Here is a 57,671-nt window from a genome sequence, read left to right as displayed (position 1 = left end):
CTTCCATTTGCTCCATTGTCATTTCACCCCTTTACCTGAGCTCCACGTACCCGAACGACTCACTGGTCAGCTTTCCGTCCTCTTTGACGGATATATGTATCTTGTGAAGGAGCGGAACAGGTGCTGAATCGCTGCAGGCATACTTCGGTCCACCTGAAGTCTTTTCTGCATCATGGCAATCGACTTGAATATCATAGCCGGTCTTTGAGAAGTCATACGTCTCATAGGGATTGGCAGGTGTGCTGCTGCTCCGTTTTCGATCAGGGGTCAACCGGGCAGGGGCTTCCTTCAGCGCCGCCAATTCCTGTTTCGCCAGGTTCATCGTCACAATCTTCGACTCGGTCCGCTGGTTGAATAAGTCCATTTGCGGAAAGATCCTCATGAACCCGACGAACACGATCCCGAGAATCAGGAGTGCAGCGAGCACCTCCACCAGCGTCAATCCTTTTTCGTTCTCCATACCCGCTCATCTCCTCAAACATCCGTGTATAGTAAACGGAACGTCTTGTCAACTAAGTCTATATTCTCATTAATAGGGCGGGAAAGTAAAGGTTTGCTTTAAAAATTATTATTCAATGGATATTAATACCTGTATTTCTGTGGAACTGTTGTAAAAGTGATAGAGTGATGATTGCCTGTATACGATACAAATCAGAAACGAATCAGAATAGTGTCCGAGTTGTATGACCCACAGGCACGCTGAAAAAAAAGGCATATTGAAAAAAAGACTTCACGGAAATCCCTCCCCGCAAAGTCTTTTCAAATTCAATTCCCCAACTGCCCTCGTAACTTCCCCAGCAGCCGCTCGCGCCGTTTCTTCACACCCGCCACCGATATCCCGAAATGGGCGGCGCAGACCGTCTGCATCACGCGATCTTCATATAACAGGGTGACAAGTTCCTTCTCTTCCGCTGTCAGCTGTGCCAGCACCTCTTCCAGCCGGCTGGAGGCCGATGTGTCGCTGTCTGTCTTCGTGCTTGCGTGCTCCAGCAGGTCGTCCTCTGCCGGCACATGGACGTCGCTGAACCGGGTCTCGCGCTTCAGTTCGTCCAGCAGCGCGCCATGGATGGATCGGTAGGCATAGGGCGGGAAGTCGCCCTTCGTTTCGTCGAACCGGCTCCACGCCTGCCAAAGGGCAATGCGGCCTGCCTGGCGGAATTGTTCGAACTCCCGGTAGATATGCAGTTTGCGGATGATCGAGGAGATCATCGGCTCATATTGCTCCAGCACTTCTTCAAATGGACTCATGATAAGCAACCTTTTCAGGTCGTGCACGACGCGTTGTATTCCCTGGGTGAGTCCATCATAAGAGAGTTGGGACAGGGAGGCGAACGGCCGTTTTTGAAGAATGAACAGGGCATTCTTGAGAAATGCCCGGGTGTTTCTGAAGGTTGTGCAGGGGACTTATGAAATAGAGAAGTATTTGTGTATTGCAAAGTAGAAGTGCAGACTTGTACAGGGCGGCCGTGTGAAATCCGTATACCCGTTGGGGGCTGGTCTGTTGGTGCGGATTGGTTTACAATACTCATTACTATCCGTACAACACCTGACTTGTGTGAAGCGATTCATGCAAGGGTAGACAAAAGTATCGTGAAAATGATGGGAGAGGTGAAAACGATGACAGAGGTACAGGATGATTACTCGCAACATTACTCGGACAGCAAGTTTTGGCACAAACTAAAAAAGTTCGGAAAGAAGGCAGGCGTGAAAGTCGCCTATGCCGCATTGCTTCTTTTCTATACAGCCAAGAAACCAACAACGCCTAAAAAAGCGAAAGCTTCTATTTTTGGCGCACTCGGCTACTTCATACTTCCGCTCGACATCATTCCGGATTTCACTCCAATTGCCGGGTATTCGGATGACTTAAGCGTTCTGCTAGTGGCATTACTGACTGTCGCAGCCTATATCGATGCCGAGTCGAAACAGGAAGCCAAGGACAAGTTAGTCAATTGGTTCGGGGAATCGGTTCTGGAAGACGTTTCTGCAATGGATAAAGATCTGGAGAAAAAGCGGAATGAAAAAAAGGACTAAACTTGAGCCGAAGTCATCTTTTTTAAAAACGTCTCACCAAGTGCTAGCGGCATATTTGGTGAGACGTTTTTTTGTCGTGGGAGTGTCCGGTTGCCTGGATTCTCCTAAGTGAATTCCGCCAGTACCATATAACAGGGGGATCGTCAATATTCTGACGAAATCTTTATCAATTAAAACGGAATTTGAAAATTAGGAACACAATAATTTTTTATGTAGACAATTCCAATTTGCATGGATATACTTAAAAATATTGGAAGGGGTGTATGAGGATGGATGGAGGTGTGAAAACAGAGATCCCGGGTATTTTGCATGAGCAGTTCGGGAAAGAAGTCTTACTGACACAAATGCGGTTCAAGACACTCGAGGCGATTTTCGAGGTTGATTCGGAAGTACAGCGTCAGTTGGACATGAAGAAGCGGGGAAGTATACGGAGTTTCATCATGGATAATCTCGAGGCAGGTGAGCCGGTCTATTTCTCGCCATTTGTTTTTTCGAGCCGGAGGCAGATTGTCGTGGATGAGGGCAAATTCACATTGCCTGAGGGCTGTAAACTTTACATCAGCGACGGGCAGCATCGTGCGGCTGCGTTATCGTCAGCGCTCATTCAATTGAAGTCGGAAAGGGAAGCGAATGAGGAGACGGGCGATCTTAAAGAAGCCCGTCGTGTTCAGGGGAAGATCGATCAGATACATAATTTGCCGATCACGCTTCAGATCTATCTGGATTTGACAACACAGGAAGAGCAGCAGATGTTCACGGATTTGAACTCTGAACGCGCAGAAGCGAACCCGGGGTTACGGATGCAGTACGACCACCGGGATCCATATACAACCCTTACCCGCAATGTCGCAGAAGAATTGCAAAATCGTATGCATATAGAAATGAAGTTATCCCGGCTGTCGGAGCAAAGCGGAGCGGTGACGACATTGACCACGATGCGCCGTTGCTTGGTCGCCCTGTTCGAAGGGACATTGACGGAACGGAAGGGGCAGGCGTATTTCAGGAACTGCAAACCGTCCGAAGTGCCTACGATAGCACGTATGTTCTTTGAATCATGGGAAGACGTGTTCCCGGCGGAAGCGTGGTATGCGGAAGGCTCCGTCTGTTCGAAGTCGGGCGTGCAGTTAGCGCTTGCCCAGACGGCGTGCAACCTTTCCCGGGGCGAACGGATTCCGTATGAGGCCGCGTTTGCGCAGCTGACTTTTCTCGGTAACCGCTGTACGTGGCAGCCGGACGATCCTCTCTTCTCGCATATGTACGACGAATCATCCAAACGGCTGAAGCATCATTCGTCATCAACGAGCATCAAGCGGACCATGATGAAGTTCCTGAAGGTGATTGAGGAGGAAAGGGCGGCGGTGTTGTGTTGACGGATACAGTGTTTTCAAAGAAGCAGGGGATTGCAGTCTATCGGTTGGATGAGTTGATCGATCGGCTGGAGGATGAGCGGATCGAAACCCGGCACGAGACGAATCCGCAGATTACATTGATCCGCCGATATATGCTGGATAATTTGGCGAGTGGCCAAGTGTATTTTCCGCCGCTTGTCGCCCGGGTACCGGAAGGGGCCTTGGCAGACGGACGGCCGGATCGGTTTGCGGTAATCGATGGTACACAGCGGCTGAGGGCTATGGGGCAATTGCGCCCATTCATCACCCGCCTGATCGGCAGTGATGTACCAGGGGATCACGCCAAGGGCTATCTGATGAATAAGATGCTCGATAAGATCTACATATCCGTCCAGCTGTTCGAGGGATTCACTGATGAGGAGGCCGACCAGCTGTATATCGACCTGAACACGAAGGGGAAAAAGGTCTCTCTTTCGAAGCGCATTGCGTATGACTCGCGAAACGAGCTCAACAAGATCACGAACTTGCTTGTACGAACACATAAGGGACTCCAAACAGCAGGGATCGAGCAGGAAAAGCTTTCGATCCATCGGCCTCGGAACGTGAAGCTGGTGTCCTTGTCACAACTGCGGCGTCTCGTCGGCTACTTCATGACCGGTCAAGGGGTGAATGCCAAGCCGTCCATGCAGCAGGAGACGGTGGTGAATGCGGAAGAGTATCTGGATGTGATCGGTCATTGGCTCGATGAACTCTTCGCGCTGCACCCGGCCGTTTCGATCGGGAACTACGAAGTGTCCATGCTGGCGAACTATTCGCTGCTTGCAGCAGTCGCGGAGTATGCATATGAGGGCCTCCATGATGCGTTTCCCATACAGAAGAAAGACGTGATCTTGGAGCGGATGCGGCGGCTCGGTCACGTGGATTGGAATTCCAAGCATCCTCAGTGGCTGGAGTTTACAGGCGCGGAACGGAAAGGGCTGTACTTCCTTGATACGTCCAAAGCGAACTACTCGGAGCTCCTCAACTGGCTCCGGCTGAAGGGAGGTGAGTGATTGGGCAGGAACGCAAGAAATCCCCGAGTGTATAAGTCATGACGGACTCACTCGGGGACGGCAAGCAGGGGTATACCTGCTTACGATGGTAAGTATACCCCTTTTTTTCATCCAAAATCAATGGCTTGTAAAAAGAGGAGGATAAAACAGATGAAGTACGATGCAAAACTGATATTGACAACACAATTGGAAATTCTCATCCCGCATTACAATGATGTCGGAGGATTGGTGACGATGACTATGGAGGCCGACCGGGAAACGGAACTCACCCTGCCGCCGAGCAGGCTGGTCGATCTGAACTTGCGACTTGCCGGATCCAGTCTGCAGGGTGCCCGGGATAGTGCGGCGCTGATCCTCGGAACGCGGAGCAAAGTGCCGGTCGTGATCAGCCGGAAGCATGGCATGAGCTTGATGCCGATTACATGGCCGGATTTCTCCGAACGCGGCTGGGTGAACAAGCTGCAAGTTCAATACTATCTCCCGAAACAGACAGGCGTGACGACCGTTCACATGAAAAGCGGGAATGTCTACGAAGTCCCATGCAGTTACAATGTGTTCGATAACAGCATGAGCAAAGCCCGGAGACTGCACAGCGAGCTGACCGGACGCGACCAGCAGATCTTCCGAGAGCCCGCCATCCTCACACAAGCCTTCCATGTGCAGAAAGGGAAAAGCACGACCTATGCCGTGACGGACGAACCATCCCATGTCGCTGAATGGAAGATGGAATGGACATGATGGAGATAAGACCTCTCCCCTGATCGGGTGAGGGGTTTTTGGTTGTTTCGCGTTGTGCTATTCTGTCACTGTTACTAATTGTGTTGGAGTTATGTGGTGTACGAAAGCTAGGTCGTCTTCGCTTCAAGGAAGACGACCTTTTTTTATGTTACAGAGATTGACTTTGTCTTTTGCGGTTGCCTGTGTGCGATACAATTCAGAAACGAATCAGAATAGTGTCTGAGTTGTGTGATGCACAGGCATGCTACTTACGAATTGTGCCGGGATGCCGATAAATTCGGCGGAGTGTCCGATGGTTTGCGAGATATGGCCGATATGCCGGGCGAAGTGGCCGATACTTCAGGCGGAATGTCCGATACTGCACAGGATTTGTCCGATATGGCCCAAGGCGGCGTGCTGGCTGAGTTGTGTGGAGCGCAGTTGAGCACCTCTCACGCTTAACCATCCCTTTACCAAACCCACACATCCCCTCCATGAGCCCTTTACATACGCCTAGTATGCTTGGATTGTATTCAATTAGGAGGTTGGTATGAATGAAGGCGATCGACACCAGAAATCTGAACAAAGCTTATCACGGAGATGCCCTGGTGCTTGAAGACGTAAGCTTCGACGTTCAGCAGGGGGAGTTTTTCGCGATTGTCGGCCCGTCCGGCTGCGGGAAAAGCACGCTTCTGCGGATCATTGCGGGGCTCGAGCGGCTATCGGGCGGCACCCTGTTCATGAACGGCGAAGACTCAGGTGACAGACGGCCGGATGAGCGGGAGATCTCGATGGTCTTTCAAAACTATGCCCTGTTCCCTCATCTGAGTGTCGCCGAGAATATCATCTTCGGCCTGCACGTCAAGAAGGTTTCGAAACAGCAGCAGCGGCAGCGCTGTCTGGAAGCGGCCCGCTTATTGGGGCTGGAGGAACTGCTCGACCGCAAACCGCGTGAGCTGTCGGGCGGTCAGCGCCAGCGTGTGGCACTGGGACGTGCGATTGCCTCGGAAGCGCCGATCTGCCTGATGGATGAACCGCTGTCGAACCTGGATGCGAAACTGCGCACAAAGATGCGTGCCGAAGTCCGGCAGATCCAGCGCCGACTCGGGATGACGATGATCTATGTGACACATGACCAGGTGGAAGCGATGACCATGGCGGATCGGATCATGGTGCTGAACGAAGGGAGCGTCCAGCAGATCGGCCGGCCCCTGGATGTCTATAACCATCCCCAGAACCTATTTGTCGCCACGTTCATCGGCTCCCCGCCCATGAACGTCACGGAAACCGTGCGGAATGGCCGGCAATTGCAGCTGACAGACGGATGGGAAGTCGCCGCACCCCTTGTCAAAGAAGATGTCGTGGCAGGTGTCCGTCCTGAGCATCTTACATATGCCGCACAAAGGACGCCATCGTTCACCGCGGCGGTCGAGCATATCGAAGTCCTCGGGACAGAGACGCTGCTGATGTTCCGTATGAACGGACAGCTGTGGATCGCCAAATGGCCGGGGCAATGGGACTTCCAGGAAGGGGAGGAGATCCCGCTGGCAGTGGATGAGGCGCATATCCATCTCTTCAGTGCGGCCACGGGACAGCGCATCGACCCACATCTGCTGCCTGCCGGGCGGTCGATGGAGGCTGCCTTATGATCGCAGTGAAAGACCGGATCCGTGCCGAACCGAAAAGCAGACGGCGGTTCCCCGTACTGCTGGAGGGGCTGCTATACTTGCTGCCATCCATACTGCTGTTTTCGGTCTTCCTGTTCTATCCGATGTTCAAGACCATCTATCTGAGCTTGTTCCTGACGGATGCTCAAGGCCAGGCGCAAGTGTTCGTCGGCTTGGAGCATTACAGTCAGCTGCTCGGCTCTCCGACTTTCAGGGCCAGTTTGAAGGCGACCGTCCTGTTCGTGCTGTACACCGTGCCGGCCGGTGTGATCCTGGCACTCGGCCTGGCGCTGCTGGCGAACCAGAAGCTGAAGGGCATCGGCTTTTTCCGGACCATCTTCTCGTCCACGATGGGCATGAGTGTCGCCGCGTCATCTGTCATCTGGCTATTCATGTATAACCCGGCCATCGGTATCGCCAATACCATCATGAAGTCAATCGGGCTTTCGGAAATGCAATGGCTGCTCAACCCGGATACCGCACTGCTGTCGGTGGCGATCCCGACCATCTGGATGAACACCGGCTTCAGCTTCCTGATCCTGCTCGGAGGGCTACACAATATCGATGCAAGCCTGTATGAGAGCAGCCGGATCGCGGGTGTCAGCGATTTTTATTCGCTGCGTAAAATCACGCTGCCGTTGCTGTCGCCGACCTTGCTGTTCATCGTCACCATCTCGCTGATCAACTCGTTCCAGACATTCGGTCAGATCGATATCTTAACGAAAGGCGGACCGATGGAATCGACGAATGTCATCGTCTACTCTATCTTCAAAGACGCGTTTGTCAACTTCAACATCGGTTCAGCCAGTGCCCAGGCGGTCATCCTATTCGCCTTCATATTGGTCGTCACGATTTTGCAGTTCAAGTGGAGCGAAAAGAAGGTGCACTATCAATGACATGGAAAAAGAAATCCCTATTATATGCTCTGTTGTTGGTAGCGTCGTTCGTGATGTTCTTTCCGATCCTGTACGCCTTCTCGATCAGCTTCATGCAAGGCGGTGAAGTGCTGAAGGGGCAGATTGTGCCGAGCGGATTTTCGTTCACCAATTATGAGGCTGCCATGCAGAAAGTGCCGCTGCTGCGGTATCTGTTCAACAGTTTCATTGTCTCCACACTGATCATGGTGGGGCAGGTCGTCTTTAGCTGTCTCGCCGCATTTGCGTTCACGTTCATCCCGTTCAAAGGGAGGAATACGATATTTCTGATCTTCATCTCCACGATGATGATCCCATGGGAAGCGACCATGGTCCCGAACTTCCAGACAATCCGCTCGCTCGGCTGGACCGATACATACCTCGGACTGTCTGTGCCTTTCTTCGCCATGGCGTTCGGGACGTTCCTGCTGCGTCAGCAATTCAAGACGATCCCGCTTGAAATGTACGAAGCGACCCAGGTGGCAGGCGTCAGCCGATTCCAATTTCTCTGGAAAGTCGTACTGCCTGTTTCGAAGACTACATTAGTCACACTGGCGATCTACAGTTTCCTGACTGCGTGGAACATGTACTTATGGCCGCTGCTGGTGACGAATGATGAACAGATGCGCACCGTGCAGATCGGCCTGAAACAGATGCAGTCGCAGGAAGTTTCCACTGAATGGGGTGTGGTGATGGCGGGCGCGGTTCTCGTCATCCTTCCGACACTGGTTCTCTTGTTCCTGGGCCAGAAACGACTGCAGGAGGGCCTTACACGAGGCGCAATTAAATAAACGGACCGGAGGAATGGACAAATGAAAAAACCTACAATCCTTTTGACACTGATGACGTTGCTGGTGCTGCTATTGGCCGCCTGCAACTCGGAAAAAGAAGCGTCCCCAAAAACGACAGGTGAGGCAGACGAGCCGGCCGGGAAAACGGAAGTCGTGTTCTGGCATGCGATGAGCGGGAAGCTCGAGGAAGTCATCGATCAGCTCGTTGCGGATTTCAATGACCAGCAGGACGATATCGAGGTGAAAGCTGTGTTCCAGGGGTCCTATGAAGAATCCATCACGAAATTCAACACGGTAGCCGGAACAGAAGATGCCCCGACCATCATGCAGGTGTTTGAAGTGGGTACGAAGTACATGATGGATTCCGGAAAGATCCAGCCGGTCCAGAAATTCATCGATGCCGAGAACTATGACACGGGGAAATGGGAGAAGAACATCACGGATTATTACAACGTGGACGGAGTACAGTACTCGATGCCGTTCAACTCCTCCACACCGGTCCTGATCTATAACAAGGATGCGTTCAAAGACGCAGGTCTCGACCCTGAGGCCCCTCCGGCGACGTACGAGGAACTGAAAAAAGCGGCGGATGCCCTGACTTCCAAAGAGCAGTACGGCTTCTCCATCCTGAACTATGGGTGGTTCATCGAAGAATTGATTGCTGCGCAGGGCGGGCTGTTCGTCAATGAGGAGAACGGACGTGCAGGCGATGCCACGGAAGCGGTCTTCAACGGAAAAGAAGGACAGGAAGTCTTTGGATTGATCAGCAGCATGTACAAAGACGGGACTTTCTACAATTCGGGTCAAAACTGGGATGATATCCGTGCGGCCTTCCAATCCGGTAAGATCGCGATGTACCTGGATTCCTCCGCAGGCGTCCGGGATGTAGTGGAACAGTCATCATTCGATGTCGGGACGGGCTACTTGCCAGTCCCTGAAGCGAGTGATTGGGAAGGCGTCGTCATCGGTGGTGCATCGCTATGGATGGCGAACGAAATCGAGGAGTCCGAGCAGCAGGCAGCATGGGAATTCATGAAGTACCTGGCATCGCCGGAAGTCCAGGCGACATGGCATGTGAATACCGGTTACTTCGCCATCAACACGGACGCCTATGAGCAGGACATCGTCAAAACCGAGTGGGAAAAATACCCGCAGCTGAAAGTCACAGTCGATCAGCTCAGCGATACGAAGACATCCGTCGCGACACAAGGCGCACTAATATCCGTGTTCCCCGAAACGCGTCAGAAGGTCGTCAGTGCCATGGAGAGCCTCTATCAGGGAACCGACCCGAAGGAGGCCTTGGACCAGGCAGCCAAAGCGACGGATGATGCGCTCGACATGGCCAACCGGAAAAAATAGCTTACTGGAAAGGGGGAGAACGGGATGACGGCACCTTTGATTTTTGCCCATCGCGGGGCGAGCGGCGCCTTCCCTGAGAATACAATGATTGCATTCGAAGAAGCCAGGATCGCCGGGGCTGCAGGCATCGAACTGGATGTCCAGCTGACAAAAGATGGTCAAGCCGTCGTCATCCATGACGAAACGCTGCAGCGCACGACGGATGGAACGGGATATGTCCGGGACTTCACGCTGACCCAGCTAAAGAGACTGGACGCCGGCAGCTGGTTCGCCCCTTCCTATTCGCAAGAGAGGATCCCGGCTCTCGAAGAGGTGCTCCAGTGGATGAACAGAGACGGCAACGATCTGCGCGTCAATATCGAATTGAAGAATGATATCATCCCGTACGATGGTCTTGAGGAGAAAGTGCTGGCTCTGATTGCAGCGTATGATGCCGAGGAACGGATCATCCTGTCTTCGTTCAACCCCGACAGTCTGAAACGGGTACGGATGCTGAATCCTACAATCGAAATCGGCTACTTGATCGCGGGGGTGCCTGACCTGGCGGTGGAGACCGCCATCCGGATAGGTGCTGATGCCATCCACTGCCAGACGGAATATGCCCTGTCCCGGTATGCAGGGGAAGCCGGACAAGCAGGTCTTCCGCTGCGCATCTATACCGTCAACCGGCCGGATGTCCTGATGCGTCTGTCCGAAGCGGGTGTTGACACGGTGATGACGGATGAGCCGGGACTTCTTAAGGGGGTGCCTGTGCATCACACAACTCGGAAACTATTCTGAATCGTGTCTGAATTTTGTGGTGCACAGGCACCCAGCAAGGATGCCGTACAATAATTTAGAAAACTCTTGACACTCATAAAACTGCAATTTACACTAGAGTGGACATCAAATGAAACGCTTTCAATTCAGGAAGCTTACTAGTCAATCGGGCAGAGACGATGAGAAACCCGGTGAAACCAAAGCTGTCGGCGCAATCATGTGCTGGGAGGTTCTTTGGTTTCGCCGGGTTCTCTTTGTTTTTGGACAGGGAGGGATTTGCGGACAAGCACGGCAAGCCGTTTCAGCAGTCGGGTGTACGTTGGGGTGTATGACCAATCACAAAATGGAAAAGAGGGAAAAGGAAATGGCATATGATTATATGGACAATCCGGCAGATCCGGAAAAACTCAGGAAGTTTCAACGGAAAGTGAAGATCGTTTCTGCGGGGGGGACGTTCCTCGATGGGTTCGACTTGACGATTATCGCGGTAGCGATGCCGCTGATCTTGAAACAGTGGGACATCATGCCGATTGAGCAGAGTCTGCTTGTCGCTGCGGCGATAATCGGTTCCTTCATCGGGGCCGCGTGGCTCGGCAGTCTGACGGACTCGTTCGGCCGGAAAGCGATGATCACGATCGACTTGCTTGCGTTTGTATTGTTCGCGGTTTTGACAGCTGTGGCGCCGAACGTCATTTGGCTGATCGTCTTCAGGTTCCTGCTCGGGATCGGGATCGGGGCGGACTATCCGATTTCGGCGACTCTCGTTGCTGAATTCAGTTCCACCAAAAACCGGGGCAAGCAGGGGACGTTCCTTGCGGCCATGTGGTTTGTCGGGGCAGTGGTCGCCTATGCAAGCGGAATTCTGCTTGAGCCGTTCGGCGATAATGCGTGGCGTTACATGTTCCTCCTAGGTGCGATCTTCGCAGTCATCATCTTCCTCTTCCGGATCGGACTACCGGAGTCGCCAAGATGGCTTGCGTCGAAAGGAAGGGAAAAAGAGGCGGAGAAGATCGTCTTCGACTTGACAGGAAGCGTCGTCGAAGTGAAACCGGAACCCGAGCGCGCAAAAGTGAAGATCAGCGCCTTGTTCTCCCAGAAGTTCATCAAGCGGACGATTTTCGTATCCGGTTTCTGGTTCTGTTACGCGACATCGTATTACGGCATTTCCATGTACACACCGACGATCCTGTCGGCAGTCACAAAGGGTTCGCTGCATCAGACATACATCGCATCATCGGTCGTCAGTGTCCTCGGCCTGGTGGGCGCCATCATCGGGATGAACCTGGTCGACCGCTGGGGGAGACGCCCGCTGCTGATCACTTCGTTCACCGGACTGACAGCCGGGCTGACAGTGTTGGCGTTCAATCCGCATCCGACGCTTGTGTTCCTCGTCGTGCTGTTCAGTATCGCCGTCCTGTTTGCCAATATGGGCGGAGGCATCTTGAACTTTGTCTATCCGACGGAATTGTTCCCGACGAGCATCCGGGCGGGCGCCTCTGGCTTTGCGACGTCCGTTAGCCGGATCGGGTCCATCCTCGGTGTCCTCGTCTTCCCGAACGTCGTCGCTGTCTGGGGGAACGCCGCGGCATTGGGAGTATTCGCCGTCGTGGCGCTTTCAGGTCTGATTATCACGATCGCACTTGCACCAGAAACGAAAGGCCGCAAACTCGAAGAGATCAACCCGGAAGTGTAACCACTATCAGAAAGGATGTTGAAGATGGAGAAATGGCTGAGTCTCTGGTCGATGGGCCAGACGAAAACCGAACAGGATATGAAAGCGATCCGCCAGGCCGGATTTGCCGGTGTGGAAATATGGGCGGAACATCATTCGGCGGAAGCCGATATGGCATTGGCTGCGGACGCGGGGCTGAAAGTCGGGCTCCATCTGCCGTTCCATGATTTGAACTTGGCCACGCCGTATGAAGGCGTCGGTACGGTGATCACGGAACGGAACAAGTATTGGCTCGGCAAGCTCGGTGAACTGGGCGGCGGGCATGCGGTGATCCACGGCGGGTCGGCCTGGGCGTCGGAGGATGAGGAAGACGCCGGTGCACGGGTCGTCGGACGTCTGCAGCAGATTCGTGCATTGGCGGACGAGCACAACGTGCAGCTGCTGTTCGAAAACCAGATTCCGGACAAGCTGAACTACATGCACATCTTCCCCTCGTCAGTGGACGAGTGGATGTCCATATTGGACAAGACACAGACTGCGGCTTGCTTGGATACAGGACATCTTGCGGTGCTCGGCGCGCCTCTGGCGGAGACCGTGGCGCGGCTCGGCAATCGCCTGGCGTCCGTCCATTTCTCCGACAATGATATGAAGGGGGATCTGCACCAGCTTCCCGGTGACGGAGCGACACAGACCGGTACCCGTGAATTGGTGAAGATCCTGAAGGAGAATGGGTACCAAGGACCCGTCGTCTTCGAGATCAATCCGTACACATACACACTTGCGGACATATTGGAGCACCCATCGGTCACTGCACAGTTGGACGAGTAGGTGTCGGATGAGGAGGAGAATGTATGGATTGGCTCGATATTGAACTCATCGGCAAGCTCAGCATCTCCGCTGTATTAGGCCTCATCATCGGACTGGAAAGGGAACTGAAACGCAAGCCGCTCGGACTGAAGACCAGCTTGGTCATTTCGATCGTCAGCTGTCTGCTGACGATTGTCTCGATCGAGTCCGCCTACACGTTCCCCGGCAGCACCCATTTGAATATCCAGATGGATCCCCTCCGTCTCGCTGCGCAGATCGTCTCGGGAATCGGGTTCCTCGGAGCCGGCGTCATCTTACGGCGCGGCAACGACCGGATTTCCGGACTGACAACAGCCGCCATGATCTGGGGAGCGGCCGGTATCGGGATTGCTGTCGGTGCCGGCTTCTACCCGGAAGCGATATTCGGCGTGTTCCTTCTGATGCTCAGTGTGGAACTGATCCCGTACCTCACCGCCAAATACGGACCGAAAAACCTGCGGAGACGGGACCTGATTCTCCGGATCACGGTCAATGATGCAAAAGGGATCGAAGCGGTGATGAATGATCTGGAAGACCAGAAGTTTGTCATCAACCAATCAAAAATCAAGGATCTGCCGGAAGAACATACCCATCTGCTCGAAATCCGCTCCAGAGTGAGCGTGAAGCGGATGATACCCGAAATTTACCATCTCATTAAAGAGATCGACTATGTACAGACAGTGGAGATCATCAGTTGACAAGAGGGAGAGAGGCATGCAAAAAGGCTATGTATTTGACTTGGATGGAACGATCTATTTGAGCGAGGACCTGATAGACGGCGCAAAAGAGGCCATTCGTTCGCTGCGGGAGCGGGGGGACAAAGTCGTGTTCCTGACGAACAAGTCGATCGCCCGGCGGACCGAATACGTGGAGAAGCTGGGCAGGCTCGGTATCGGCGTCACTCTTGATGAAGTCGTCAGTTCCAATTATATAACGGCGCATTATTTGAAGTCCGTATTGGAGGATTCCCAGGAAGTCTATGTCATCGGGGAAGAGCCCTTGGTCGAAGAGCTGAGGCAGGAAGGGATTGCACTGACCGGTGACTGGGCAAGCGCATCGTATGTGGTCCTCGGCTGGGATCGGAGCTTCACTTACGAAAAGATCAACGCCGCGTTCCAAGCGTGGAAAAACGGGGCTGTCCTCATTGCGACAAACCCGGACCGCACCTGTCCTGTGGAAGGCGGGGAGCTGCCGGACTGCGCAGCGATGATCGGTGCGCTCGAAGGGGTGACGGGGGAGCAGATACTGGTCACCGGGAAGCCCTCCGGCCTGATGGCAAAGTTCGTCATGGAGAGTGTCCTCGGCATGCCGGCGGATCGTTGCGTCATGGTAGGGGACCGGCTGGAAACCGACGTAAAGATGGCGAACGAAGCCGGCATGACCTCTGTGCTGGTGCTGTCCGGCATCACAGATGCTGCGATGGCAGAAGCCTCGCCTGTCCAGCCGGACTACGTGCTGGAGAGTGTGGCCGCTTTGCCGGCACACCCCGGCTTATAAATCCAATTCCCACATCTCCGGGTTGCCGGAAGAGACGGCGAGGGCGCCGCATCGGAGTGCTTCGTAGACTTCCGAAGCTTCCGTTATGAGACCGCCGGCGATGACCGGAAAATCGAGCGTGCTCGATAACTGATCGATCACTTTCGTGATGACGCCCGGCATGATTTCGATGGCGTCCGGCTTACTGGAGTTCACCATTTCGATCCCTTTCGTCACGGCACTGCCGTCCAGCAGGAAGATCCGCTGGATGGTCATCAGCCCCATATCGGAGGCGTACTTGATGAGGTGGCTCTTGGTCGTGATGATGCCCGTCGGTCCCCATGTCTCTTTGACAAAGGAGATCGCGCTTTTGGAATTGGCGAGCCCGTCGATGAAGTCCAGATGGAGGAAGACGCGCTTACCGGCGTTTTGCAGGCGCTCGATATAGATGCCTGCCGTCAGCAGATCGCCGGTCAGGAGGAACACGATATTCACGTTGCTCGTCAGTGCTTGTTCCAAACTTTTTTCAGTATGTACGGAAGCGATCATTTGAGACTCGACCATGTCGATGAAATTCATGAATGACATCCTTTCGATCTGAGGATTCTGACTACAGTATACCATGCCCGTTGTAATTGAACACGGCCGGAGATGATGAGAGAGGCCATTACAATCACCCTTATTTGCTGTGGGCAATTGTAATGGCCTTTCGCTATATAGAAGACGGAGGAGATGGTTGAAGTGAAACAATTTTCCTGGCAGGAACGGCAGCGCATTCTGAAGCAGCTGCCTGATGAGCCCTATGACGTGATAATTATCGGAGGGGGGATTACAGGAGTGGGCATCGCGCTGGACGCGGTGTCGAGGGGCGCGAAAACGCTGGTGGTCGAAATGCAGGACTTCGGTGCAGGCACGTCGAGCCGCTCCACCAAGCTGGTCCATGGCGGATTGCGGTATCTGAAGCAACTGGAAGTGAAAATGGTCGCGGACGTCGGAAAGGAGCGGGCGATCGTCTATGAGAACGCCCCCCACGTCACCCATCCCGAATGGATGCTGCTCCCCTTCTACAAAAGCGGTACATTCGGCAGGTTTTCAACATCACTCGGCCTGCGTGTCTATGATTTCCTGGCAGGGGTGAAACGGTCGGAGCGCAGGAAGATGCTCACGAGGGAAGAAGTTCTCCAGCACGAACCGCTGCTGAACGGGGACGGGCTGATCGGCGGGGGAGAATATGTGGAGTATCGCACAGACGATGCCCGGCTGACCATTGAAGTCGCAAAAAAAGCCGCCGAGCTGGGGGCGGATCTGTTGAACTATGCGAAGGTCACCGGTTTTCTCTATAAGTCTGCGGGCACTATGACAGGCATACAGGTGACCGATCAGCTCACCGGCAAACTGGCTGAAGTGCATGGGGAAGTGATCGTAAACGCATCTGGTCCATGGGTGGAAAGAGTGCTCGATCTCGATAAGAGGATTGCCGGAAAAAAACTGCAACTGACCAAAGGAGTTCACTTAGTGTTCGATCACAAGAAATTACCACTTCACCAGCCGATCTACTTCGATACACCAGACGGCAGGATGATATTCGCCATTCCGCGTAATGATAAGACGTATGTCGGCACAACGGATACTGTCTTCGAAGAAGAACTGGAAAATCCGGGAATAACGCTGGAGGATAAGACGTATATCGTCAACGCCATCGCGCAGATGTTTCCCGATGCATCGGTCGATATGTCAGATATCGAGTCCACCTGGGCAGGGGTCCGCCCGCTTATCCAGCAAGAGGGGAAAGGACCGTCGGAAATATCCCGGAAAGACGAAATCTGGGAATCGACAAGCGGCCTGTTGACGATTGCCGGCGGAAAGCTGACGGGCTACCGGAAAATGGCGCAGACGATAACGGACAAGATTGCCCAGCGACTGGGAAACGCAGGTGTCAAATTAGCACCGTCCATAACAAAAACGCTTAAACTATCAGGCGGGGACTTCAATAGGGCTTCCGATTACCATCCCTTTGTAGAGAATCGGGCACGCGAACTGACAAAGCTCGGTCTGACGTACCAGGATGGTCTGAACATCGCCTCCCAATACGGCACGAATACCGACACGATTGCAGGCCTTGTGAATAAGACATCCGCCAGCACAAAGCTGCCCCTGGCCATCCGTCTCACCTTGCAATACGCCATCGATCACGAAATGGCCATCACGCCTGCTGACTATTTCATACGTCGGACAGGAGCGCTCTACTTCCATATCGACTGGGTCCGCAAATGGAAAACACCAGTCATTGAGTACATGGCGGAAGAGATGGGCTGGTCGAACGAGCATCAGATTGAAGTGATCCGGGAATTGGATGAAGCAATCAAGACTGCAGCAACTGAGAACGTGACTTGAAAATTGTGATATGTGAAAGGACTTCTGAAAAAATCTTCAGAAGTCCTTTTTGGGTGGGGTTTGTAGTGGGCTGCAGGAACAGATTACAGCAGTGTTTAATATCCACCCTGTTAGCTATTTCACTGTTTGGTGATCTATGTATCGTGCAATTCAGTGAATTCTCGAATAGATGAGACATTGTCGTCTAGTAGAAAGGGGTGGTCGAGAACGAATCATTCATTCTGGGCATTGATTTGTTATGTTTGAAGAGGGACTTTTTTCGTCAGAAATCCAAACCATTTATGACTCTGCTAGTTCTGATGAAAACAAAGCGTCCTCACCCGAACAGTAATAGATAATACGGCCGTTGGTCACCTCCCGTTTACGCAGAGGTGACAAATGCTCAGGATAAAAAAGACTTCGCGGAGATCCCTCTCCGCGAAGTCTTTCACTTTTCCGATTCAACTCCCCAACTGCCCCCGCAGCTTCCCCAGCAGCCGCTCCCGCCGCTTCTTCACCCCCGCCACCGAGATCCCGAAATGGGCGGCGCAGACCGTCTGCGTCACGCGGTCTTCGTATAGCAGGGTGACCAGTTCCTTCTCTTCCGCTGTCAGCTGCAACAGCACCTCTTCCAGCCGGCTGGATGCGGATGTGTCGCTGTCCGTCTCCGTACTCACGTATTCCAGCAGGTCGTCTTCTGCCGGGACGTGGACGTCGCTGAATCGGGTCTCGCGCTTCAGTTCGTCCAGCAGCGCGCCATGGATGGACCGGTAGGCATAGGGCGGGAAGTCGCCCTTCGTTTCGTCGAACCGGCTCCACGCCTGCCAAAGGGCAATGCGGCCTGCCTGGCGGAATTGTTCGAACTCCCGGTAGATGTGAAGTTTACGGATGATCGAGGAGATCATCGGCTCGTATTGCTCCAACACTTCTTCAAACTGATTCATGGTTCTCAACCTTTTCAGGTCGTGCACGACGCGTTGTATTCCCTGGGTGAGTCCATCATAAGAGAGTTGGGACAGGGAGGCGAACGGACGTTTTTGAAGAATGCGCGGGGTGTTTTCGCGGAATGCCCAGGAGTTTTTGGAGTTTGTGTTGGGGATTATTGAAATGGGGAAGTATTGTCGGGAAAGATTTTTGGGGTCTCGTGTGATGAAGCGGAGGACGACACAGACTCCTTCCTCGAGATGGTGTCGGGGTTGTGTAGTGCGCTTTATTGAAAAAATAATTGTGTAATTTGGTGGTTACCGGGGGAGACTCCTGATAAGATTTAAAAAAGAACTCTTTTTTTGAAATCAGGGGGGTCCTGGTATGTCATACGAGAAGTTATCCAAGATTTTTTATAAGCTGGATGCGGCTGACTATATGCACGAATACCATACTCGGGTTTCCGGGTATGGAAGCTATGTAACAGGCCTTTCTATAAATGCATTTAAAAGGGGCCGTACGACCGAGGATTCGTTTGAGTTATTCTATGTGAACACGCCAAGACTCATGGACCTGCATTCCGAAGTTCTGCTGAACAGCTCGAAAATCGCTTCATTGGTCGCCAAGTTGCCTCAGTTTGCAGTGGAGCCGTATTTCCACAAGCTGATCATCAACGAAGCGCAAAGTACGAATGAAATCGAAGGTGTCAAAAGTACAAAGAAAGAGCTGAGCGATGCGCTGGATGACATTATGAAATCTGAGTCAGGGCACAAGCGTTTCATAGGGTTGATGAAAACCTACTTGCATATTGAAGACATCGAACCGTTTGAAGAGCTGCAGTCGTTCAGGGACCTGTATGACGAGCTGGTCGCCGATGAAATCTCTTCAGACAATACACCGGACGGAGACATGTTCCGGAAGGGATACGTGGAAGTGAATGACGGTTCGGTTACCACACATATCGGAGTCAGGACAGAGATGCGTATCCGTACCAATCTTGAAAAACTGATCGCCTACCTGCAAGACCCGTCGCATCCCGACCTCTATAAGTATATGGTCGCTCATTATTATTACGAGTATACCCATCCTTTCTATGACGGGAATGGAAGAACGGGGAGGCTGCTGGTCGGCAGTTACCTGGCCAGATACTTGGATCCCTATACGGCCATATCCCTTTCCTATGCGGTGAACAAAAACAAGACGAAATACTATAAAGCGCTGGAAGAGGTTGCGGCTCCGCTTAACAGAGGGGATCTCACTTTCTTTCTGATCGACATGCTGGAATTGCTGGCATCCGGACAACAAGGCGTTATTGACGATTTGGAAGACAATCTGGTGAAGCTTACACATATCAAACAAAACATCTCAGATGAGACGTGGGCAGAAAACAAACTGGAAAAGCAGCTGCTGTATGTCATTATCACGATGAATGTATTCATTCATGAGGATACCGAGGTATCCATGTCTATCCTGCGGAAAGTGTCCGGAGAATCGAGATACCTCATTAACAAATCCATGGCGTCCCTCATTAAACACGAGTATGTGGAAGTTGTATCGAAAAATCCGAAGACCTATCGCCTGGACAGGGAGTTTCTTGAAACGATTCTGCCTGTTTGAACCAAAATCTTTTCATGGAAGCTGCACGGTGTACAGGCGCGCAATACAGAGTTGGATCACGCAATATCACTGGGTCTTTCAAGTTCGTGTTATAGAAAAAGAGGTCACTATCCGCACCAGGATAGTGACCTCTTTTCCTTTGTGAAACATCTGCAATCCGCTCCACCTGTCACCAAACATCCAAATGACCGATAAAAAGATACCAAGTGGAAAAATAAAGTAGACAAACCATTTTTGTTTGACTATACTGAAAATAATGAAATAAAATGCGGCAATGGTCATAGGTGAGTGTGCTAAATCTACTAAAGCTACTAAATGTATAGGGTGTTCCAGTATGAACTATGTACTGCTGATACATATACCGATTTTGGTGAATGCGCTGGTTGAAGCGGGAAATCAAGTGTCAGATTGGCGCCAGACGCCGTGAATGCCTGTAATGGTTCGATAAAAAAGCGGCCTGTGTCACTCTTATCGTACGGCTGCGGCTGAAGGGAGGTGAGCAGTTGGAAGGCACGAACATGAAAAGTCCCCGAGTGTGAACGTCGGCGAAGACATCACTCGGGGAACGGAAGCCGGGGTTGCCGGCCTATGGCCAGTATACCCCTTTCTTTGCCCTGTAATCCAGCGCGAACTTTGAAAAGGGAGGAAATCGAACATGAAGAACAATGATCAATTGGTACTGACAACGCGGATCGAGGTGCTGATGCCGACCTATGATGAGGAAGGGGTGCTTGCCGCTCATCGGATCGAAGCGGACAGCAGCGACATCCTTCCATATGAGCCGACGGAGCTTGTGGACCTGAACCTCCGGCTTGCCGGCTCAAGCCTGCGGGGTGCCCGTGACAGCGCGGAACTCATTCTGCGCTCCCGGAGTAAGACACCGATCCTCCTGAGCCGGAAGCATCGCATGTGCCTGATGCCGTTCGCCTGGTGCGGCTTCCCGGACCGCGGCTACGTCAACGAGCGCCAAGTGGCCGACTACGAACCGCACGGCCGCCGGATCACCACCATCTTCATGAAAAGCGGCAACATCATCGACGTTCCGTGCAGCATCGACGTCTTCGAAAAAAGCGTCGACCGCGTCAAACGTCTCTGCAGCCGTCTGGACGACCGCGACGAACGGATTTACCGGAAGCCGGGACGTACTGTGCAGGCGTTCCATATCGGCAAAGGTGCCGGGTTGAACTTCGTCCTCCTCGGGGATGCGAAACGGAAGGACAGGAAGATTGTGAAGCTGAAATGATGGGACAGACCTCTTGCCTGGGTGGGTGAGGGGTTTTTGGTGCTGATTAAAATAGAACCTGTAATTTTGAAATGGCTGTTGTTGCATAGTGGTATGGAAGTCTGGAGAAACACCAACGGCTGGAGACATAGGTAAGCAGAAGTGAAACCAGTAAGATAGGGAAGCTACAGTTTTAAGCAGAACAAGAAAGGTTCAAATGCCAGTCTTATATCATTCATATATCAGTAAAATAGTTTATATATATTTCACATATGAATCGCATCCATTTACACTGATCTATAGAGAACCGGATTAGATCGGGGATTGTCACCTCAAGGAGGAGGTTTCACAATGGATGAGAAAATAACAAACATGTGTCAATTTATCCGCGAACAAGAACAGGTGGCGAAGAAGTATTTGCGGCAGCTGGTCAATACAGACAGTCATTCCTACGATAAGGGTAATGTTAATGCGGTGGGAAAAATTATCCAAGAAGTGCTGCATCATTATGATATTCCATTCACTGTGCGGGAAAACGAGTCATACGGCAATCATATTATCGCTACAGTAAAAGGAAGACAACCGGGGAAGATTCTGTTGATGGGCCATCAAGATACGGTCTTCCAAACTGGAACGGCAGCCGGACGGCCATTCTCTGAGGATGGGACGTTTGCATACGGACCAGGTGTGTCGGATATGAAAGGCAGTTTGGTCAGTATGATTGTGACAGCGGCAGCCGTAAGCATGTTTGCTTCTGCGGAAATTTGCGATCTTGAATTGCTGTTCACGCCAGATGAAGAAATCGGATCGCCGGTTTCCGAGGCTGTCATCCAAGAGCGGGCTGCAGATGCAGCCGGCGTCTTCAATATGGAACCAGCCCGGCCGGATGGATCGGTAGTGACCTCCAGAAAAGGTTCCGCCCATCTGAGAATCGATGTTACAGGGAAAGCGGCCCACTCAGGATCCGCAATCGAACAAGGCATCAGTGCGATAGATGAACTGGCGCACAAAATCATTGCAGTCAAACAGCTGATGGATCTGGAGAAAGGCGTGACCGTCAATATCGGAACTATCGAAGGGGGCATCGCGAATAATACAGTAGCACCGACAGCCCATTGTACAATCCATGCAGGTTTTTGGAGGGTGTGTGAGTTTGAACAGCTGAAATCCGCTATCCAGGCGATTGCGCATCATTCCTATATCGAAGGAACGGTTTCTGTACTGGCGGTCGGTTCAGGCATCCTGCCAATGGAGGAGAGTGAACAATCCTGTAAGCTGTTTGACATCGTGAAACGGGCAGGGGAACAGGTAGCGGTCCCTGTGAAAGGAACGGCGACCAAAGGAGCCGCAGATGCGGGCTTCGCTGCAGCGCTTGGTGTACCGACAATTTGCGGGATGGGTCCGGTCGGTGGGAACTGGCACTCAGAAAGTGAGTACCTGGTACTTGATTCCTTGGTGCCGCGCATGCAGCTGACGGCTGTCAGTCTCCTGTTGTATTGCCGGTCGTTGACGAGATGACGCATGGACAAGATAGTTTGGCAGAACTAAAAAACCGGACGTCCCAAGGATAGTTGTTGACTGTCCCCTGGAGCGTTCGGTTTTTCTGGTGTTATTAAATTGTCGAGTCCCTTTGAATCGTTCAGTCTGGATACGATTCAATCAGGCATATAAGAGGTTCACTCGGCAGATTCGGATGTTTCATCGCCAGGCGCTAACTTGGTGATCCCGATACCCGTATACCCAAGGATAATCGCGAAGATGAATCCTGTGTAACAAAGCACTGCCCAAGGCAGATAACTGAACGTAGAGACACCCAGTGTCCCGGCGATGAATACACCTGACGTCGACCAGGGAACAAGAGGAATGACGACAGTCCCCGAGTCTTCCAGAGTCCGTGAAAGGTTTTTTGCGGCGAGGTTCTTCTTTCTGTACGTATCTTTATAAAGCTCACCCGGAATGATCAGCGGCAGATAGGTGTTGGCAGTCACCAGAGCTGTCGTGATGCAGGACAGAACGGTAACCAAGATAAGGTCTCCTGTCCGTTTTACGAGTTTCACCAACGCATTGACCAATACTTCCAAACAGCCGGATACGGAAACGATGCCGGCGAACGAGAAGGCGCAAAGTGCGATTAGCACGACACCGGTCATGGACTGCATGCCTCCTTGATTGACTAGCCGAAGGACTTCTGGAATCACAGCATCGGCGTTGAAGCCGGCTTTGTTGACCATGGATACGTCAAAGCCGGAGACAGTGGCCTGAAACGCATCCTTCACCGAGAAACCTTGTACAAAGACTGCGATGATTCCAGCCGTGAAGGAAGAAAGAATTACAACTGGCAGTGTAGGCAGTTTGCGGATTGTGCCATACAGAATGATGAGAGCAGGGAGAAGCAGCCAAAGGCTCCAAGTGAACATCCCATCCAGACTGCTCAGCATTGCGCTGGTCTGTTCTGATTTGCCTGCCTGCACGCCTGAAGAGTTGAATCCGACAACCGTGTAAACGCCCATCGCCACTATAGCGGCCGGAACCGTCGTGTACAGCATGTGTTTGATATGCTCATGAAGTTCTGTGCCGACAACTAAAGGCGCCAAGTTGGTCGTATCAGACAGGGGAGATAGTTTGTCGCCAAAGTACGCACCGGAAACGATTGCACCGGCAGTCGCGGCTGCCGAAACATCCATGCCCGACGCGATTCCCATCAAAGCGACGCCGACCGTCCCGATTGAGCCCCATGAGGAGCCTGTCACGATGGAGACGATAGCAGATACGACAAATGCCAAGAGGACGATGAACGATGGATTGATGATTTTCAAGCCATAGAAAATCATGGCAGGAATCGTCCCGGCCATTGTCCATAGCCCGATCAAAATACCGATGGAAATCAGGATCAGCAGGGCGGGCATCGCGGCATCTATCTTTTCGCGGATGCCTTTGATCATCTGCTCCCAGGAGACGCCTACCCGCAGGGCGATAATCCCAGCGAACAATGAAGCCAAGATCAGCAGTGGTTCGATTTTAATACCATATCCAGCGAATCCAATTGAGGTGAGCAGCAACATGACGATTATAGGAAGAATCGCTTCGAACAATGTGGGCTTTCTGGTCATCTGAATCCCTCCAAGTAGTAGGTAGCCCGTAATTATCCAGTCGGGTTAGTATCGAGATCACAGACCTTATCGCTAGTGAAGCGCTTTCAAATAAGGTGGTTATCTCTCAAGCCTATTGAAAAATAATACTTTCAATTATAGAGAGAATTCCGTAAGATTGAAAATATATATTTTATGTATAATTGATATTCTTTTGGTATGAATATAGGGGAGGTCGAGAAGTTGAATTTACACAGGCTGCGCTGCTTTACGAAAGTGGTAGAGGAAGGAAGTGTATCAAAGGCGGCAAAAAAGCTCAACATGGCACAGCCGCCGTTAAGTATGCTGATCCGCAAGCTGGAGGAAGAACTGGATGTCACTCTCTTTGAGCGGTATAAAAAGAGGCTTCTTGTCACAGAAGTCGGCACCCTTCTCTATCATAGAGCAAAAGAGATCTTGGCCATGTCGGATAACATCCAGAACGAAATAGAGGGATTTGGAAATGGCATAAAAGGCACCGTCCGGATCGGCACGTCGACATCTGCCAGCATAACCCTGATTCCGAGCATTTTGGAAGATATCCAGCGGCAGCAACTCGATATCACGCTGGAGGTTCGGGAAGGGAAGTACACAGATATCCTGCGCGAACTGCGAAACAACGAAATCGATATTGGCCTGGTCCGTAATACGTCATTGGCCGATGACCTCGAGATTGTGGAATTGGTCAAGGAACCGTTATTGCTGGCTCTGCCACCATCCCACCACCTGCTTACAAAATCTTCAATTACTCTGCAAGACTTACGCTATGAATCTTTCCTCATGCAGCGTACGACACTTGGTCATAATATATCGGATGTCATACTGGAAGCATGCCAAGCAACTGGATTCATCCCGGCGATCAGCTACTGGGGGACGACCTCGTTGCCGATTGTCCTGATGGTAAAAAAGGGCGCAGGAATTGCATTCATACCTCAAAGTTTCCGGCAGCTTCATGACGACATGGAGCTGCCGCCTCTTCTGAAATTGCCTTCACCTGATTTATACAGTTACCAAAGCCTGATCATGCTGAGAGACCGCTTCAAATCACCCGCCGTACAAAAAGTCGTCGAACTCACCAAACATATGACGGACAGGCTGTCAACCTGAAATAATGACAGGGGATCCCACGCGTGTTTATTAACCAAATAGTTCCATCAAAATGAATACAAAAAAGAGATGCCCCACGTAAAATGTAAGTTACGACACCAACATTTACGAAACGAGGTCATCTCCATGAATAAGAATACCACGCTTCAGACACTGATTGAAAGCTTTCTATCCAAAGAAGCGTTACAGGCAATCCTGAACGAGTTATAATATGAAGAAACCTCCCGAAAATGCACGGTTTCCGTTCTTCTTTCCTATCTCATCCACGCGGCTGATATATGTGAAAAAAGAAAGGAAGATATGAAGAAAAATAAAAATATAATCGTCCCTACAACAGAGCAGTGGGAAGCCAATTGTAATGTGGACAGCATGCCTGAGGAGGAGCCAGAGGAGCCGGATGAAAATGCGAAGACGGCGTGGCGGGATCCCGACGTGACAGTGGAGTACCTGACGGCCGGTACAACAAAAGAATGATCATGCACGGTTGGATTATGCTTTTTTCTAATCACGTAAGGAAATGATAGGAAGGATTGGATGATCTGTGAGAGCTGCGAAGAGAGGGAAGCGATGGTGAGGGTCGGTGAAGAGTCGCTCTGCACGGCCTGCCATACTGAGCGGCAGGCAGCTGCCTATCGGGTGCCGCTTCCAGGTCTGCCAGCGTCATTCGGGGCGCGGATGCCGATGGGGTCCATCTGATTCTTGAAGTAGAGTGGTCGATCCATCCGGGGGCTGTCACGCTGACGCCCCGGGAACGTGGAGAGTTCGGTTATACCTTTGCCGTGGACGGGGAGGTTACGGTCGATCAGCAAGAGTTGTATTTCCGGCTTGTCCGCAAAACACGCAGGGGACTTGCTGTCCGGTATGTGGAAGACAAAATGTTTCCGTCCGGCCAGCCATATCTCTCCAGCCGTGACATGGTATTGAAAGGCATGCTGCAGTATGATCCGTCTGATGAGGAATTGCCGCTGATGGTCATTGACGGCCAGCCATATTCCTGGGAGGCAGTCGGCCGGATGCTGTCAGCTTTCGAAGGGTTCCACGTCACAATTGAGATGGCGGATTTGGCGGACGTGTAGGAAGAGGGAGTGTGACTTGATGGCAAAATCATCAGGTCTATTTCTAGTTTCAGGGTGATTCAATAGTGGTAAGCCGCTGTCCGAATTTTCATGGGCAGCGGTTTTTTGCTGTGCAATGAGAAAACTGGCGACAGTTGAATTGTGCCTGGCTGCCGATACATTCGGCGAAGTGTCCGATACTTCACAAGTTATGGCCGATACCGCCGCCCGAGTGTCCGACACTTCACAGGTTATGGCCGATAGTTCACACATTTTGGCCGATACCGCTCCGATTCGAATCCCCATCGCCCCTCATCGATCATTTACCCGCCAAATAACTGTAAAACATTACGAAACCCCATTGACTTTTCAGAATTGGTAGATTAGCATGAAGTTTAACTAGTAATCTTTTAGAAAGTTCTGTAGTTAAACTTCATATGCTGGGGGAGATAGCATGAACAACACCCTGGAACGCATCAAACAGGGGCTCCATTCACTGAGTCCCTCAGAGAAAAAAGTGGCTGCCTTTATTCTAAATGATCCGGCCTGCATCCTGACAATGCCGATTGCGGAGCTTTCCGCGAAATCACATGCCAGTGAGGCGACCATCATCCGGATGTGCCGGGCCTTGCAGTTCAAAGGCTACCATGACTTGAAGCTCGGAATTTCAGCCTCTCTTAGCAGTCACCAGGCAGAGGGGAAGACCTACTACGCCGATATGCCGGCGGATCAGGGGATGGACCAGATTGTCGATTACGTTTCCTATACGGCTATGCAGTCCATCAAGAGCACAATCTCCCTGGTGGATCGGCAGCAGATGGAGGCGGTTGTGGAGCTGCTGCTTTCGGCCCGTCGGATTGCGGTGCTCGGTGTCGGCGCTTCCGGCATCGTGGCGCTCGATTTCGAGCAAAAATGCAAGCGAATCGATACGTGGTGTGAGGCGTTGACTGACAGTCACACACAGCTGATGACAGCTGTCCACCTTACCGAAAAGGATGTGATGCTCGCGATTTCATACTCAGGCGAGACGAAGGAGATCGTGGAAGCTGTCCAAGTGGCAAAGCAGCGCGGTGTATCGGTCATTTCCCTCACGCGGTATGGCAGCAACAAGGTTCGAAGTCTCGCGGATATTGCGTTGTATGCATCCCCAACGGAACACAGCATTCGGAGCGGAGCGACCGTTTCCCGCATTTCACAGCTTACGGTGATCGACATTCTCTTCATGGGCATGGTTTCCAAAAATCCGGATTCCTCTGTCGAGCGGCTAAACCGCACCCGGGAAGTCATCAGGAACAGGAAGTAACGGAGGTGAGGAAGATGGGACAGATGGAAGCGCTCGATGACATCATTAAAGAACACATTGAAAGCGGTTACTTTTCCGCGGCTGTCTGCAGCATTTCATTGGATGGAGAATCGGTATACAGAAAAGCATTCGGCGTCTGTGATCTGGCGACGGTGGAACCGTGCCGCACGGATACCCGGTTCGACATCGCGAGTATCACGAAAATATTCACCTCGACGGTGATTCTGCACATGATCACGGAGCGGCGGCTGACGCTTGATACCTCTCTTGGCGAATGCCTGCCTGCTGCTAAATCTCGGCCGGAGCTGACCTCGCTGACCATCCGGCAGCTACTGACGCACAGCAGCGGCCTGATCGCTTGGTATCCGCTGTATACGCAGCGGGGGCGGTCATTCTATGAAGTCCTGGACTCCATTCCTCTGCTGCATGAGTCTGCAGAGAAGACGGTTTACAGCGATTTGAATTTCATGCTTCTCGGGAAAGTGATCGAACAGCTTACAGAGATGACGCTGGAGGAGGCGGTTTGTGAGTACTTTGGAAACCGGTTGGACTTGGACTCCGTTACCTACCTCCCTTTGGATAAGCACAACATTGCAGCAACGGAATTCGGCAACCGCATTGAGAAGCGGATGTGCAGCGAACGCCATCTTCACTTTGATGGATGGCGCGATGAACATACGGCAATCGTCGGGGAGGTGAACGACGGAAACAGCTATTACTTCTTGAACGGGACAGCAGGGCACGCGGGGATTTTTTCAGATGCGGACGACTTGGTGACACTCGGGAACTTGTATCTCGGAGTGAAGGGTTTCCTGTCCGATGAGCTGCTGCAGGCTTGCGAAAGCCGCCAGGTTGGTGACAGGGGGCTCGGCTGGGACTTCGGGGAGACCTTTCCGGAAGGGTTCGGTCATACCGGCTTCACCGGGACCGCCTTATGGGTCGTCCCGGAACGGCAGCTCATCGTCAGCCTGCTGACCAACCGGCTCCATAGCCGTGAGCCGCAAAACATCACCCCGTTCAGAAAAAAGATTTTCAATTGCATCCTAAAAAACGTGTAGAGGAGAATGACATATGAAGAAGAAGATCTGGCTTTCCTTTCTCATGGTGTTTGCAGTGATTCTGGCAGCCGCCTGTTCGAACGGCAAATCGTCATCGGAGGGATCGGGTGATACCGACAAAGGCGGCTCTTCCGATGCGGAACAGGTTCTCAAGATCGCCAATGATCAGGAACCGGCAGGACTCGATCCGCACAAGACGCCGGCCCATTCCTCGGTGCGGATCTACTCCAAGATTTACGAAGGACTTGTGACGTTCGATGAAAACATGGAGCTCGTCGGCCAGCTTGCAAGCGATTGGGAGCAGCCGGATGACAGCACCTACGTGTTCAATCTGGTGGAAGGCGTCAAATTCCATAATGGACGTGAAATGACAGCAGATGACGTCAAATACAGTTTCGATCGCATCATGGATGAAGAGACGGCGTCCCACATCAGTTCGTATTTTTCGGATGTCAAAAACATCGAAGTGATGGATGACCATCAGATCAAGTTCGAACTGGAACAGCCGAATGCAACGTTCCTGACGAACCTGACCAATTCGAGTGCGGCAATCGTACCGAAAGAAGTCGTGGAAGAGAATGGAGATCTGCAGCAGAATGCTGTCGGAACCGGGCCGTTCGTCTTTGAGAAATGGGTGCCGGACAACAGTGTGACATTGAAGAAGAACGAAGACTACTACGTCGAAGACAAGCCGAAACTGGCTCGGGTCGAATACTACACGATGAAGGAAGAAGCTGCGAGACTTTCAGCCATCCGGACAGGTGAAATCGATATGACGACCCTGACATCGAAATCAGCAGGCTTGCTTGGCAATGATGACAATGTCGATATCAAGGATTATCAGTCACTGGAATACAGCTACGTCGGGTTCAACGTCGACAAAGAGCCATTCAACAATGAGAAAGTGAGACAGGCGCTGAGCATGGCAACCGATCGTGAGAGCATCGCGAAAGTGGTCTGGGACGGAAAGGCGATCACGACAGGACCGATCACCCCTGCGATGGGCGACTGGGCGATTGATGTGAATGAGGAAGACGTCTATATGAACGATACGGACAAAGCGAAGAAGCTCTTGGCAGAAGCTGGCTATCCGGACGGCTTCTCGACAACAATCACAACGGCATCCACTTATGCTGACATGGTCGACACAGCACAGCTTCTGCAGCAGCAATGGGCGGAAATCGGTGTGAAAGCGGACATCAAGCAGATCGAGTGGGGCGAGTATATCGATACATGGTCCAATACATCAGCGGATATCCTGATCGGCCGGAACGGATCCGGAACAGATCCTGACCGCGCGATGAACTACTTCTTCAGCACGGACGGTTCCGCGAACGTCTGGAACTTCTCCAATGAGGAGTACGACAAGCTGGTTGAAGAAGGGAAGCGGACGGTCGATCCGGACAAACGGAAAGAGATCTACGACAAAGCCCAGAAAGACCTTTTGGAACTGTCACCGAACCTGTTCCTTGTGTCTCCTGAGAGTTATGTCGCTGTGCGGAAGGACGTCAAAGGCTTCACTCCGCATGCGCATAATGCAGAAGACATCGATCAGACCTACAAAGAGTGACAGAAGACTGGATCCTCATGGGCAGTGCAGCGTGTGCCGCACTGCCTGAGGTGTTATAACGGAAGGATGTGTGAACTTGCTTACATATATCATCAGACGGCTGCTGATGCTGATTCCGGTGCTGTTCGGGGTCTCGTTATTCATCTTCTTCGTGATGCGTGTGGTGCCGGGCGATGTCGCCCAGACCATCCTCGGGACAGATGCTACGCCACAAGCACTGGAACAGCTGCGGAAGAACTTCGGGCTGGATCTGCCGCTCTATCAGCAGTATCTAGACTGGATGGGCGGCGTGCTGACGGGTGATTTCGGTGAATCGATGCGGACCGGGAAGGCGGTGCTGCCGGATATCCTGAACCGCTTCAAGCTGACGTTCGAACTGACACTGTTCGCCGCGGTGATTTCCTGGATCATCTCGATTCCGCTCGGCATCATCGCAGCGACGAAGCGCAACAGCAAGACCGATTTCAGCTTGCGGGTCGTCTCCCTCCTCGGGGTATCCGTCCCGAACTTTGCGCTTGCCACGGTCATCATCCTTGTACTGTCGCTGTACTTTTCCTACAGCCCGCCGGTCGGATATGTCGGTTTCTTCGAGAATCCGGTGAGGAACCTGGAAATCATCATCATCCCGGCGATTGTCCTGGGTACGTCCATGGCAGGTGCCGTCATGCGGATGACACGTTCGTCCATCCTTGAGATCCTCCGGCAGGATTTCATCCGCACGATCCGGGCGAAAGGGGCGAAAGAACGGGTGGTGATCTTCCAGCACGCTTTGAAGAACGCTATGATTCCGATCCTGACGATCATCGGTCTGCAGATCGGGACGCTGCTGGGCGGAACGGTCATCATCGAGCAGATTTTCTCATTGCCGGGATTGGGGCAGCTGGTCCTGACGGCAATTACCCAGCGGGACTTCATGGTCGTGCAGGGCGCCGTCCTGTTCATCGCCTTCATCTTCGTGATGATCAATCTTCTTGTCGATCTGCTGTATTCCTATCTGGATCCGCGGATCAGTTACAAATAGAGCTTCGGGACTTGCATAGAAAAGAGTGATGAGATGAAAAGCTTCTTGAAAAGACTGAAGAACGACAAAGTCGGACTGATCGGATGCATCGGGGTGCTGCTCGTTGTGATCCTCGGGGTGCTGGCGCCTTCGATCGCCCCGTACAAACCGGAGCAGATGTTCACGGAGCACACGATGCAGGGGCCGAGCGGGAAGTTCATCTTCGGGACGGATGAGTTCGGCCGGGATATCTTTTCCCGGATCGTCTACGGTGCCAAGGTGTCCCTGCAGGTCGGCGTCATTGCTGTCGGCATCGGTGCGCTCGGCGGGCTGGTGTTCGGCCTGATCGCCGGGTATTTCCAAGGAATCGTGGATCAGGTCATCATGCGCATCATGGATGTGCTGTTCGCCTTCCCGGATATCCTGCTCGCCTTGACGATCGTCGCGGTCCTCGGGCCGAGCCTGACGAATACGATGATCGCCATTGGCATCGTGTTCATGCCAGTTTTCACGCGGATCGTCCGCGGGTCCGTCATCAGCGTGAAGGAGAACGAGTATATTACAAATGCTGTAGCGATCGGTGTGTCGCCGTTCACGATCATCTTCCGGCATATCACGCCGAACATCATGGCGCCGTTCATCGTCCAGGTGACCCTCGGCTTATCCGGGGCGATCCTGACCGAAGCGGCACTCAGTTTCCTTGGTCTCGGTGTGCAGCCGCCGAACCCTTCGTGGGGCGTCATGCTGAACGCGAGCCGGACCTATATGGAGTTCGCCCCGTGGACGATCCTGTTCCCGGCGGGCGCCATCGTCTTCACCATTTTCTGTTTCAACCTATTCGGCGACAGCCTGCGGGATATCTTGGATCCACAACTTAAGTGAAAAGGAGTGTGCAACGGATGAGTGTACTTGCAATCGGACTGATGTCCGGAACGTCAGTCGACGGAATCGATGCCGTGCTGGTGGAGATCAGTGGTTCGGAAGGCGACCTGCAGGTGTCTGTCAAAGAGTCGGCAGGGACCGCCTACACACCGGAAGAGCGGAAGGAACTGCTGCGTATTTCGACGGAGGCAACATCTGACCTGCAGAGTATCAGTTCTATGAATTTCCATCTTGGCAAAAAATTCGGTGAAGCCGTTAACGAGCTGCTGGAGAAATCGGGCCATACAGCCGGCGACATCCACTTTGTCAGCTCACATGGCCATACGATCTTCCACCAGCCGTACAAAGGGGACGGTCCGCTGGATGAAACGAATACGCTGCAGATCGGGGATATCTCCGTCATATCCGACGCTACAAATATCGCGGTCGTCGGGGATTTCCGAACAGCGGACATGGCTGCCGGCGGGCATGGGGCGCCTCTTACGTCCTATATCGATTACTTGCTGTTCTCGAACAGCGACCGGTCCCGAGCCGTCCAGAATATCGGCGGTATTGGGAATGTGACCTATGTGCCAAAGAACGGCAGACGGGATCAGATCCTCTCGTTCGATACAGGGCCTGGCAATATGGTCATCGACGAAGTGGTCTACCGGGTGAGCGGTCAGACGGAGACGTACGACAAAGACGGCCGGTATGCACGTGAGGGGCGGATCGATGACGGACTGCTTGCCTTCATGAACGAGCATGAGTATCTCCAAGTGGAGCCGCCGAAAACGACCGGACGGGAAGTGTTCGGCTCCCATTTTGTCGATGGGATCTTCGAGAAGTTCGGTCATCTGGATGCCAAAGACCTGGTGGCGACAGTCAGTGAATGGACCGCGCTTACAATTACGGATAGTTATAAGAAGTTCCTTATTGGAAAAGATAACGAGATCGATGAAGTCATCATCGGGGGTGGCGGAAGTTACAACCCGTATCTGTTGGAGCGGATCGCCCACCACCTGCCCGGTATCACAGTCGGCGTCCATGAGGATCATGGGTTTTCAAGTGACTTGAAGGAGGCGATGGGGTTTGCCTTGCTCGGCTATCAATGCCTGAAGGGGGAGTACAACCAGCTGCCGTCGGCCACAGGCGCTGACCATTCGGTGATCATGGGAAAGGTCTCCTTCACGCAGCCTGATTCATTTGCACGGATGCTGGCAGTCAGGGGGGAGTGACATGGCATCATTACTCGAAATCAAAGATCTGTCCATCGACGTTGAAGTCGAGAAGGAAACATACAATGTCGTGAAAAACCTCAGCCTGACCATCGGAAAGAAACAGAAGTATGGCATAGTCGGAGAGTCGGGAAGCGGGAAGAGCCTGACCTCGCTGTCCATCCTTCAACTGCTGTCGGATGTCCTCAGCATCAGCGAAGGCAGCATCGTACTCGATGGGCAGATGGATCTGACGAAGCTGTCGAAGAAAGAGATTCTTGATGTCCGGGGAAAGGAGATCTCGATGATCTTCCAGGAACCGATGACCGCCCTGGATCCCCTGTTCACCGTAGAGCACCAGATCAAGGAGATTCTGCGGTTCCATGGCAATTATTCCAAAAAGCAGATGGATGACATGACCATCGACATTTTGGACAAAGTCGGATTCGCAAAACCGAAGCAGCTGCTGAAGAAATACCCGCACCAGCTGTCCGGCGGAATGAGGCAGCGCATCATGATCGCGATGGCGCTGATCTGCAGACCGAAACTGCTGATTGCGGACGAACCGACGACGGCGCTCGACGTGACGATCCAGGCGCAGATCCTGGACCTCATGAAGCAGCTCACGAATGATTACGATACGTCGATCCTGCTGATCACCCATGATCTGGGGGTCATTGCGGAGATCTGCGAGCGGGTGGCGGTCATGTATGCTGGTACGCTGGTCGAAGAGACGACGGTCGCCAATCTGTTCACCAACCCGCAGCACCCGTACACGAAAGGCCTCCTCAGTTCCATCAATTCATTGGGCGAACGCGGCAAGAGGCTGTACTCCATTCCGGGAAATGTGCCGTCCCCGAAGGAAGCGAACAAGACAGGATGCCGATTCGCTTCCCGCTGTCCGTATGTGATGGACATCTGCACGCAACAGGACCCGCCGATGTATGCAGTGGGTGAAGATCACCACAGCAGGTGCTTCCTGCATAGGGAGGAGGGATGAACGTGGAAGAACGGACCATACTGGATGTCAGGGAACTGACTAAATACTACCCGCAGAAGAGCGGAATCTTCAAGAGAACGAGCAATTACGTGAGGGCGGTCGACGGCATCAGTTTTGCCATCCGCCCTAAGGAGACATTCTCCCTCGTCGGTGAAAGCGGCTGCGGCAAATCGACCACCGGCAAGACGATCCTGCGCCTGCAGGAGCCGACATCCGGACAGGTGCTTTTTAAAGGCAAGGACCTGATGGACTACAGCAAGCGGGAGTTCAGAAGTCTGCGAAAGGACCTGCAGATGATCTTCCAGGATCCTTACAGCTCACTCAACCCGAGAATGACGGTCCGGCAGCTGTTGAAAGAACCGATCCTGACACATCGGATGGCCAATGGGAAGGAAGCGGAACAGATCGTGATCGACATCGCGGAGAAAGTTGGCTTGTCCCGCGAACAGCTGGACCGGCATCCGCACGAGTTCAGCGGGGGGCAGCGGCAGCGGATCAGCATCGCTCGAGCGTTGATCCTGAAACCGGAACTGGTCATCCTGGACGAAGCCGTTTCAGCGCTCGATGTCTCCATCCAGGCGCAGATCCTCAACCTGCTGATGGACCTGCAGGAAGAACTCGAGCTGACGTATCTGTTCATCTCCCATGATCTGAATGTCGTCAAACACGTCAGTGACCGCGTCGGTGTCATGTACCTCGGCCAGATGATGGAGATGACCGATACGGAACAGCTTTACGATAACCCGCTCCATCCGTACACCCAATCCCTGCTGTCGGCCATCCCGTCGACCGATCCGTTCAATAAGAAGGAGCGGATCATCCTGAAAGGCGATGTGCCGGATCCCGCCAATCCGCCCTCCGGCTGCCCGTTCCGGCTGCGCTGTCCAAAAGCCCACGACCGGTGCGCCATCGAGAAACCCGCGTTCCAGGAAGTCGCGGCCGACCATTTCGTAGCGTGCCATTTGTATGACCAGTCGGAGAACCCGGAGCAAGTTCCGGTATCGATCGAACCGGCAGCGCGGACCGAAACGCCTGAGGTGGAAGTGTGACGGAGGTATATACGAGATGCAAAAACCGCTGTCCATAAGTGGAATGGGCAGCGGTTTTTGCTGTGTGGTGATGGCGGACGCACGATTTAATTTATACACTAATCAGGTTAGTGTCTGAGTTGTGTGGTTCGCCCGTAATGGGTATTCCCGCCAAAATTTTCACCCATATTGCGCGATCACCAATTCACCGAGGGATACCTTTCGCAAGTACTCGATCGGCGCAAGGAATGTGACGGTGACGACGCCCGGATGCCGGCCGATTTCGATGCTGCCTGTGATGGTGGCACGGTTCAGGATTTCAGGGACTGGGACATCGAACAGGGCGGCGGCACGTTCGAGCCCATTGTCCGTGGCGGCGTTCAGCGTGGGACCCGATCCGACGAAGGAGACGGGATAGGCGTCTTCGACCGTGTCCAGCTTCCAGCGGTGTGCGATCTGCAGGGCGGCCTGCTTCTCCTTTTCGGTGAATGGCTTGGCAGTGTAGGGAAGGTCTTCGACGTTCGGCAGAAGGATCGGACCATTCAGCTGCAGCCCTTTCAAGACGCGGACTTGCAAATGGGCGATGCCTGACACGTCCGTCGTGTGGCCTGCAATTTCACCGTCCCCCTGCATCGCATGCATGTCACCCAGATAGATGCCGCCGCCTTCCACTTTGACAGGGCAGATCAGCACAGCGCCGACGCGGACGCGGTTGATATCCATATGCCCGTCGGTCCGGTGCCTGTCCAGATTCTCCTGCGTGAACGCATAGTCGTGCGGCGCATCCAGCAGGAACGACCCGAAGTCCCCTGCGTTATGGGAATCCGGCATCGGAGCGGAGGGCGTCGTTCCGAGCTGCCCGAGGAATGGGCGCATTCTCGCCATGACGCCGGGAATATCGGACGGGGCGAACGTGACGATCGGATTTTGGATGGATGCTTGCGGTGTGGCCATATAAGCGCGGCCGTCCTGTGCGATCTCTTCCGCCGCCTGCCTCGGCAAGGTGACACCGACCGTGCCGTTTTCATGGAATCCCATCGTATAGCCGTTGGTGAAAACGAACGGTGTGATGTCCGCATGGCATTCCGCGCACCGGATTGCGGTCGGACCGATGCCGTCAATCACCGTCTGCGGATTGAGCGTTCCGCAATCCGGACAGCGCGCCGCAACGAACGGATCGCCCAGAAACCGTCCTTCGACAGGCTCATCGTTACCGGAAGCCGTGGCGCGCGAGGTCACTTCGATGGATTTGATGAAAACCGCTATCGCATCCCCGACTTCCGCGCCTTCCACGTAGACAGGCTGCGTCACTTCATGGCCGCCTTTGATGCACGGTGTGATCATCGGTCCCCAGCAGCCGGGTGCTGTATTCGCGACAATGTGACCGCCATCTTTCACAGGGCCGAGCATTTGCATCGCGGGATCCAATACACCGTCAATGAACGAATTTACGAACACCGTATCCAATGCTGTCTCCATTCCAATCGTCCTCCTCTATATTTTCAGTATTCAATCAATTCAAGTTTGCAAGATACTTGCTCCCTTGTCAATCTGCAATGCTCAGGCAGGTCAACCAGTCCTGTCTGGCGGCATGGTTCAGTTGTGCTCGGCTGCCGATACATTCGGCGAAGTGTCCGATATGTCGGCTGAAAAGTCCGATACATCACGCCAAATGTCCGATATGTACGATGAACTGTCCGATTCTTCCCGCCAAATGTCCGATACAGCCTGGGTGAGTGCCTGTGTGTCGTGAAACTCAGACACTAGTCAGAATTGTGTCTGGCTGCCGATATATTCGGCGATGTGTCCGATATGCCGGCTGAAGTGTCCGATACATCACGCCAAATGTCCGATACGTACGATGAACTGTCCGATATCTCACGCCAAATGTCCGATATAGCCCGACTGAGTTGTCCCATGAAGCTGTATTTGAACGTGGGACCATCTTCGGTGCTGTCTGGGACTAGTTAAGTGACACGCAGGTTAGTGAAAAAAGTATGATTGTATACAGTGGACGTGCTTCTTCAGCTTATCGAAGGTAAGTGTTCTCGTTTGAAAGTAGTCTAAATGTTTGATAAGGTTTGAAAAAACCCGATAAGAACCGACAAGGTCTGCGTCGGGTTTTTTCCATAGAGAGTACATAGGGGATGCTGTGTTCCTTCATTTGACGCAATCGGTGAAACTCTAAGCGGAGGAGGAACAGACACGTGGCAGAAAAGAATAAGAATCTATCGAGGCGGGAGTTCCTGAAGACAAGCGGGATTGCAGCGGGCACACTGGTCGGGGGCGGTTTGATCGGCGGGCTGGTCGGCTATAACGCGAAATCCACGGATACGAAGCCTGCGGAACCATCAGGCGGCGGAGGCAAGGATGACTTCCGCATCAACCGGGGACTGATGTTTTTCCAGAATCCTGCGGAATTCAAAGTGCTGGCCCATGCGACGGAGCGGATTTTCCCGGAGGATGATCTTGGACCTGGTGCAATGGGACTCGGTGTCCCGTATTTCATCGACAATCAGCTGGCCGGCAATTACGGCAGCAATTCGCGTGAATATATGCAGGGGCCGTTCTATAAAGGGGAACCGACGCAGGGGTATCAGACGCCGCTGACCCGGGCGGAACTGTACCGCGCAGGGATCGCGGTGATGCAGGAAGAGGCGAATAAGCGGTTCGATAAGGATTTCACAGAGATCGAAGACGAGCAGAAGGACGAAATTCTGACGGATCTTCAAAAGAACAAGATTCCCATGAAAGGAACGGACTCGTCTTTCTTCTTCAAATTATTGCGGTCCGCCACGCTCGAAGGGGCCTATGCCGATCCGATCTACAATGGCAACGTCGATATGGCCGCCTGGAAGATGAAAGACTTCCCGGGGCACCAGATGTCGTATATCAATGAAATCGAGGATGAGGACTTCAAGAAGATCGAACCGAAATCGATCAGCAGCATGCAGCACTAACGGATAAGGAGAGGAGAACGAATATGGCGAAAACAATGGACAAAGTCGACGTTGTCACAGTGGGTGTCGGCTGGACGGGCGGCATCGTAGCGGCGGAATGTGCGAAAGCAGGCTTGAAAGTGCGCGGTCTGGAACGCGGAAAGGACCGGGGCACCAAGGACTTCACCATGATCCATGACGAATACCGGTATGCTGTCCGCTATGACCTGATGCAGGATCTGTCCAAGGAGACAATCACCTTCCGGAACACCAGGAAACAGCGGGCGCTGCCGATGCGTCAGCTTGGTTCGTTCCTGCTCGGGGAAGGGCTCGGCGGTGCGGGGACGCACTGGAACGGCATGGTGTTCCGCTTCTTTCCGTACGATTTTGAAATCAAGACGATGACAGACAAAAGGTATGGGAAAGATAAGCTGTCTTCCGACTATCTGCTGAGGGACTGGGGAATCACCTATGATGAGCTGGAACCGTACTATGATAAGTTCGAAAAGACGGTAGGGGTGTCCGGAGAAGATAAGAACCCATTCGCAGGAAAACGTTCCTCCGATTATCCGACCCCTCCGATGAAGAAGTCCCCGCTTTTGAAGAAATTCGAGAAGACGTCCGCCGACCTCGGCTATCATCCGTACATGATCCCTTCGGCAAACCTGTCAGAACAATATGAGAACCCGGATGGCTCGACCATCAATGCTTGCCAGTATTGCGGCTTCTGCGAGCGGTTCGGCTGTGAGTACGGTGCGAAATCCTCACCGGAAGTGACCGTGCTGCCGACAGCGAAGAAGACCGGCAACTATGACGTCGTTTTCGATGCGAATGTGGTGGAAATCCTCAAACAGGGGGATAAGGTGACCGGCGTCAAGTACGTTGACACGCAGACAGGCGAGGAGTTCGTACAGCCCGCCGATATTGTCGTCCTGACGAGCTATGTCATGAATAACGCCAAACTGCTCATGGTGTCGGAAATCGGGGAACAGTACGATCCGGATACGGGCAAAGGCTCACTCGGCCGCAATTATTGCTACCAGCTCGGACCTGGTGCTACCGGATACTACGATGAACAGATGAATACGTTCATGGGTGCAGGTGCGCTCGGCATGCTGTTCGATGATCTGAATGCGGATAACTTCGATCACAGCGATCTCGATTTCATTCACGGCTCCATGCTCATGCTGACGCAGACCGGAAAGCGGCCGATCGAAACGAATCCGGTCCCGTCCGATGTCCCGACATGGGGGGCCGAGTTCAAGAAGGCGTCCATCCAGAACTATACGAGAACGCTGTCCGTCGGCGGACAAGCTGCGTCCATGCCGCACAAAGAGAACTACCTGTCACTCGATTCCACCTATAAGGATAAGTATGGAGTCCCTCTGCTGAGCCTGACGTATAATTTCACGGATCAGGATCGGAATCTCCATAAGTATCTGACTCAGAAAGCGGTGGAGGTTTCTGAAAAGATGGGTGCGAAAAAAACTGAAGCAGCTGCACCGATCCAGGACTACGATATCGTGCCGTACCAGTCGACACACAATACCGGCGGGACCATCATGGGAGCGGACCCCGAAACGAGTGTCGTCAACAAGTACCTGCAGCACTGGGATATGGATAACCTCTTCGTGGTCGGGGCCGGCAATTTCAGCCATAACAGCGGCCGGAATCCTACCGGAACAGTCGGTGCACTGGCCTACCGCTGTGCCGAAGGTATTTTGCAGTACCACAAGAAAGGCGGCTCGCTCGTCTGAAGAGTAAAGGAGGAATTCGATGAATTTTGCAGCAATCGGTGTCCCGGGACTCCTGATCATCCTTGTCATCATCCTGATGCTGTTCGGTCCGCGCAAGCTGCCGGAGATCGGCGGAGCAGTCGGAAAAACACTATCCGAATTCAAGAAATCAGCCAAGGATGTCATGGATGACGAGGAGACTGACACAAAGAAAGCAACTGAGGCTGAAAAGCGGGTGGATTGATGGATCCTTACCAAGACCATAACCGAAAAATACTCAGCCCGCTCGATAAGAAAAACAAAGAAGAAGCGGCTGCGGCCCTTCAGGCCAAACAGAAGACCCTGGAAGATACCCCGCCGTCCCGGCTGTCAGAAAAGGGGACTGCGGCGACTTCAAATGTCGCCGCAGCTTCGCTGAAGCCCGGAGAGCCGGGAGGAGACGGGGAAGGGGACGATCTGGCGGCTCACTTGATCGAACTGCGGAAACAGCTCATCAAAAGTATTGCCGTCTTCCTGCTGTTTTTCGCAGCTGCGCTCAGTACGATCAATCTGTGGTTCCCGTATATCACCCGCGGCTATGACCTGATCGTGCTGAGTCCGATGGAGGTTGTCTCCTTCTATACGACCATCTCAGCGGCCCTGGCTTTCGGGTTCTCCGTTCCTTTCCTCTGCCATTTTCTCTGGCAGTTCGTCAAAACGGGTTTGAATGAGAAAGAGAGAGGATTCCTCGGACTCTATTCTCCTGCCATCCTGGTCCTGTTTGCAGGCGGTCTCGCGTTCGGGTACTTCGTCGTCAATCCGCTCAGTTATAATTTCCTGGTGAAGCTCGGGGAGATGAATTTCGACGTCATGGTATCTGCAAAGGAATATGCACGTTTTCTGCTGCTGACCACCATGCCGATCGGTCTTCTGTTCGAGCTGCCGGTCGTGGCCCTGTTCCTGTCGGCGATCGGTATCCTGACATCCGGTACGTTGAAGAAGGTCAGAAAGTGGTCGTATGTTGTGCTGGCAGTCCTGTCGGCACTCATCACTCCGCCCGATTTCTTCAGCCAGCTGATCATCCTCGTGCCGATGATCGGTCTTTACGAAGTGAGCATCCATCTCGTTGTCCGGTCGGAACGTCGGCAGGTGAATGCTGATCTGTCTTGACTGCTTATGCAGGGGATCGGGCGATATCCAACATGAAACTGTCCAAAGGAAGGTGAACAGCCCGAGAGCCGGGTATCCGGCTTGCGGGCTGTTCGCTTTGCAGGTTGAAGTGCGAAGGAGAGAAGTCTCTGGGGTCATTATAGTTTGACTTCAGCCGACTAAAAAATATCCCCTGCCGTACAAGAAACGGCAAGGGATACGGCTGCTGGCGGGCCTGTCAGGGACGCGCCGGTTACAGCATGTTGAGTGTGTTCATGAGTTCGCCGAGCTGGGAGTCCATCGCCAGCACGCTGATGAGGGCGCCTGCGACGAAGAGGAAGACGGCATAGAACAGGAACGCGTAGAATTTGTCGATGGTCTTCGACTGTCTGACCAGCTGGGAAATCATGACGAACATCGGAATTGTCACGAATGCAAGGCCCGCTCCGATAGCCAGGATCCCGAACCCGACAGTGTACGATTTGAAGAGCAGCAGGACCAAGCTCACTGCGGTCAGTGCGACCGGCACTTCATAGAATTCGCCGATCCCGTGGATGACTGCCTTGAGGGAAATGGGTTCAGAGAACAGCTTGAATGTCACAAAGATTGCGGTCGCATGGATGCCGATCGCGACAGCGGCGAAAAGCGTCAGCGGCAGTGCGACGTCCATGAAGCCGATCTCGACGATTCCGAACGAGTACTCCGACAGGGACCGTGCCATGAAGTAGACGGACAGCACAGCCAGCAGGATATAGACGGCCATGCTGAGCAGCGCATTCTTTATTCCCCAGTACCTGTGCACGGTGCAATTCAGACACTAATCAGAATAGTGTCTGAGTTGTGTGGTGCACAGGCACGCAGAAAGAAGCTGCACATCTGGTTCCTTGCAAGTGAAAAATCTGTCAAACCGATTGCGTGAAGTGGCCCACGAGGCGCTGTATACTGGAAATGACCAGAATCATAACCGAAAAGGGGTATATCTGATGGCACAATCATTGCAAGGGAAAGTGGCGTTCATCACAGGAGGGGCGCGCGGCATCGGCCGGGCGACGGCGCTGGCGCTGGCGAAGGAAGGCGTCCATGTCGGACTGCTGGCACGTACGGAGTCGGCGCTGAAGGACGTGGCGGCGGAAATCGAGGAACTGGGTGTGAATGCGGCGTATGCGGTGGCGGACGTGTCGTTACAAGAAGAGGCAGAGAAGGCGGTTGCTTCATTGACAGAAGCACTCGGCACAGCGGATATCCTGATCAACAATGCGGGGATCGCTTCGTTCGGCACCGTGCTTGAGATGGAACCGGCGGAATGGAAACGGATTTTGGACGTGAATGTGATGGGGACGTATCATGTGACGCGCGCCATCCTGCCGCAGCTCATCGAGAAGAACGGCGGCGATATCGTGACAATCGCGTCGACGAACGGATTGAACGGCGCTGCGACGTCAAGTGCGTACAGTGCGTCGAAATTCGCGGTGATCGGCTTCACGGAGTCACTTGCGCAGGAAGTACGCAGGAATAATATCCGGGTTTCCGCCCTCGCGCCGAGCACGGTGGCGACCGATCTGGCCTTCGATCTGGACTTGATCAAAGAAAACGACACGTCCAAAACCATCCAGCCGGAGGATATCGCAGAGATGGTTGTCAGCCAGCTGAAATTGCACCCGCGTGTCTATACGAAGACGGCTACGCTGATCGCGACGAATCCGTTCTGAACATGTGATGATACTGCGCAAAAGAAGACCGCTGTCCCGAGGGGGAGAGCGGTCTTTTTCGCGGTGTCGAGGGGGCGCTGTAAAATCGAAGGATAGGAAAAGACGCCTTTCTAATTACCCATCTTGTTGGAGGGCTATCGGAAGGCGTCTTCTCAAAACCTGAACGGATGGAGGGAACCAATCACCTCTTCGACCAGCGGCCGGTCACTTCCACGCCTGCGTCTTTCAGCAGATTGTAGAGCGGACATCTGGATTCGACGGTCTCTCTGAACTGCTCCAATCTGGCTTCTGTCTCCTCGGTTTCGATGACCACATCCAGCTGGACCGTCTGGAAGTAGGTCTGCACGCCTTCCACACCTTTGAAGCCGCGCGGATCCAGCGTTCCGGATGACTCGTACGTAAAATCAGTGTAGTTGAAATCCATGTCCTTTGCGACATAGGCTGCCATGATGGATGTACAGGCGGATAAGGCGCCGAGAAAGTATTCCAATGGATTCGGACCGGCATTCGTACCGCCGAGCCGCTCGGGTTCATCCACGGTGAATGGGGGTAAGTCCCTGACATGAATGCTGTTCTTCAAGCCGTCTTCCATTTTTCCTTTTACTTGCAGCGTTGCGAGTGGTCGTTTTTCCATATTGAATCGTCTCCTTGTCAGTGCCGGCAGCGATGAGGTCTGTCTGGCTCGGTCTTATGTGTATTTAGTATGCATTCAATCGATGGTTCCGGAATGCCAAGCGCCGCATTCAAGTCTTACCGCGTGCGGGCATCTGCTGCTAACTTATCACAACGAGCAGCAGGATGCATCAGACGGCTTGCGCAGGTCCGGTGGTAGATGGTTGGAGGGATTGTCGGAATCAAGACGATTTCGTATAGTGTAATAAAAGAATGGAAGTGAAAAGGGGGAGACAGGCATGATCCATCTCGAAGATACGCCGAATCACGCAGGGGTCTATGTGACGGGTGATTTGAATGATTTCGATGATTTGTACGAGGCCCTGCATGAGATTGTCGGGGAGGAAGGGGAGTATGTCCACTATGATGCTGTACGGACACGGGTGCTCGGCCTCTGGTACGATCTGCGCCACGCAATGATGGGGAATCGGGGAACCCGCTTTGTCCCGAATGGTATGGATCGGGAAAAGCGGCTGCGGCAATCGATCGCGTGCAGTGAATCGAATGTCTACCTGCAATGCGGGATCCTTTGGCCGGAGCTGTTGTTCATCAGCTTTGCCCTCAATGATTTCATCGGTATCCGGGAACACCAGAAGAAGCCGCCGTTGTGGGATCCGGTCACGGCGACTGTCCGGAAATTCCAGGCTGCCGTCCAGACATGCCTGTCGGAAACGCTGCCGGAGAGCAAGTTCAGCAGATGCAAGCGTTATTTACGGGCGGGGCGCGGCAACTCGTATTCCCGCTATCTCACACAGTACATCGATGAATTGAACCTGAACTTCCTGCATATGGATGCGGACGAGCGGTTCAATTCGATCAGTGTCATGGTGAAACGGGTGAATGAGAAGAATGCCCGGTACGCCGAACTGCACGCGGAGTTCCTGGACGCTGCCCGGCATTACGGCGTCGATGTGGAAGAACTCCAATACAAGGGAGATTATCCGGAAATGATCGATTGGTGAGCTTGGTGTTTTGACAGAAAACGAGCGGCAGCGAGCACCAATCAGGGGGTTGAATTGTGTTCGGCTGCCGATAAATTCGGCGATATGTCCGATAGGCCGGCTGAACTGTCCGATACTTCGTGCCAAGTGTCCGATACCTCCGGCGGAATGTCCGATACTTCGCCGGATTTGTCCGATATGCCCAGTGGGGAGGGCTGGCTTGTCGGGTTTTCTGCGCGGCCGGGGGTTTTATTGGAAGTGGCGAGGTGCCGCGCACAGAGATGCTGCGACAGGAAACGAGCCGCAGGCGAGCACCAATCAGGGAGTTGAATTGTGCGCGGATGCCGATAAATTCGGCGAAGTGTCCGATAACTCCCGCGAAGTGTCCGATACATCGTGCCGAATGTCCGATACTTCACGGAATATGTCCGTTATCGCAAGCGAAGGTGACGCAGCAGCTGATCTCATCCTTTCGTCCGAGCCGCTTTTCATCCAGTGGGTTGAGGTAATTGTCAGAACACTCGCTTATACTGGATGAAAAGGGGTGGTTGTGTGAGGAAGTATTGGATCGGGCTGATTGTGCTGGCGGTTGTTGCGGGACTCGGCCTGCAGGCGAATCGGGCGTTCGGATTTTTCCTGTCAGACAAAGGCGCGCAGGAAGTCGATATCGGCAAGGATGCGGCGTCTTCGCTGAACGTCGATGTGACGTTCGGGGCCGGGAATCTGCAGATCGAAGGGGGAGCTGAAGGCTGGGCGGAAGGTGTTCTCGACACCAACGTGAAGAAATGGCGGCCGTCTGTCCGGTATCGGGAGAAGAAGGGGACGGGGCATCTCACCATCCATCAGAAGATGAATGCGTTCGGGACGATGGGCAAAAAGCGCAATGACTGGACGCTCCGATTGACGGACGAGATTCCGGTCGATCTCCGTGTGGATGCAGCAGTCGCTGAGACAAACCTGGACTTGGCGGGGATCCGGCTGAGCCGGCTGTCCGTCGATGCCGGCGTGGGCGACATGACCGTGAATCTGGCGGGGGACTGGCAGGATGGATTTGACGCAAAGATCGACGGGGGCGTGGGCGATCTGAAGGTCCTCCTGCCAAAAGGGACCGGGGTCCGGGTGACTGTCGATAAGGGTCTTGGGACAGTGGATGCCGAAGGGTTCATCGACAAAGGAAAGGGTGTCTATGTCAACGAGGCGTACGAAGGGGCGGAGACGGTGATCGAGCTGAAGGTGGATGTCGGCATAGGTGCTGTGAAATTTGTGCTGGCGGACTAGCGTTGGTGGCGGCTTCCGTGCGAGGTGAATTGTGTCCGGATGCCGATGAATTCGGTGAAGTGTCCGATACTTTCGCCGAAATGTCCGATACTCAGGTCCAAGTGTCCGATACGCTGCGCCAAGTGTCCGATATGTCCGTCGAATTGTCCGATACGCGGCATGCGCCAGTTCTGCGTGCATATAAAAAGCCTGCAGCCCATGAGGGAGGCTGCAGGCTTTTCGCATCGCTGGAATTACTTGATGGACTTCAGCTGGCTGACGGTTTTGCCGGACGGATCGATCGTCTTCACCTGTCCGACGTTCGGCACGTAATAGCTCTTGTAGCCGCTGGACCCTTTGACTTCGATCGCGTTCGTGAAGGTCTTGTAAGGAGTTGTCACCGTCGTATTCACTTTGGTGATCGTTTCATAGTCATTGGAATTACCATAGGACTTCCATGATTTGTGGAGGGTCGCCGGGTATTTCAGGTCGATGGAGATGTCCGAGTACGGCAAGCCGGATGCGAGGCTGTCCCTGTTCTCGAACTGCATGTATTGGACGGTCGCGCCGTCTTTCATGCGTTCCGCTTCCCACATGAAGCCGAGCGGCATGCCGTTGATCGTACCGTCGATGTACTTGTACGTGTGGACGACGTCGCCATCCGCCTCAGCATACGTGTACTGCTTCGTCATGTTCTGCGCATAGCCGCCGGCGAGTGCCGCTTTCTGTTTGTACACCGGGCTCAGGCCGCGTGCGAGGAATGCGGAGAACTGGCCGCGCGTGACGTTATCATTCGGTTTGAACGTGCCGTTCGCATAACCGGTCGTGATCGATTCGGCTGCGAGTGCGAGGACCGGACCGTACGCTTTCATGCGCGATGTCACGTCACTGAACGTATAGTGCGGGCGGAAGTTCAGGTCGAAAGCGTTCGCGAGGATGATCGCCATGTCGCCGCGGGAAATCTGCTGGTTCGGACGGAATGTGCCGTCCGGATAGCCGGAGATCACCTTTTCGCTGACAGCGCTTGCGATATAGCCGCTGCCGGAGTGGGAGGCGGGTACGTCCTTGAATTTCGTCGCACGTTTCGTGCCGTCCAGTTCCATCATACGGCCGATCATGATCGCCGCCTCGCCGCGCGTGACGTTCTTCTGCGGCTTGAAGGTACCGTCATAATAGCCGCTGATGATTTCAGCGTCGACGAGGAACTGGATTTCGCTGTAGAACGATGTGGATTTGTTCACGTCGCTGAAGTTGGTGGCTGCGCTGGCGGATGGGGAAATGATACCGAGTACGAGAGCGAACGACAGCAGGAAACTACCGAATTTCTTCAATGCAATCACTCCTTTTTTGTTGGTGGATTCAGTATACCAGACGGCGTGCACAGCCTGATAGTTTGATTGTAAGTATTTCCAAGAGGGGCGGATGGGGGAGGGATATACACTGAATTGTGTCCGGATGCCGATATATTCGGCGAAGTGTCCGATATCCCGGCTGAAATGTCCGATACCCGTCGCCAAATGTCCGATAAGTCCGTCCATATGTCCGATACGTCACGGGATTTGTCCGATATCCTCAGTACGGGCACTCAATGATCAATGAGAAAAGGATCCTCTCCCGTAAACAGGGAGGGGATCCTTTTCTAACAGCTGTCTTTGTGATGATCACTGCTGCATCTTGCCGGCAGTGTAGCCGCCGTCGACAGCGAGCGTGACGCCACTGATCGAGCGAGCCATATTGGAACAGAGGAAGACAGCTGCGTCCGCCTGCTCTTCCGCCGTGGACATGCGTCCGGCCGGCAGCGTCTTCAGGACGCCTTGGTACTGCTCCGGCGATGTCTGCGCCCAGTGCTCGATGGCCGGTGTGACCGTAGCACCCGGTGCGATGGAGTTGATGGTGATGCCTTTTTGACCGTATTCGAGTGCGACCGACTTGGTGAGGCCGACGATTGCGTGTTTCGATGCCGTGTACGGCGCCATGTTCGGAGAGCCTTCGAGTCCTGCGCCGGACGCCGAGTTGACGATTGCACCGCCGCCGGATTTCAGCATCGCGTTGACTTCATGCTTGATGCAGTAGAAGGTACCGTACAGTGTGACTTTCAGCGTGATGTCCCAGTCCTTGGACTCCATGTCGCCGATCGGCACGAGCCCTTTGTTGATGCCTGCGTTGTTATGTGCGAAATCGAGCTGGCCGAACGTCTCGACTGTCTTGTCGACGAGGCCGATGACCTGTTCTTCGTCGCTGACGTCACATTTGAAGAACGCCGCTTCGCCGCCCATGTCCTTGATGAGCTGGACCGTCTCTTCGCCTGCTTGTTCATTCACATCCGAAACCATCACTTTCGCGCCTTCCCGTGCGAAGGCAAGTGCTGACGCCCGTCCGATCCCTGAACCTGCTCCGGTCACGAGACCTGCTTTTCCTTCCATCATTCCTGTCATATGCTCCACTCCCTATCCGTATTTTTGAATTGACTTGTCAGATACTATCTACCCGTTCCGCCGGGGAATGCTAATCATGTGTCCCTGGACTGTCATTGATCCTCACAGAAGCATCTTCTTCAACAAGTTTGCGTATATGGGAGGCTCCCATACCTTGTACTCCGCAGGACGATGACAACATAGGTTACCGGTCTGCCCGTTGATAGTCCTGCCACAGATTTTCGTGTAATTAGTTTACTCTTTTAATGTTAAGGTATTTGCCGGGAATAGTAAAGGTTTCTGCATAACAGGTTCCGTGAAATGCGTGTCGGCGGTGGTGCATTTTTTGAGCCGCCGCGGAAAACGAGCTGCGGACGGATACCGTTTGGCTCTTGAATTGTGTCCAGATGTCGATAAATTCGGGGAAGTGTCCGATATGCTGGCTCAAGTGTCCGATACATCCGTTGAAGTGTCCGATACATCGCGCCATATGTCCGATACGTCCCGCCATATGTCCGATATCGCCTTGAGAAGAGCTGGCTTGTCGGTTTCCTGCGCGCCGGGATGAGCTGTTTTAGAAGGTAGGTCGCCGCGGTCGTCGTGTCCCCAAGGAAAACGAGCGGAGCGAGCACCAATCAGGGGTTGAATTGTGTCCGGATGCCGATAAATTCGGGGAAGTGTCCGATATGCTGGCTCAAGTGTCCGATACATCCGTTGAAGTGTCCGATATCACCCGCCAACTGTCCGATACTGTGGCGTGAGTAGCCGTGACCCACAAAAAACCGTGCAGCGGACGTTCTCCGCAGCGACCTCTTTCACGTGTGCCGTCTCCGCCGGATCGTTCCAGATGGACGGGCAGTCGCGGACGTAGTCCAGTTTGTAGTCGGCGCCTGCCGCTTCGCACGTCGATTTCACGTTCTGCTTGAGCGCCTGTTCGATCAGCCGGCGGAAGTCAGGCTGTGAAAGTGAATGTATTTGTTTTAATTCTCATCTATATTAATTTATATATTATTTTTCGTAGTAAAAAACTCTTCCTTTTCCTTTGTTTTCTGATAAAATCGGAAATATGAGAAAGTATGGTATATCATTAGCGCACCAGATGAGTACCCCGAGTGCTGCAGGAAGGAGTGGAGACTCTTGGAGAGGGTCATCGATTTGCATCTGTCATTCATGGATTGGCTGAAGCGGGAAGAGGAGGTGCAGGAGGAACTGGCACGCGAAGGGATCTACATATTGCCCGGTTTTGCTGAACAGGCGGAACTGGGCAGGCGGTATTATAATACGTTCTATTCCAAACCGGGTCACCGCCTCGTCCTCTGCGGCATCAATCCGGGTCAATACGGTGCCGGGAAGACGGGTGTCCCGTTCATCGATTTTGATGGGATCAGCCGGCTGATGCCCGGGGTGGACATGCACGGCCGCAAGCCCGAACAGGAGCGGGCTGCCCAGTTCATGCTGTCTGTGATGGAGGCCTATGAGGCGGGCGGGTTCCAGGATGCCGTGTACCTGACCAATATATCTTGGTATGGATTCATGCGGAACGGCAGGAATTTAAATTACTATAATATCCCTGGGTCCGTCCGCCACCATTTCATCGATTCCTTCCTGGCCGAGATGGCGATTGTGCGGCCGTCGGCAATCGTCCCCCTGAGCGGGGAAGTGCAGCGGACGCTTAGGCAGCTGGCAGACGCCGGAAAACTTGAGTATCCGCTCGCCGAGAGTCTGCCCCATCCGCTCCACAGCTCATTCCCGTCGAATGTGAGCAAATGCCGGGCGAGGTATCACGCGTGTATCGAGCACTTCACAGGCCTCCGCCCGAAGCGGGATAAGGCATCTTCGGAACAGCCAGTATAGCCCGTTAAGGGGGTGATCTTGAATCTGTCACGAGGATACTCTGTGAAGCCGTTATGACATCGGTATTTCGGTAAGCGCATCGGTGGGAACAGATTGGCTTATGACAGGCAGGATGATTGCGACCGCAGCGGATGAGCATTCTCCTTGTCCGCGCAGACAGCCGCCCGGAGACAGTTCTCCGGACGGCCGTTTTGCGTGGAACAAGCCGTTTGCGCTGTCAGATGGTTCCGCAGTTTCCGTTTCGTCCACCCTCGCCGTGCCTGCCCGAGGGCGATCCGTCGGGTCTCGGGGGAGAGTGAATTGTGTCCGAGTGCCGATATATTCGGCGAAGTGTCCGATATGTCGTGCGAAGTGTCCGATAAGTCGGGGAATCTGTCCGATACTCTGCGCGATGTGTCCGATACTTCGCGGGAAGTGTCCGATATGGCCGGCGCAGAGCGTGAAAACAGCGGGGGAGAAAGCTGTTCATGCAGCACTGCGACAGTGAATTATGGTAAAATGAGAATATATGTTTCTGCACGGGAACTTGTGCGGGTGTTGATTAAAAAGTAATGCGTTCGGTGTGTAAATGAAGTCCACTATTGGAGAGGAGGCGGGGGATTTGGCGGTGATTCAAGTATCAGGGGACCAGGACGCAGCCTGCACAGCGATACAGGCTGCGCTTGACGATGCGCAGCCGGGGGACCGTATTGAAATCGGAAATGGGAGTTATTACGAGACTCTCCTTATAGATAAGCCGCTGACGCTCAGCAGTGCCGGCAAAGAGCCGGATGCTGTCCGTCTTGCGGGCGGTGTGCGGGTCGCTGCGGCTGGGGAAGTCCATCTTGAGGGGCTCACGATCGGCGCGGACGCGCAGCCTGCAGGACTCCAGGCCGATTCCGGACAGGTGACCCTCCGCCGCTGCCTGTTCTCCGGTATCCAGGGGCATCCCCTGCAGGTGGAAGCGGGGGCCAAGGTGTCCGCAAAGCAGACGGTGTTCCGGAAGAATCTCGGCGGCATCCGGGTGTCCGGGCGGCTGGTCCTGTTCGGCTGCATCGTCGAGGAGACGGTCGAAACTGCGCAGATTTCAGTGCGCGACGGCGGGCAGGCTGCGCTGACGGAGTGCGGCGTTCTCGGCGGCCAGCAGGAAGGACTTCTGCTGACGGGGGGCAGCCGGGCGATCCTGACGAAAAGTTCGTTCATCGGCAATGGCGGCGCGCAGCTCCGTGCGGAACAGGAAAGTTCGGTGGAGGCGGATGACGTCCGTGTCCTCGTCGGCAACGGTGCGGGGTTTTCATTCGACGCATCAGACGGTGTCCTGCGGAATTGTGTCTTCCGGACGCAGGCAGCGGCGCAGATCGAAGCGGCTGATGGTTCGGATGTGCAGCTGGTATCCTGTGTGCTTGAAGACGGCGGAGCGGCCGGTATGATGGTGAGCGGATCGAAGGCCGGGATTTCCGCCTCGCGGTTCAAAGGGCAGGCAGGCGACCAGCTCTTCTGCACGGACGGCAGTGCGGTGACCGTCAAGGGGACCGAGCTGCTGTCAGGGGCTGCGGGCGGACTGCTGTGCGATCGCTCCGCGTGCACCTTCCTCGGTTCGAAGGTCCACTATCACCAGAGCACGCAGCTGTCGGCGAGGAATGAAAGCGCATTGACGCTGATCGACTGTGATGTGACGGACGGCAGGGAAAGAGGGATCTCTGTCGCTGACAGCCGGCTCCGGGTGTCCGATTCGGTCATCCGCCGGCATGCCGGGGTGCAGGTATCGGCGTCCGATGAATCGGATGTGACGCTGTCTGCCTCCGAAGTCGCGGGCGGCGGCAGTTCCGGCGTGCTCGTGAAACAATCGTCACTTCAGGCGTCCGGGAGTACGGTATCCGCACATCAGGGTTCGAACGTCCTGCTCGGCTATGCGGCAGCTGCGGAGATCACCGACTGCCGGATAACGAACAGCGGGAAGAACGGACTGCTGGCGGGCCGGGGTGCGCGTGTTTCATTGGAACGGACGGCGCTGTTCCGGAACAGGCGGACACAGCTCGCTGCGGAGGAATCCGCGGAGATTTCGATGACGGTGTGCGAAATCTACGACGGCAGTGCATCTGGGCTGGAATTGGTACGCGTGCAGCAAGTGTCGGTGGCAGATGCCAAGTTCCACAGCCATGCGGATGATCAGGTCATCCTGCAGGCATGCCCGTCCGCTGCGTTCCGGGCAGTGCAGGTTATGGGCGGTATGAAAGCGGGTCTGCGGCTGGAACAGTCGGCGCCTGTCCTTGAAGACTGCCTGTTTGCGGAAAACCGCGGAGGCGATTTGGCCGCGGCAGATGGCAGCGAGCCGCAGCTGATCAACACGAAGCTTGCGATGGCGCGGCCGGCGGGTGTCTCAGAGGCTCCGCCGCCTGTGGACAGCATGGCGTTCAGTGATCCGCAGCTGCTCGGCCTCCTCATGGAAGAACTGGATGGGTTCATCGGGCTGTCGGACGTCAAATATAAGCTGAAGAGCATGATGAGTCTCATGGAGGTCAACCAGTTCAAGGCGGAACGGGGGTTGAACGCAAGCCCGACATTGGCGCCCCATATGGTGTTCGCGGGCAATCCCGGCACGGGGAAGACGACTGTCGCACGGCTGATGGGTGCGTTCTTCAAGTGGCTCGGCCTGCTTGAAAAGGGCCATCTCGTCGAGGTCAAGCGCGAAGACCTCGTCGGCACGCACGTCGGAAGTTCCGAGGAGCTGACAAAGGCGAAAATCAAGGAAGCGATGGGCGGTGTGCTGTTCATCGACGAAGCGTACACGCTGGCTCCGGGGACCGCAGCCGGCAATGACTATGGCAAGAAGGTCATCGACACACTCGTGCCTACAATGGAAAACCATCGCGGCGGGTTTGTCGTAATCGCTGCGGGCTACCCGGCGGACATGGAGCGCTTCCTCGCAGCCAATCCGGGGCTGAATGACCGGTTCACGGAACAGATCACGTTTACGGATTATACACCGGATGAGCTGATGGAGATTTTCCTGATGCAATGCGGGAACGGCTATTCACTGACGGCTGCGGCGGAGCGGGCGGTGCGGGACGTGCTCACATCGCGGTACCGGACGCGGGGTGAAACGTTCGGCAACGCCCGGATGGTGCGTACGCTGCTGGAACAGATCACGCAGGCGCAATCGATGCGGATTGCTGCACTTCCGCGTGATGAATGGACCGAAACGGTACTGACGACGCTGGAAGAGGAAGACGTCTTGCGTGCTGCGGGTGAGCGGGAGCACGCGGGCTATGAGGTGCCGATCGACGAAGCGCTGCTCGCACGGAAACGGGAGGAACTGCACCGGTTCATCGGCCTGGCGCAAGTGAAGGCGGAGATCGACGAACTGATCGAGCTGACACGGTATTACCGCCGCGAAGGGCATCCGGCCGATAAACTGATGAACCATACGCTGCTGATCGGCAAGCCGGGCACGGGCAAGACGGAAGTCGCCCGCGTGCTCGCCGGCATCTATCAGGCGCTCGGCCTGCTGGAGCGGGGCGAGCTGATCGAAGTCGACCGCAGCAGCCTGGTCGGCACGCACATCGGTGAGACGGAAAAGCGGACGGCGGAACAGATCGAGCGGGCGATGGGCAGTGCGCTGTTCATCGACGAAGCATATACACTCGCAGGCGGCGGGGCGAATGATTACGGCCAGAAAGCCGTCGACGTCCTGCTGAAGCAGATGTCCGACCGGCAGGGGGAGTTTCTTGTGCTTGCAGCGGGGTATGAGCGGGAGATGGAACAATTCCTCGACAGCAACCCGGGGCTGCGCCGGCGGTTCGGGCTGACGCTGCATTTCGACGATTATACGCCGGAGGAGCTGCTCGCGATCACCGAGCTGTCGGCGGAAGGCTATACGCTGTCGGAGGAAGCGGAGGAAGTGCTGCTTGCGCACTACGAGCAGCTGTATGCTGCTCGGGATGAAAACTTCGGCAACGCCGGTCTCGCGAAGAAGGTGGCGCGGGAGATGACACGGAAGGTGGATTACCGGCTGGCGGTCGCGAGCCGGAATGGTGACAGCCTTCCTGCAGCAAAGGAAATCACGCAGGAGGATCTTGTTTTATTGGAAAGTTGATAGGGTTGTGGAGGGGAGGGCATGACGCTGCGTCGTGCTCTTTTTTTGTGGGGCTGAACGGGTGAATTGTGTCCGGATGCCGATAAATTCGACGAAGTGTCCGATAGTGCGTGCCGAGTGTCCGATACCTCCGGCGGATTGTCCGATACTTATGGCGATCTGTCCGATACCGCCCGTGATTTGTCCGATATGGCTCTGGCGAGAGCGGGCGAGCTTGTCGATTTCTGCACGTCGGAGTGCCTGCAGGGCACTGGCGGGCTGCCGCGGGCAAGACGGCTCTGACAGAAACGAGCGATAGCGAGCACCATTCAGGCCCTTGAATTGTGTCTGCCTGCCGATAAATTCGGCGAAGTGTCCGATATGGCCCGGGCGGACGAACGCTGGCCAGCTTCCCGTGTCGTGGAACGCCAATCGCATAAAAAAGGTTTCATGCGGTCTTGCAATTTCATAAAAACAGCATTTTTCGAAAACTGCCGTGGTATGGTTGTTGAATGGGTGAGACCGGAAATGGCATACCTTCGGTCGTGTGAACACCGGACGCCGTACATAATTTTTCATTGAAAAGGGGACAGAATCCATGACAAACTTCAACGCAGTATCCGCAACAAATACGGAGCACGCACCGATCGAACAGGGCCTATCTTCGCAAAGCGCCGCATTCTCCCACTACAACAACCTGTCGGCACAATTGCCGATCGATCCGTCGACAGGGAAATTGGTCGCTGGCGGTATCAAAGAGCAGGCAGAACAGTGCTTCAAAAACATTGAAGCGATCGTCAGCAGCCTGAATCATGTCATGAGCGACGTTGCGCGTCTCAGCGTTTTCGTGAAAGACATCCAGGACATGGATGCGGTGGATGAAGTATTCAAGACGTACTTCCCGACCTATGTGCCATCCCGCACGACAGTTGCCGTCGCGGCACTGCCGATGGATGCCTTGGTACAGATCGAGGCACTCGTGACGCACGGTGAAGGGACGATTCCGAACGCACCGCAGGCGGGCGATCTCATCAAGCTGACGAACAACACGCCGAATGCGCCGGTGGACGCGCTGTCGACGCAGACCGTATCGTTCTCCCACTACAACAACCTGTCAGCACAATTGCCGATCGATCCGAAGACGGGCCGCGTCGTTGCCGGCGGTGCGAAGGGACAGGCTGTCCAGTGCCTGAAGAATATCAAGGCGATTCTCGAGGGCATCGATGTACCGTTCGATGATATCGTGAAGACGACCATCTTCCTGACAGATCTTGCGGATGCAGACGTGGTGGATGACGTTTATAAAACATTCTTCCCTGATTCTGCGATCGCCCGTGCGGTTGCCTATGTACCAGCACGGACAGTTGTGGAAGCAGCTGCACTGCCCCTTGGCGCGTCCGTCCAGATCGAAGCAGTCGTCTCACACGGCGACGGCACACCGCCGCAGGAAATCGAAGACCGTCACGGCATCGTGATCTGGGCGCGGAACACAGACAATGCGCCGAAGAATCCGCTGTCCACGCAGACAGTTGCATTCTCGCATTACAACCACTTGTCCGCACAGCTGCCGATCGATCCATCGACTGGTGAACTGGTCGCTGGCGGCGCGAAGGAGCAGGCGGCACAATGCCTGTCGAACATCAAAGCGACCGTGGAAAGCATCGATCACGTTCTCGAAGACACAGTGAAAGTGAACGTGTACGTAAAAGACCTGTCGGATCTCGATGCAGTGGACGAAGCATACAAGTCGTTCTTCCCGGAAGGCACACCGGCCCGCCGCGTGGTTGGCGCGTCTGCACTGCCACACGGAGCATTGGTCCAGATCGATGCAATCATAGGAAACGCGGAAGGCACACCGCCGAACGCATAATGAATACAGTTCCCCCGCTGGCCTGACAGATGGCCGACGGGGGTTTCTATGTGGGTGAATTGTGTCTGGATGCCGATACATTCGGTGAAATGTCCGATAGTGTGCGCCAATTGTCCGATACTTCCGGGGAAGTGTCCGATACCTCGGGCGAAATGTCCGATATGTCGCGCGAAGTGTCCGATACTTCCCGAGTTATGGCCGATACAGCACGCGGGGAGAAGAGCGGGCTTGCCGGTTTTCTGCGCGGCACGAGGGGTGGCAAGCACTCGGAGAGGTCGCCGCGGACACGGGTCTTCCTTAGAAACGAGCGTCAGCGAGCACCAGTCAGGCCCTTGAATTGTGTCTGGATGCCGATACATTCGGCAGAATGTCCGATAGTGTGCGCCAACTGTCCGAAACTTCCGGCGATATGTCCGATACAGCACGCCATTTGTCCGATACCTCCGGCCAAGTGGCCGATACACCGAGCGACTCAGAAAAACAGCCGGCAGGGGATCGACTCCCTGCCGGCTGTTCACCGTGACTCCTTATAAGTCCGCTCCGTGCAGTTCACGGACGAATTTCTTCGTGATGTCGCGCGGGCGGGTGATGGCGCCGCCGACGACGGCTGCGTAGGCGCCGAGGTCGAAGGCGCGCTTCAGCATGGCGGGGGTTTCGATGTTGCCTTCCGCGATGACGGGCGCCTGCACCGCTGCGATGACTTCCTTCAGGAATGCAAAGTCGTTATGGTGGATCTTGCGGCCTTCCGTGTCGGCCGTATAGCCGTGCAGGGTCGTGCCGATATAGTCGAAGCCGAGCTGCTCGGCACGGACCGCTTCTTCGGCGGTCGCGATGTCCGCCATCAGTTCGGTGCCGGGCGCTTCGCTGCGCACGTAGCGCAAGAGATCCTCGATCGGCTCTGCTGGACGCGCTGCAAACGTGGCATCCATTGCGATCACGTCACAACCGGAGCCGAGCAGTTCGTCAATTTCCTTCCGGGTCGCGGTGATGTAGACGTCCGATCCGTCGTAGTCCCGTTTGACGATGCCGATGACCGGCAGCGTGACTTCCTGCCGGATGGCTTCGATGTCCGCCTTCGAATTCGCCCGGATGCCTTTTGCGCCGCCTTCGTAGGCAGCGAGCGCCATTTTGCTCATGATGAAGGACGAGTGCAGCGGTTCATCCTCCAGTGCCTGGCAGGAGACGATCAGGTCGGACGGCAGTTTCAAGTTGCGGTTGCTCATTGTTCCAGCTCCTCTTCCACTTCGTTCTTGATGATCGATACATGCGGGCCGTAGACGACCTGGACGCCGGTGCCGTTCATGATGACGCCTTTGCTTCCGGTCGGGGCAAACAGGTCCTGATCGACGAGTGCCGGGTCTTTGACAGTCACACGCAGGCGGGTCGCGCAGTTGTCGAGGTCCAGAATGTTATCTTTGCCGCCGAGTGCGTCGATGATCTGATGCGGCCGGCTGCCCTGCGGATCGACGGACGGCGCAGTTTCACCATCAGCCGCCGGTTTTTCATCCTCACGGCCTGGGGTCTTGAAGTTGAACTTCCGGATGACGAACTTGAACGTGAAGTAGTACAGGAAGAACCAGACGATACCGACCGGAATGACGTACATCCAGTTCGTCTTCGCCTGCCCCTGCAGCACACCGAACAGGATGAAGTCGATGAAGCCGCCGGAGAATGTCTGGCCGATCGTGATGTTGAGAATGTCCGCCATCATGAAGGCGAGCCCGTCGAAGATCGCATGGATCAGGTACAGGACCGGAGCGACGAACAGGAACGAAAACTCGAGCGGTTCCGTGATCCCGGTCAGGAACGAGGTCAGCGCGGCCGACAGCATGAGGCCGCCGACGACCTTCTTATGCTCAGGCTTCGCCGTATGGTAGATCGCAAGCGCTGCACCGAGCAGGCCGAACATCATCGTGATGAAGCGGCCGGACATGAAGCGGGACGTGCCCTCGAAGAACCGGGTCGTGGTCGGATCGCTCAGCTGGGCGAAGAAGATGTTCT

Annotated in this window: 57 protein-coding genes (2 of these 57 cut by a window edge); 42 read left to right on the top strand and 15 right to left on the bottom strand. The window is 54.1% G+C overall.

Going from position 1 to position 57,671, the window contains the following annotated elements; genetic code table 11:
* The 3 genes from BN1190_RS13330 to BN1190_RS13320 form a co-directional block, all read right to left on the bottom strand.
* Positions 1-16, bottom strand: partial view of a prepilin-type N-terminal cleavage/methylation domain-containing protein gene (locus BN1190_RS13330; RefSeq protein ID WP_040287493.1) — the beginning only. 473 nt of this gene lie to the left of the window's left edge; only the first 16 of its 489 coding nucleotides appear in the window; it begins with the start codon at positions 14-16; the stop codon falls past the left edge of the window.
* A gap of 15 nt (positions 17-31) precedes the next feature.
* The gene (locus BN1190_RS13325; protein ID WP_040287492.1) at positions 32-460 is read right to left on the bottom strand and encodes a prepilin-type N-terminal cleavage/methylation domain-containing protein; all 429 of its coding nucleotides are present in this window, start codon (positions 458-460) and stop codon (positions 32-34) included.
* Between the two features lie 305 nt (positions 461-765).
* Positions 766-1,248, bottom strand: a complete 483-nt coding sequence (locus tag BN1190_RS13320) for a sigma-70 family RNA polymerase sigma factor (protein ID WP_040287491.1) — start codon at positions 1,246-1,248, stop codon at positions 766-768.
* 369 nt (positions 1,249-1,617) lie between these two features.
* Here BN1190_RS13320 and BN1190_RS13315 point away from each other — a divergent pair, with 369 nt between their 5' ends.
* From BN1190_RS13315 to BN1190_RS13255, 13 genes are all read left to right on the top strand, one after another.
* On the top strand, positions 1,618-2,031 hold the full coding sequence (locus BN1190_RS13315) for a YkvA family protein (protein ID WP_040287490.1): 414 nt from the start codon (positions 1,618-1,620) through the stop codon (positions 2,029-2,031).
* A 281-nt stretch (positions 2,032-2,312) separates the two neighbouring features.
* Positions 2,313-3,401: a DNA sulfur modification protein DndB gene (locus BN1190_RS13310; RefSeq protein ID WP_244898718.1), complete on the top strand. Its 1,089-nt coding sequence runs from the start codon at positions 2,313-2,315 to the stop codon at positions 3,399-3,401.
* Entirely contained in the window at positions 3,395-4,432 is a 1,038-nt protein-coding gene (locus BN1190_RS13305) for a DNA sulfur modification protein DndB (RefSeq protein WP_144036113.1), read from the top strand. The genes BN1190_RS13310 and BN1190_RS13305 overlap by 7 nt, the downstream gene beginning before the upstream one ends.
* Before the next feature lie 150 nt (positions 4,433-4,582).
* The gene (locus tag BN1190_RS13300; protein ID WP_052461884.1) at positions 4,583-5,170 is read left to right on the top strand and encodes a competence protein ComK; all 588 of its coding nucleotides are present in this window, start codon (positions 4,583-4,585) and stop codon (positions 5,168-5,170) included.
* A gap of 533 nt (positions 5,171-5,703) precedes the next feature.
* Positions 5,704-6,798 carry an ABC transporter ATP-binding protein gene (locus BN1190_RS13295; protein ID WP_040287487.1) on the top strand — a complete coding sequence of 365 codons (1,095 nt, stop codon included), beginning with the start codon at positions 5,704-5,706 and terminating at the stop codon, positions 6,796-6,798.
* Positions 6,795-7,712 (top strand): carbohydrate ABC transporter permease, encoded by a 918-nt coding sequence (locus BN1190_RS13290; RefSeq protein WP_040287486.1) that lies wholly within the window; start codon positions 6,795-6,797, stop codon positions 7,710-7,712. The genes BN1190_RS13295 and BN1190_RS13290 overlap by 4 nt, the downstream gene beginning before the upstream one ends.
* Positions 7,709-8,521, top strand: a complete 813-nt coding sequence (locus tag BN1190_RS13285) for a carbohydrate ABC transporter permease (protein WP_040287485.1) — start codon at positions 7,709-7,711, stop codon at positions 8,519-8,521. The genes BN1190_RS13290 and BN1190_RS13285 overlap by 4 nt, the downstream gene beginning before the upstream one ends.
* 21 nt (positions 8,522-8,542) lie before the next feature.
* On the top strand, positions 8,543-9,880 hold the full coding sequence (locus BN1190_RS13280) for an ABC transporter substrate-binding protein (RefSeq protein ID WP_040287484.1): 1,338 nt from the start codon (positions 8,543-8,545) through the stop codon (positions 9,878-9,880).
* Between the two features lie 24 nt (positions 9,881-9,904).
* On the top strand, positions 9,905-10,660 hold the full coding sequence (locus BN1190_RS13275) for a glycerophosphodiester phosphodiesterase (protein ID WP_052461883.1): 756 nt from the start codon (positions 9,905-9,907) through the stop codon (positions 10,658-10,660).
* Between the two features lie 343 nt (positions 10,661-11,003).
* Positions 11,004-12,332, top strand: a complete 1,329-nt coding sequence (locus tag BN1190_RS13270; protein ID WP_040287483.1) for an MFS transporter — start codon at positions 11,004-11,006, stop codon at positions 12,330-12,332.
* Positions 12,333-12,356: 24 nt separating this feature from the next.
* Entirely contained in the window at positions 12,357-13,139 is a 783-nt protein-coding gene (locus BN1190_RS13265) for a sugar phosphate isomerase/epimerase family protein (RefSeq protein ID WP_040287482.1), read from the top strand.
* A 23-nt stretch (positions 13,140-13,162) separates the two neighbouring features.
* A complete protein-coding gene (locus tag BN1190_RS13260) occupies positions 13,163-13,855 on the top strand; it encodes an MgtC/SapB family protein (RefSeq protein ID WP_040287481.1) in 693 nt (230 codons plus the stop codon).
* A 16-nt stretch (positions 13,856-13,871) separates the two neighbouring features.
* Complete coding sequence (locus BN1190_RS13255; protein ID WP_040287480.1) at positions 13,872-14,654, top strand: HAD-IIA family hydrolase; 783 nt, start codon at positions 13,872-13,874, stop codon at positions 14,652-14,654.
* Here the strand turns inward: BN1190_RS13255 and BN1190_RS13250 are convergent.
* The gene (locus BN1190_RS13250; protein ID WP_040287479.1) at positions 14,649-15,212 is read right to left on the bottom strand and encodes a glycerol-3-phosphate responsive antiterminator; all 564 of its coding nucleotides are present in this window, start codon (positions 15,210-15,212) and stop codon (positions 14,649-14,651) included. The genes BN1190_RS13255 and BN1190_RS13250 overlap by 6 nt on opposite strands.
* Positions 15,213-15,374: 162 nt before the next feature.
* On the opposite strand from BN1190_RS13250, the gene BN1190_RS13245 reads away from it, so the two are divergent.
* Positions 15,375-17,027: a glycerol-3-phosphate dehydrogenase/oxidase gene (locus BN1190_RS13245; RefSeq protein WP_425313926.1), complete on the top strand. Its 1,653-nt coding sequence runs from the start codon at positions 15,375-15,377 to the stop codon at positions 17,025-17,027.
* A gap of 440 nt (positions 17,028-17,467) precedes the next feature.
* Here the strand turns inward: BN1190_RS13245 and BN1190_RS13240 are convergent, their stop codons facing one another.
* Positions 17,468-17,950 (bottom strand): sigma-70 family RNA polymerase sigma factor, encoded by a 483-nt coding sequence (locus tag BN1190_RS13240; protein ID WP_040287477.1) that lies wholly within the window; start codon positions 17,948-17,950, stop codon positions 17,468-17,470.
* A gap of 364 nt (positions 17,951-18,314) precedes the next feature.
* Here BN1190_RS13240 and BN1190_RS13235 point away from each other — a divergent pair, with 364 nt between their 5' ends.
* From BN1190_RS13235 to BN1190_RS13225, 3 genes are all read left to right on the top strand, one after another.
* Positions 18,315-19,547 (top strand): Fic family protein, encoded by a 1,233-nt coding sequence (locus BN1190_RS13235; RefSeq protein WP_040287476.1) that lies wholly within the window; start codon positions 18,315-18,317, stop codon positions 19,545-19,547.
* 655 nt (positions 19,548-20,202) lie between these two features.
* Positions 20,203-20,790, top strand: coding sequence for a competence protein ComK (locus tag BN1190_RS13230; protein WP_040287475.1), 588 nt, complete (start codon positions 20,203-20,205; stop codon positions 20,788-20,790).
* Between the two features lie 330 nt (positions 20,791-21,120).
* Positions 21,121-22,287, top strand: a complete 1,167-nt coding sequence (locus BN1190_RS13225) for a M20 family metallopeptidase (RefSeq protein ID WP_040287474.1) — start codon at positions 21,121-21,123, stop codon at positions 22,285-22,287.
* Between the two features lie 158 nt (positions 22,288-22,445).
* Here the strand turns inward: BN1190_RS13225 and nhaC are convergent, their stop codons facing one another.
* Positions 22,446-23,879: a Na+/H+ antiporter NhaC gene (gene nhaC / locus BN1190_RS13220; RefSeq protein WP_040287473.1), complete on the bottom strand. Its 1,434-nt coding sequence runs from the start codon at positions 23,877-23,879 to the stop codon at positions 22,446-22,448.
* Between the two features lie 198 nt (positions 23,880-24,077).
* On the opposite strand from nhaC, the gene BN1190_RS13215 reads away from it, so the two are divergent.
* The 12 genes from BN1190_RS13215 to BN1190_RS13170 all read left to right on the top strand — a co-directional run bounded on the left by BN1190_RS13215 (position 24,078) and on the right by BN1190_RS13170 (position 35,117).
* Positions 24,078-25,004 carry a LysR family transcriptional regulator gene (locus BN1190_RS13215; protein ID WP_082023418.1) on the top strand — a complete coding sequence of 309 codons (927 nt, stop codon included), beginning with the start codon at positions 24,078-24,080 and terminating at the stop codon, positions 25,002-25,004.
* Between the two features lie 300 nt (positions 25,005-25,304).
* On the top strand, positions 25,305-25,478 hold the full coding sequence (locus BN1190_RS15100; RefSeq protein WP_179860796.1) for a hypothetical protein: 174 nt from the start codon (positions 25,305-25,307) through the stop codon (positions 25,476-25,478).
* Positions 25,479-25,538: 60 nt separating this feature from the next.
* Positions 25,539-25,700: a hypothetical protein gene (locus BN1190_RS15095; protein ID WP_179860795.1), complete on the top strand. Its 162-nt coding sequence runs from the start codon at positions 25,539-25,541 to the stop codon at positions 25,698-25,700.
* A complete protein-coding gene (locus BN1190_RS13210; protein ID WP_425313933.1) occupies positions 25,667-26,080 on the top strand; it encodes a DUF7713 domain-containing protein in 414 nt (137 codons plus the stop codon). The genes BN1190_RS15095 and BN1190_RS13210 overlap by 34 nt, the downstream gene beginning before the upstream one ends.
* Positions 26,081-26,513: 433 nt before the next feature.
* A complete protein-coding gene (locus BN1190_RS13205; protein ID WP_040287471.1) occupies positions 26,514-27,362 on the top strand; it encodes a MurR/RpiR family transcriptional regulator in 849 nt (282 codons plus the stop codon).
* A gap of 14 nt (positions 27,363-27,376) precedes the next feature.
* Positions 27,377-28,420 (top strand): serine hydrolase domain-containing protein, encoded by a 1,044-nt coding sequence (locus BN1190_RS13200; protein ID WP_040287470.1) that lies wholly within the window; start codon positions 27,377-27,379, stop codon positions 28,418-28,420.
* A 13-nt stretch (positions 28,421-28,433) separates the two neighbouring features.
* Complete coding sequence (locus tag BN1190_RS13195; protein ID WP_040287469.1) at positions 28,434-29,990, top strand: ABC transporter substrate-binding protein; 1,557 nt, start codon at positions 28,434-28,436, stop codon at positions 29,988-29,990.
* A 76-nt stretch (positions 29,991-30,066) separates the two neighbouring features.
* Positions 30,067-31,011: an ABC transporter permease gene (locus BN1190_RS13190; RefSeq protein ID WP_040287468.1), complete on the top strand. Its 945-nt coding sequence runs from the start codon at positions 30,067-30,069 to the stop codon at positions 31,009-31,011.
* Between the two features lie 33 nt (positions 31,012-31,044).
* Positions 31,045-31,872, top strand: a complete 828-nt coding sequence (locus BN1190_RS13185) for an ABC transporter permease (RefSeq protein WP_040287467.1) — start codon at positions 31,045-31,047, stop codon at positions 31,870-31,872.
* Between the two features lie 17 nt (positions 31,873-31,889).
* Positions 31,890-33,089 carry an anhydro-N-acetylmuramic acid kinase gene (locus BN1190_RS13180; protein ID WP_052461881.1) on the top strand — a complete coding sequence of 400 codons (1,200 nt, stop codon included), beginning with the start codon at positions 31,890-31,892 and terminating at the stop codon, positions 33,087-33,089.
* A gap of 1 nt (position 33,090) precedes the next feature.
* Complete coding sequence (locus BN1190_RS13175; protein WP_040287466.1) at positions 33,091-34,068, top strand: ABC transporter ATP-binding protein; 978 nt, start codon at positions 33,091-33,093, stop codon at positions 34,066-34,068.
* Positions 34,065-35,117, top strand: a complete 1,053-nt coding sequence (locus BN1190_RS13170; protein WP_052461880.1) for a dipeptide ABC transporter ATP-binding protein — start codon at positions 34,065-34,067, stop codon at positions 35,115-35,117. Before BN1190_RS13175 ends, BN1190_RS13170 begins: the two co-directional genes overlap by 4 nt.
* A gap of 159 nt (positions 35,118-35,276) precedes the next feature.
* Here BN1190_RS13170 and BN1190_RS13165 read toward each other — a convergent pair whose 3' ends face one another.
* Positions 35,277-36,575, bottom strand: coding sequence for an acetamidase/formamidase family protein (locus BN1190_RS13165; protein WP_040287465.1), 1,299 nt, complete (start codon positions 36,573-36,575; stop codon positions 35,277-35,279).
* Positions 36,576-36,687: 112 nt separating this feature from the next.
* On the opposite strand from BN1190_RS13165, the gene BN1190_RS15090 reads away from it, so the two are divergent.
* The 5 genes from BN1190_RS15090 to tatC all read left to right on the top strand — a co-directional run bounded on the left by BN1190_RS15090 (position 36,688) and on the right by tatC (position 40,920).
* Complete coding sequence (locus BN1190_RS15090) at positions 36,688-36,849, top strand: hypothetical protein (RefSeq protein WP_179860794.1); 162 nt, start codon at positions 36,688-36,690, stop codon at positions 36,847-36,849.
* A 454-nt stretch (positions 36,850-37,303) separates the two neighbouring features.
* Positions 37,304-38,056, top strand: a complete 753-nt coding sequence (locus tag BN1190_RS13160) for a gluconate 2-dehydrogenase subunit 3 family protein (protein ID WP_040287464.1) — start codon at positions 37,304-37,306, stop codon at positions 38,054-38,056.
* Between the two features lie 23 nt (positions 38,057-38,079).
* Positions 38,080-39,792, top strand: a complete 1,713-nt coding sequence (locus tag BN1190_RS13155; RefSeq protein WP_040287463.1) for a GMC family oxidoreductase — start codon at positions 38,080-38,082, stop codon at positions 39,790-39,792.
* A 19-nt stretch (positions 39,793-39,811) separates the two neighbouring features.
* Positions 39,812-40,015: a twin-arginine translocase TatA/TatE family subunit gene (tatA, locus tag BN1190_RS13150; protein ID WP_040287462.1), complete on the top strand. Its 204-nt coding sequence runs from the start codon at positions 39,812-39,814 to the stop codon at positions 40,013-40,015.
* Positions 40,015-40,920, top strand: coding sequence for a twin-arginine translocase subunit TatC (tatC, locus tag BN1190_RS13145; protein ID WP_040287461.1), 906 nt, complete (start codon positions 40,015-40,017; stop codon positions 40,918-40,920). The genes tatA and tatC overlap by 1 nt, the downstream gene beginning before the upstream one ends.
* 232 nt (positions 40,921-41,152) lie before the next feature.
* On the opposite strand, the gene BN1190_RS13140 is transcribed toward tatC, so the two are convergent.
* A complete protein-coding gene (locus BN1190_RS13140) occupies positions 41,153-41,662 on the bottom strand; it encodes a hypothetical protein (protein WP_040287460.1) in 510 nt (169 codons plus the stop codon).
* A 220-nt stretch (positions 41,663-41,882) separates the two neighbouring features.
* Between BN1190_RS13140 and BN1190_RS13135 the strand changes: the two genes are divergently transcribed.
* Positions 41,883-42,608 carry a 3-ketoacyl-ACP reductase gene (locus tag BN1190_RS13135; protein ID WP_040287459.1) on the top strand — a complete coding sequence of 242 codons (726 nt, stop codon included), beginning with the start codon at positions 41,883-41,885 and terminating at the stop codon, positions 42,606-42,608.
* Between the two features lie 181 nt (positions 42,609-42,789).
* Here BN1190_RS13135 and BN1190_RS13130 read toward each other — a convergent pair whose 3' ends face one another.
* Positions 42,790-43,242 carry an OsmC family protein gene (locus tag BN1190_RS13130; RefSeq protein WP_040287458.1) on the bottom strand — a complete coding sequence of 151 codons (453 nt, stop codon included), beginning with the start codon at positions 43,240-43,242 and terminating at the stop codon, positions 42,790-42,792.
* A gap of 277 nt (positions 43,243-43,519) precedes the next feature.
* Between BN1190_RS13130 and BN1190_RS13125 the strand changes: the two genes are divergently transcribed.
* The 3 genes from BN1190_RS13125 (at position 43,520) to BN1190_RS13115 (ending at position 45,499) form a co-directional block, all read left to right on the top strand.
* Positions 43,520-44,242, top strand: coding sequence for a DUF6904 family protein (locus tag BN1190_RS13125; RefSeq protein ID WP_040287457.1), 723 nt, complete (start codon positions 43,520-43,522; stop codon positions 44,240-44,242).
* Between the two features lie 199 nt (positions 44,243-44,441).
* Positions 44,442-44,759, top strand: coding sequence for a hypothetical protein (locus BN1190_RS13120; protein ID WP_144036112.1), 318 nt, complete (start codon positions 44,442-44,444; stop codon positions 44,757-44,759).
* Between the two features lie 14 nt (positions 44,760-44,773).
* A complete protein-coding gene (locus BN1190_RS13115) occupies positions 44,774-45,499 on the top strand; it encodes a toast rack family protein (protein WP_052461879.1) in 726 nt (241 codons plus the stop codon).
* On the opposite strand, the gene BN1190_RS15085 is transcribed toward BN1190_RS13115, so the two are convergent.
* The 3 genes from BN1190_RS15085 to BN1190_RS13105 all read right to left on the bottom strand — a co-directional run bounded on the left by BN1190_RS15085 (position 45,496) and on the right by BN1190_RS13105 (position 47,913).
* Complete coding sequence (locus BN1190_RS15085) at positions 45,496-45,660, bottom strand: hypothetical protein (protein WP_179860793.1); 165 nt, start codon at positions 45,658-45,660, stop codon at positions 45,496-45,498. The genes BN1190_RS13115 and BN1190_RS15085 overlap by 4 nt on opposite strands.
* A 72-nt stretch (positions 45,661-45,732) precedes the next feature.
* A complete protein-coding gene (locus BN1190_RS13110) occupies positions 45,733-46,809 on the bottom strand; it encodes an S-layer homology domain-containing protein (RefSeq protein ID WP_179860792.1) in 1,077 nt (358 codons plus the stop codon).
* A 330-nt stretch (positions 46,810-47,139) separates the two neighbouring features.
* Positions 47,140-47,913, bottom strand: a complete 774-nt coding sequence (locus BN1190_RS13105) for an SDR family NAD(P)-dependent oxidoreductase (protein WP_040287455.1) — start codon at positions 47,911-47,913, stop codon at positions 47,140-47,142.
* A gap of 325 nt (positions 47,914-48,238) precedes the next feature.
* Here BN1190_RS13105 and BN1190_RS14910 point away from each other — a divergent pair, with 325 nt between their 5' ends.
* The 3 genes from BN1190_RS14910 (at position 48,239) to BN1190_RS13090 (ending at position 53,821) form a co-directional block, all read left to right on the top strand.
* Positions 48,239-48,460 carry a hypothetical protein gene (locus BN1190_RS14910; RefSeq protein ID WP_144036111.1) on the top strand — a complete coding sequence of 74 codons (222 nt, stop codon included), beginning with the start codon at positions 48,239-48,241 and terminating at the stop codon, positions 48,458-48,460.
* A gap of 569 nt (positions 48,461-49,029) precedes the next feature.
* A complete protein-coding gene (locus BN1190_RS13100) occupies positions 49,030-49,746 on the top strand; it encodes a uracil-DNA glycosylase family protein (protein WP_052461877.1) in 717 nt (238 codons plus the stop codon).
* Positions 49,747-50,353: 607 nt separating this feature from the next.
* Complete coding sequence (locus tag BN1190_RS13090) at positions 50,354-53,821, top strand: right-handed parallel beta-helix repeat-containing protein (protein WP_244898737.1); 3,468 nt, start codon at positions 50,354-50,356, stop codon at positions 53,819-53,821.
* Here BN1190_RS13090 and BN1190_RS13085 read toward each other — a convergent pair.
* Entirely contained in the window at positions 53,807-54,238 is a 432-nt protein-coding gene (locus BN1190_RS13085) for a hypothetical protein (protein WP_040287452.1), read from the bottom strand. The two genes, BN1190_RS13090 and BN1190_RS13085, sit on opposite strands and share 15 nt — an antisense overlap.
* Positions 54,239-54,398: 160 nt before the next feature.
* Between BN1190_RS13085 and BN1190_RS13080 the strand changes: the two genes are divergently transcribed.
* A complete protein-coding gene (locus BN1190_RS13080) occupies positions 54,399-55,670 on the top strand; it encodes a RidA family protein (protein WP_040287451.1) in 1,272 nt (423 codons plus the stop codon).
* 527 nt (positions 55,671-56,197) lie between these two features.
* Here the strand turns inward: BN1190_RS13080 and BN1190_RS13075 are convergent.
* On the bottom strand, positions 56,198-56,893 hold the full coding sequence (locus tag BN1190_RS13075; RefSeq protein ID WP_040287450.1) for an N-acetylmannosamine-6-phosphate 2-epimerase: 696 nt from the start codon (positions 56,891-56,893) through the stop codon (positions 56,198-56,200).
* A protein-coding gene (locus BN1190_RS13070) for a maltose/glucose-specific PTS transporter subunit IIC (RefSeq protein ID WP_040287449.1) crosses the window boundary here: on the bottom strand, positions 56,890-57,671 show its 3' portion. It continues 769 nt past the right edge of the window; 782 of the gene's 1,551 nt are visible here — the last part of the coding sequence; its start codon lies off the right edge, out of view — the gene reads right to left on this strand; it ends in the stop codon at positions 56,890-56,892. Before BN1190_RS13070 ends, BN1190_RS13075 begins: the two co-directional genes overlap by 4 nt.

The sequence above is a fragment of the Sporosarcina koreensis genome (assembly GCF_000826145.2).
GTDB classification, from domain to species: Bacteria; Bacillota; Bacilli; order Bacillales_A; family Planococcaceae; genus Sporosarcina; species Sporosarcina trichiuri.
The sequence above is the reverse complement of the archived record's forward strand: the minus strand, read 5'-3'. Positions and strand labels throughout refer to the sequence as shown.

What these genes read in the sequence shown, in the direction of transcription:
- BN1190_RS13290 (WP_040287486.1), top strand. Translation starts at nt 6,795, where the DNA reads ATGATCGCAGTGAAAGACCGGATCCGTGCCGAACCGAAAAGCAGACGG.
- BN1190_RS13205 (WP_040287471.1), top strand. Translation starts at nt 26,514, where the DNA reads ATGAACAACACCCTGGAACGCATCAAACAGGGGCTCCATTCACTGAGT.
- BN1190_RS13230 (WP_040287475.1), top strand. Translation starts at nt 20,203, where the DNA reads ATGAAGAACAATGATCAATTGGTACTGACAACGCGGATCGAGGTGCTG.
- BN1190_RS13125 (WP_040287457.1), top strand. Translation starts at nt 43,520, where the DNA reads ATGATCCATCTCGAAGATACGCCGAATCACGCAGGGGTCTATGTGACG.
- BN1190_RS13085 (WP_040287452.1), bottom strand. Translation starts at nt 54,238, where the DNA reads ATGCGATTGGCGTTCCACGACACGGGAAGCTGGCCAGCGTTCGTCCGC.
- BN1190_RS13225 (WP_040287474.1), top strand. Translation starts at nt 21,121, where the DNA reads ATGGATGAGAAAATAACAAACATGTGTCAATTTATCCGCGAACAAGAA.
- BN1190_RS13165 (WP_040287465.1), bottom strand. Translation starts at nt 36,575, where the DNA reads ATGGAGACAGCATTGGATACGGTGTTCGTAAATTCGTTCATTGACGGT.
- BN1190_RS13185 (WP_040287467.1), top strand. Translation starts at nt 31,045, where the DNA reads ATGAAAAGCTTCTTGAAAAGACTGAAGAACGACAAAGTCGGACTGATC.
- BN1190_RS13135 (WP_040287459.1), top strand. Translation starts at nt 41,883, where the DNA reads ATGGCACAATCATTGCAAGGGAAAGTGGCGTTCATCACAGGAGGGGCG.
- BN1190_RS13105 (WP_040287455.1), bottom strand. Translation starts at nt 47,913, where the DNA reads ATGACAGGAATGATGGAAGGAAAAGCAGGTCTCGTGACCGGAGCAGGT.
- BN1190_RS13175 (WP_040287466.1), top strand. Translation starts at nt 33,091, where the DNA reads ATGGCATCATTACTCGAAATCAAAGATCTGTCCATCGACGTTGAAGTC.
- BN1190_RS13170 (WP_052461880.1), top strand. Translation starts at nt 34,065, where the DNA reads ATGAACGTGGAAGAACGGACCATACTGGATGTCAGGGAACTGACTAAA.
- BN1190_RS13315 (WP_040287490.1), top strand. Translation starts at nt 1,618, where the DNA reads ATGACAGAGGTACAGGATGATTACTCGCAACATTACTCGGACAGCAAG.
- BN1190_RS13200 (WP_040287470.1), top strand. Translation starts at nt 27,377, where the DNA reads ATGGGACAGATGGAAGCGCTCGATGACATCATTAAAGAACACATTGAA.
- tatC (WP_040287461.1), top strand. Translation starts at nt 40,015, where the DNA reads ATGGATCCTTACCAAGACCATAACCGAAAAATACTCAGCCCGCTCGAT.
- BN1190_RS13275 (WP_052461883.1), top strand. Translation starts at nt 9,905, where the DNA reads ATGACGGCACCTTTGATTTTTGCCCATCGCGGGGCGAGCGGCGCCTTC.
- BN1190_RS13295 (WP_040287487.1), top strand. Translation starts at nt 5,704, where the DNA reads ATGAAGGCGATCGACACCAGAAATCTGAACAAAGCTTATCACGGAGAT.
- BN1190_RS13130 (WP_040287458.1), bottom strand. Translation starts at nt 43,242, where the DNA reads ATGGAAAAACGACCACTCGCAACGCTGCAAGTAAAAGGAAAAATGGAA.
- BN1190_RS13075 (WP_040287450.1), bottom strand. Translation starts at nt 56,893, where the DNA reads ATGAGCAACCGCAACTTGAAACTGCCGTCCGACCTGATCGTCTCCTGC.
- BN1190_RS13265 (WP_040287482.1), top strand. Translation starts at nt 12,357, where the DNA reads ATGGAGAAATGGCTGAGTCTCTGGTCGATGGGCCAGACGAAAACCGAA.
- BN1190_RS15100 (WP_179860796.1), top strand. Translation starts at nt 25,305, where the DNA reads ATGAAGAAAAATAAAAATATAATCGTCCCTACAACAGAGCAGTGGGAA.
- BN1190_RS13080 (WP_040287451.1), top strand. Translation starts at nt 54,399, where the DNA reads ATGACAAACTTCAACGCAGTATCCGCAACAAATACGGAGCACGCACCG.
- BN1190_RS13300 (WP_052461884.1), top strand. Translation starts at nt 4,583, where the DNA reads ATGAAGTACGATGCAAAACTGATATTGACAACACAATTGGAAATTCTC.
- BN1190_RS13140 (WP_040287460.1), bottom strand. Translation starts at nt 41,662, where the DNA reads ATGGCCGTCTATATCCTGCTGGCTGTGCTGTCCGTCTACTTCATGGCA.
- BN1190_RS15085 (WP_179860793.1), bottom strand. Translation starts at nt 45,660, where the DNA reads ATGCCGCGTATCGGACAATTCGACGGACATATCGGACACTTGGCGCAG.
- BN1190_RS13215 (WP_082023418.1), top strand. Translation starts at nt 24,078, where the DNA reads ATGAATATAGGGGAGGTCGAGAAGTTGAATTTACACAGGCTGCGCTGC.
- BN1190_RS13320 (WP_040287491.1), bottom strand. Translation starts at nt 1,248, where the DNA reads ATGAGTCCATTTGAAGAAGTGCTGGAGCAATATGAGCCGATGATCTCC.
- BN1190_RS13260 (WP_040287481.1), top strand. Translation starts at nt 13,163, where the DNA reads ATGGATTGGCTCGATATTGAACTCATCGGCAAGCTCAGCATCTCCGCT.
- BN1190_RS13195 (WP_040287469.1), top strand. Translation starts at nt 28,434, where the DNA reads ATGAAGAAGAAGATCTGGCTTTCCTTTCTCATGGTGTTTGCAGTGATT.
- BN1190_RS13250 (WP_040287479.1), bottom strand. Translation starts at nt 15,212, where the DNA reads ATGAATTTCATCGACATGGTCGAGTCTCAAATGATCGCTTCCGTACAT.
- BN1190_RS13240 (WP_040287477.1), bottom strand. Translation starts at nt 17,950, where the DNA reads ATGAATCAGTTTGAAGAAGTGTTGGAGCAATACGAGCCGATGATCTCC.
- BN1190_RS15090 (WP_179860794.1), top strand. Translation starts at nt 36,688, where the DNA reads ATGGTTCAGTTGTGCTCGGCTGCCGATACATTCGGCGAAGTGTCCGAT.
- tatA (WP_040287462.1), top strand. Translation starts at nt 39,812, where the DNA reads ATGAATTTTGCAGCAATCGGTGTCCCGGGACTCCTGATCATCCTTGTC.
- BN1190_RS15095 (WP_179860795.1), top strand. Translation starts at nt 25,539, where the DNA reads ATGATCTGTGAGAGCTGCGAAGAGAGGGAAGCGATGGTGAGGGTCGGT.
- BN1190_RS13270 (WP_040287483.1), top strand. Translation starts at nt 11,004, where the DNA reads ATGGCATATGATTATATGGACAATCCGGCAGATCCGGAAAAACTCAGG.
- BN1190_RS13280 (WP_040287484.1), top strand. Translation starts at nt 8,543, where the DNA reads ATGAAAAAACCTACAATCCTTTTGACACTGATGACGTTGCTGGTGCTG.
- BN1190_RS13255 (WP_040287480.1), top strand. Translation starts at nt 13,872, where the DNA reads ATGCAAAAAGGCTATGTATTTGACTTGGATGGAACGATCTATTTGAGC.
- BN1190_RS13285 (WP_040287485.1), top strand. Translation starts at nt 7,709, where the DNA reads ATGACATGGAAAAAGAAATCCCTATTATATGCTCTGTTGTTGGTAGCG.
- BN1190_RS13325 (WP_040287492.1), bottom strand. Translation starts at nt 460, where the DNA reads ATGGAGAACGAAAAAGGATTGACGCTGGTGGAGGTGCTCGCTGCACTC.
- nhaC (WP_040287473.1), bottom strand. Translation starts at nt 23,879, where the DNA reads ATGACCAGAAAGCCCACATTGTTCGAAGCGATTCTTCCTATAATCGTC.
- BN1190_RS13235 (WP_040287476.1), top strand. Translation starts at nt 18,315, where the DNA reads ATGTCATACGAGAAGTTATCCAAGATTTTTTATAAGCTGGATGCGGCT.
- BN1190_RS13180 (WP_052461881.1), top strand. Translation starts at nt 31,890, where the DNA reads ATGAGTGTACTTGCAATCGGACTGATGTCCGGAACGTCAGTCGACGGA.
- BN1190_RS13155 (WP_040287463.1), top strand. Translation starts at nt 38,080, where the DNA reads ATGGCGAAAACAATGGACAAAGTCGACGTTGTCACAGTGGGTGTCGGC.